55 protein-coding genes and 1 pseudogene (1 of these 56 only partly in view) are annotated in these 57,012 nt (G+C 61.3%); 41 read left to right on the top strand and 15 right to left on the bottom strand.

Annotation, left to right across the window (positions count from 1 at the left end; all coding sequences use genetic code 11):
* Positions 1 to 511, top strand: partial view of a biotin--[acetyl-CoA-carboxylase] ligase gene (locus A5483_RS08145; protein ID WP_255262752.1) — the 3' portion only. Its footprint begins 236 nt before the window's first position; the window shows 511 of its 747 coding nt (coding positions 237–747); the start codon falls outside the window, past its left edge; it ends in the stop codon at positions 509 to 511.
* A 47-nt stretch (positions 512 to 558) separates the two neighbouring features.
* Positions 559 to 1,275: a Type 1 glutamine amidotransferase-like domain-containing protein gene (locus A5483_RS08140; RefSeq protein WP_063811497.1), complete on the top strand. Its 717-nt coding sequence runs from the start codon at positions 559 to 561 to the stop codon at positions 1,273 to 1,275.
* Here A5483_RS08140 and A5483_RS08135 read toward each other — a convergent pair.
* Positions 1,262 to 1,795 (bottom strand): PH domain-containing protein, encoded by a 534-nt coding sequence (locus A5483_RS08135; RefSeq protein ID WP_063811496.1) that lies wholly within the window; start codon positions 1,793 to 1,795, stop codon positions 1,262 to 1,264. The two genes, A5483_RS08140 and A5483_RS08135, sit on opposite strands and share 14 nt — an antisense overlap.
* 120 nt (positions 1,796 to 1,915) lie before the next feature.
* Here A5483_RS08135 and A5483_RS08130 point away from each other — a divergent pair, with 120 nt between their 5' ends.
* On the top strand, positions 1,916 to 3,088 hold the full coding sequence (locus A5483_RS08130; RefSeq protein ID WP_002549248.1) for a 5-(carboxyamino)imidazole ribonucleotide synthase: 1,173 nt from the start codon (positions 1,916 to 1,918) through the stop codon (positions 3,086 to 3,088).
* Positions 3,081 to 3,662, top strand: a complete 582-nt coding sequence (gene purE, locus A5483_RS08125; RefSeq protein WP_002549243.1) for a 5-(carboxyamino)imidazole ribonucleotide mutase — start codon at positions 3,081 to 3,083, stop codon at positions 3,660 to 3,662. Before A5483_RS08130 ends, purE begins: the two co-directional genes overlap by 8 nt.
* Positions 3,663 to 3,748: 86 nt before the next feature.
* On the opposite strand, the gene A5483_RS08120 is transcribed toward purE, so the two are convergent.
* Together A5483_RS08120 and A5483_RS08115 are read right to left on the bottom strand one after the other, a co-directional pair.
* On the bottom strand, positions 3,749 to 6,706 hold the full coding sequence (locus tag A5483_RS08120; protein WP_063811495.1) for a glycoside hydrolase family 2 TIM barrel-domain containing protein: 2,958 nt from the start codon (positions 6,704 to 6,706) through the stop codon (positions 3,749 to 3,751).
* Positions 6,707 to 6,817: 111 nt separating this feature from the next.
* The gene (locus A5483_RS08115) at positions 6,818 to 8,110 is read right to left on the bottom strand and encodes an LCP family protein (RefSeq protein WP_479405457.1); all 1,293 of its coding nucleotides are present in this window, start codon (positions 8,108 to 8,110) and stop codon (positions 6,818 to 6,820) included.
* Between the two features lie 105 nt (positions 8,111 to 8,215).
* Here A5483_RS08115 and A5483_RS08110 point away from each other — a divergent pair, with 105 nt between their 5' ends.
* Complete coding sequence (locus A5483_RS08110) at positions 8,216 to 9,238, top strand: glycosyltransferase family 2 protein (protein ID WP_002549249.1); 1,023 nt, start codon at positions 8,216 to 8,218, stop codon at positions 9,236 to 9,238.
* 3 nt (positions 9,239 to 9,241) lie between these two features.
* Here the strand turns inward: A5483_RS08110 and A5483_RS08105 are convergent, their stop codons facing one another.
* Positions 9,242 to 9,964: a TIGR03089 family protein gene (locus A5483_RS08105; RefSeq protein ID WP_002549254.1), complete on the bottom strand. Its 723-nt coding sequence runs from the start codon at positions 9,962 to 9,964 to the stop codon at positions 9,242 to 9,244.
* A 76-nt stretch (positions 9,965 to 10,040) separates the two neighbouring features.
* On the opposite strand from A5483_RS08105, the gene A5483_RS08100 reads away from it, so the two are divergent.
* The 5 genes from A5483_RS08100 (at position 10,041) to A5483_RS08080 (ending at position 17,160) form a co-directional block, all read left to right on the top strand.
* Complete coding sequence (locus tag A5483_RS08100) at positions 10,041 to 11,117, top strand: mannose-1-phosphate guanylyltransferase (RefSeq protein ID WP_063811494.1); 1,077 nt, start codon at positions 10,041 to 10,043, stop codon at positions 11,115 to 11,117.
* Positions 11,114 to 11,803: a hypothetical protein gene (locus A5483_RS08095; RefSeq protein WP_063811493.1), complete on the top strand. Its 690-nt coding sequence runs from the start codon at positions 11,114 to 11,116 to the stop codon at positions 11,801 to 11,803. The genes A5483_RS08100 and A5483_RS08095 overlap by 4 nt, the downstream gene beginning before the upstream one ends.
* A 167-nt stretch (positions 11,804 to 11,970) precedes the next feature.
* Entirely contained in the window at positions 11,971 to 12,228 is a 258-nt protein-coding gene (locus A5483_RS08090; protein WP_002549216.1) for a WhiB family transcriptional regulator, read from the top strand.
* A gap of 133 nt (positions 12,229 to 12,361) precedes the next feature.
* On the top strand, positions 12,362 to 15,694 hold the full coding sequence (locus A5483_RS08085) for a glycosyltransferase family 2 protein (RefSeq protein ID WP_063811492.1): 3,333 nt from the start codon (positions 12,362 to 12,364) through the stop codon (positions 15,692 to 15,694).
* Complete coding sequence (locus tag A5483_RS08080) at positions 15,691 to 17,160, top strand: DUF5719 family protein (protein ID WP_063811491.1); 1,470 nt, start codon at positions 15,691 to 15,693, stop codon at positions 17,158 to 17,160. Before A5483_RS08085 ends, A5483_RS08080 begins: the two co-directional genes overlap by 4 nt.
* Before the next feature lie 5 nt (positions 17,161 to 17,165).
* On the opposite strand, the gene A5483_RS08075 is transcribed toward A5483_RS08080, so the two are convergent.
* A complete protein-coding gene (locus tag A5483_RS08075) occupies positions 17,166 to 17,585 on the bottom strand; it encodes a metallopeptidase family protein (RefSeq protein ID WP_063811490.1) in 420 nt (139 codons plus the stop codon).
* Positions 17,586 to 17,712: 127 nt separating this feature from the next.
* Here A5483_RS08075 and A5483_RS08070 point away from each other — a divergent pair, with 127 nt between their 5' ends.
* The 5 genes from A5483_RS08070 to aroQ are packed head-to-tail and all read left to right on the top strand — an operon-like array spanning position 17,713 to position 20,854.
* Entirely contained in the window at positions 17,713 to 18,096 is a 384-nt protein-coding gene (locus A5483_RS08070) for a DUF3499 domain-containing protein (protein WP_241497699.1), read from the top strand.
* 10 nt (positions 18,097 to 18,106) lie between these two features.
* Entirely contained in the window at positions 18,107 to 18,385 is a 279-nt protein-coding gene (locus A5483_RS08065; RefSeq protein ID WP_063811489.1) for a Trm112 family protein, read from the top strand.
* On the top strand, positions 18,382 to 19,401 hold the full coding sequence (locus A5483_RS08060; RefSeq protein WP_002549250.1) for an SIS domain-containing protein: 1,020 nt from the start codon (positions 18,382 to 18,384) through the stop codon (positions 19,399 to 19,401). The genes A5483_RS08065 and A5483_RS08060 overlap by 4 nt, the downstream gene beginning before the upstream one ends.
* Positions 19,398 to 20,426, top strand: a complete 1,029-nt coding sequence (locus A5483_RS08055; RefSeq protein WP_063811488.1) for a cation diffusion facilitator family transporter — start codon at positions 19,398 to 19,400, stop codon at positions 20,424 to 20,426. The genes A5483_RS08060 and A5483_RS08055 overlap by 4 nt, the downstream gene beginning before the upstream one ends.
* Entirely contained in the window at positions 20,423 to 20,854 is a 432-nt protein-coding gene (gene aroQ, locus A5483_RS08050) for a type II 3-dehydroquinate dehydratase (protein WP_063811487.1), read from the top strand. Before A5483_RS08055 ends, aroQ begins: the two co-directional genes overlap by 4 nt.
* A 12-nt stretch (positions 20,855 to 20,866) precedes the next feature.
* On the opposite strand, the gene A5483_RS08045 is transcribed toward aroQ, so the two are convergent.
* Complete coding sequence (locus tag A5483_RS08045; protein WP_063811486.1) at positions 20,867 to 21,109, bottom strand: DUF3039 domain-containing protein; 243 nt, start codon at positions 21,107 to 21,109, stop codon at positions 20,867 to 20,869.
* A 207-nt stretch (positions 21,110 to 21,316) separates the two neighbouring features.
* On the opposite strand from A5483_RS08045, the gene A5483_RS11460 reads away from it, so the two are divergent.
* Together A5483_RS11460 and malQ are read left to right on the top strand one after the other, a co-directional pair.
* Positions 21,317 to 22,138, top strand: a complete 822-nt coding sequence (locus tag A5483_RS11460; RefSeq protein WP_082864024.1) for an RDD family protein — start codon at positions 21,317 to 21,319, stop codon at positions 22,136 to 22,138.
* 90 nt (positions 22,139 to 22,228) lie between these two features.
* Entirely contained in the window at positions 22,229 to 24,376 is a 2,148-nt protein-coding gene (malQ, locus tag A5483_RS08035; RefSeq protein WP_063811484.1) for a 4-alpha-glucanotransferase, read from the top strand.
* Positions 24,377 to 24,454: 78 nt separating this feature from the next.
* Here malQ and A5483_RS08030 read toward each other — a convergent pair whose 3' ends face one another.
* Entirely contained in the window at positions 24,455 to 24,730 is a 276-nt protein-coding gene (locus A5483_RS08030) for an HU family DNA-binding protein (protein ID WP_002549218.1), read from the bottom strand.
* Between the two features lie 193 nt (positions 24,731 to 24,923).
* Positions 24,924 to 26,264: a nicotinate phosphoribosyltransferase gene (locus A5483_RS08025; protein WP_063811483.1), complete on the bottom strand. Its 1,341-nt coding sequence runs from the start codon at positions 26,262 to 26,264 to the stop codon at positions 24,924 to 24,926.
* 84 nt (positions 26,265 to 26,348) lie between these two features.
* Between A5483_RS08025 and clpS the strand changes: the two genes are divergently transcribed.
* Both clpS and A5483_RS08015 read left to right on the top strand, forming a co-directional pair.
* On the top strand, positions 26,349 to 26,642 hold the full coding sequence (gene clpS, locus A5483_RS08020; RefSeq protein WP_063811482.1) for an ATP-dependent Clp protease adapter ClpS: 294 nt from the start codon (positions 26,349 to 26,351) through the stop codon (positions 26,640 to 26,642).
* Positions 26,639 to 27,199, top strand: a complete 561-nt coding sequence (locus A5483_RS08015; protein WP_002549213.1) for a DUF2017 family protein — start codon at positions 26,639 to 26,641, stop codon at positions 27,197 to 27,199. Before clpS ends, A5483_RS08015 begins: the two co-directional genes overlap by 4 nt.
* Positions 27,200 to 27,202: 3 nt before the next feature.
* Here the strand turns inward: A5483_RS08015 and A5483_RS08010 are convergent, their stop codons facing one another.
* From A5483_RS08010 to A5483_RS08000, 3 genes are all read right to left on the bottom strand, one after another.
* On the bottom strand, positions 27,203 to 27,745 hold the full coding sequence (locus A5483_RS08010) for a NifU family protein (RefSeq protein ID WP_063811481.1): 543 nt from the start codon (positions 27,743 to 27,745) through the stop codon (positions 27,203 to 27,205).
* Positions 27,745 to 29,631, bottom strand: coding sequence for a ferrous iron transporter B (feoB, locus tag A5483_RS08005; RefSeq protein WP_002549215.1), 1,887 nt, complete (start codon positions 29,629 to 29,631; stop codon positions 27,745 to 27,747). The genes A5483_RS08010 and feoB overlap by 1 nt, the downstream gene beginning before the upstream one ends.
* 141 nt (positions 29,632 to 29,772) lie before the next feature.
* On the bottom strand, positions 29,773 to 30,090 hold the full coding sequence (locus tag A5483_RS08000) for a FeoA family protein (protein WP_193790462.1): 318 nt from the start codon (positions 30,088 to 30,090) through the stop codon (positions 29,773 to 29,775).
* Between the two features lie 181 nt (positions 30,091 to 30,271).
* Here A5483_RS08000 and murI point away from each other — a divergent pair, with 181 nt between their 5' ends.
* From murI to A5483_RS07970, 6 genes are read left to right on the top strand one after another with little or no spacing between them, the layout of a single operon-like run.
* Complete coding sequence (gene murI, locus A5483_RS07995) at positions 30,272 to 31,126, top strand: glutamate racemase (RefSeq protein ID WP_063811508.1); 855 nt, start codon at positions 30,272 to 30,274, stop codon at positions 31,124 to 31,126.
* Between the two features lie 32 nt (positions 31,127 to 31,158).
* Positions 31,159 to 31,923, top strand: a complete 765-nt coding sequence (rph, locus tag A5483_RS07990) for a ribonuclease PH (protein ID WP_063811479.1) — start codon at positions 31,159 to 31,161, stop codon at positions 31,921 to 31,923.
* On the top strand, positions 31,920 to 32,534 hold the full coding sequence (gene rdgB, locus A5483_RS07985; RefSeq protein ID WP_063811478.1) for an RdgB/HAM1 family non-canonical purine NTP pyrophosphatase: 615 nt from the start codon (positions 31,920 to 31,922) through the stop codon (positions 32,532 to 32,534). Before rph ends, rdgB begins: the two co-directional genes overlap by 4 nt.
* Complete coding sequence (locus A5483_RS07980) at positions 32,535 to 33,347, top strand: thymidylate synthase (RefSeq protein WP_063811477.1); 813 nt, start codon at positions 32,535 to 32,537, stop codon at positions 33,345 to 33,347.
* Between the two features lie 43 nt (positions 33,348 to 33,390).
* Complete coding sequence (locus tag A5483_RS07975) at positions 33,391 to 33,861, top strand: dihydrofolate reductase (RefSeq protein ID WP_002549281.1); 471 nt, start codon at positions 33,391 to 33,393, stop codon at positions 33,859 to 33,861.
* Positions 33,858 to 35,255, top strand: a complete 1,398-nt coding sequence (locus A5483_RS07970) for a DNA polymerase IV (protein WP_063811476.1) — start codon at positions 33,858 to 33,860, stop codon at positions 35,253 to 35,255. The genes A5483_RS07975 and A5483_RS07970 overlap by 4 nt, the downstream gene beginning before the upstream one ends.
* Before the next feature lie 52 nt (positions 35,256 to 35,307).
* On the opposite strand, the gene A5483_RS07965 is transcribed toward A5483_RS07970, so the two are convergent.
* Positions 35,308 to 37,221, bottom strand: a complete 1,914-nt coding sequence (locus tag A5483_RS07965) for an alpha/beta hydrolase (RefSeq protein WP_063811475.1) — start codon at positions 37,219 to 37,221, stop codon at positions 35,308 to 35,310.
* Positions 37,222 to 37,391: 170 nt separating this feature from the next.
* Between A5483_RS07965 and dcuC the strand changes: the two genes are divergently transcribed.
* Positions 37,392 to 38,759: a C4-dicarboxylate transporter DcuC gene (dcuC, locus tag A5483_RS07960; RefSeq protein ID WP_002549270.1), complete on the top strand. Its 1,368-nt coding sequence runs from the start codon at positions 37,392 to 37,394 to the stop codon at positions 38,757 to 38,759.
* Positions 38,760 to 38,809: 50 nt separating this feature from the next.
* Complete coding sequence (locus A5483_RS07955; RefSeq protein ID WP_042842826.1) at positions 38,810 to 39,700, top strand: MurR/RpiR family transcriptional regulator; 891 nt, start codon at positions 38,810 to 38,812, stop codon at positions 39,698 to 39,700.
* On the opposite strand, the gene A5483_RS07950 is transcribed toward A5483_RS07955, so the two are convergent.
* Together A5483_RS07950 and A5483_RS12430 are read right to left on the bottom strand one after the other, a co-directional pair.
* Positions 39,690 to 40,850, bottom strand: coding sequence for a lyase family protein (locus tag A5483_RS07950; protein ID WP_233500943.1), 1,161 nt, complete (start codon positions 40,848 to 40,850; stop codon positions 39,690 to 39,692). The genes A5483_RS07955 and A5483_RS07950 overlap by 11 nt on opposite strands.
* Positions 40,851 to 41,054: pseudogene (locus A5483_RS12430) on the bottom strand (lyase family protein); the annotation flags it as partial. It abuts the gene before it with no gap.
* Between the two features lie 335 nt (positions 41,055 to 41,389).
* On the opposite strand from A5483_RS12430, the gene A5483_RS07945 reads away from it, so the two are divergent.
* The 13 genes from A5483_RS07945 (at position 41,390) to A5483_RS07880 (ending at position 55,151) form a co-directional block, all read left to right on the top strand.
* Entirely contained in the window at positions 41,390 to 42,382 is a 993-nt protein-coding gene (locus tag A5483_RS07945) for a prenyltransferase/squalene oxidase repeat-containing protein (RefSeq protein ID WP_193790461.1), read from the top strand.
* Positions 42,383 to 44,034: 1,652 nt separating this feature from the next.
* A complete protein-coding gene (locus A5483_RS07935; RefSeq protein WP_241497697.1) occupies positions 44,035 to 44,997 on the top strand; it encodes a hypothetical protein in 963 nt (320 codons plus the stop codon).
* Between the two features lie 80 nt (positions 44,998 to 45,077).
* Complete coding sequence (locus A5483_RS07930) at positions 45,078 to 45,605, top strand: hypothetical protein (protein ID WP_241497698.1); 528 nt, start codon at positions 45,078 to 45,080, stop codon at positions 45,603 to 45,605.
* Between the two features lie 93 nt (positions 45,606 to 45,698).
* Complete coding sequence (locus A5483_RS07925) at positions 45,699 to 46,703, top strand: hypothetical protein (RefSeq protein WP_420911587.1); 1,005 nt, start codon at positions 45,699 to 45,701, stop codon at positions 46,701 to 46,703.
* Positions 46,700 to 47,710, top strand: coding sequence for a hypothetical protein (locus tag A5483_RS07920; protein ID WP_063811504.1), 1,011 nt, complete (start codon positions 46,700 to 46,702; stop codon positions 47,708 to 47,710). The genes A5483_RS07925 and A5483_RS07920 overlap by 4 nt, the downstream gene beginning before the upstream one ends.
* A complete protein-coding gene (locus A5483_RS11445) occupies positions 47,703 to 49,142 on the top strand; it encodes an ATP-binding cassette domain-containing protein (RefSeq protein WP_082864023.1) in 1,440 nt (479 codons plus the stop codon). The genes A5483_RS07920 and A5483_RS11445 overlap by 8 nt, the downstream gene beginning before the upstream one ends.
* A complete protein-coding gene (locus tag A5483_RS07910; protein WP_063811471.1) occupies positions 49,135 to 50,025 on the top strand; it encodes an ECF transporter S component family protein in 891 nt (296 codons plus the stop codon). Before A5483_RS11445 ends, A5483_RS07910 begins: the two co-directional genes overlap by 8 nt.
* On the top strand, positions 50,022 to 51,077 hold the full coding sequence (locus tag A5483_RS07905; protein WP_063811470.1) for an AAA family ATPase: 1,056 nt from the start codon (positions 50,022 to 50,024) through the stop codon (positions 51,075 to 51,077). The genes A5483_RS07910 and A5483_RS07905 overlap by 4 nt, the downstream gene beginning before the upstream one ends.
* A 2-nt stretch (positions 51,078 to 51,079) precedes the next feature.
* Positions 51,080 to 51,967: a DUF58 domain-containing protein gene (locus A5483_RS07900; protein ID WP_063811469.1), complete on the top strand. Its 888-nt coding sequence runs from the start codon at positions 51,080 to 51,082 to the stop codon at positions 51,965 to 51,967.
* Positions 51,951 to 52,439: a hypothetical protein gene (locus tag A5483_RS07895; RefSeq protein WP_063811468.1), complete on the top strand. Its 489-nt coding sequence runs from the start codon at positions 51,951 to 51,953 to the stop codon at positions 52,437 to 52,439. Before A5483_RS07900 ends, A5483_RS07895 begins: the two co-directional genes overlap by 17 nt.
* Positions 52,430 to 53,401, top strand: a complete 972-nt coding sequence (locus A5483_RS07890; RefSeq protein ID WP_063811467.1) for a vWA domain-containing protein — start codon at positions 52,430 to 52,432, stop codon at positions 53,399 to 53,401. Before A5483_RS07895 ends, A5483_RS07890 begins: the two co-directional genes overlap by 10 nt.
* Positions 53,398 to 54,348, top strand: a complete 951-nt coding sequence (locus tag A5483_RS07885) for a vWA domain-containing protein (RefSeq protein WP_063811466.1) — start codon at positions 53,398 to 53,400, stop codon at positions 54,346 to 54,348. Before A5483_RS07890 ends, A5483_RS07885 begins: the two co-directional genes overlap by 4 nt.
* A 53-nt stretch (positions 54,349 to 54,401) precedes the next feature.
* A complete protein-coding gene (locus tag A5483_RS07880; RefSeq protein WP_063811502.1) occupies positions 54,402 to 55,151 on the top strand; it encodes a tetratricopeptide repeat protein in 750 nt (249 codons plus the stop codon).
* 54 nt (positions 55,152 to 55,205) lie between these two features.
* On the opposite strand, the gene A5483_RS07875 is transcribed toward A5483_RS07880, so the two are convergent.
* Positions 55,206 to 55,862: a hypothetical protein gene (locus tag A5483_RS07875; RefSeq protein ID WP_063811465.1), complete on the bottom strand. Its 657-nt coding sequence runs from the start codon at positions 55,860 to 55,862 to the stop codon at positions 55,206 to 55,208.
* Between the two features lie 305 nt (positions 55,863 to 56,167).
* Here A5483_RS07875 and A5483_RS07870 point away from each other — a divergent pair, with 305 nt between their 5' ends.
* Positions 56,168 to 56,743 (top strand): hypothetical protein, encoded by a 576-nt coding sequence (locus tag A5483_RS07870; RefSeq protein ID WP_063811464.1) that lies wholly within the window; start codon positions 56,168 to 56,170, stop codon positions 56,741 to 56,743.
* Positions 56,744 to 57,012: the final 269 nt, after the last annotated feature.

Genomic DNA, 57,012 nt, shown 5'->3' with positions numbered 1-57,012 from the left:
CGAGGAGGTCGGTGGGGCCGACCGTTCCCGAGTGACGTTGAAATGGCCCAATGATGTGCTCGTGGATCTAGATACTGACCATGGCGGCAAACTGTGCGGAATCCTCTCCGAGCGGGTCGACGGTCCAGCCGGTCCGCACGCCATCATCGGAATCGGCATCAACGTGTCAATGGGACGTGACGAATTGCCACTGCCGACAGCGACCTCATTGGCTGTGTGCGGGTTACATCACGGCAAGAATGAATTGCTGGCCAGCCTTCTCGTGCACCTTGATGACCTACTGACGGTGTGGTTGGAGACCGGAACGGTGCGAGACCAGTATGTAGCGCGCTGCGACACCATTGGTGCCCCGATTCGGCTGACCTTTGACCCAGAGATCGTGGGTGGCGGCGAGGAAGCTATTGAGGGCATCGGCGCCGACGTTGACGTTGATGGCGCCATCGTGGTGGAAACCTCTGAGGGGCGTCGCAGCTTCAATGCTGCTGACGTCAGTCATTTGCGAACCAGGTGAGTTCCACCATGGCGTCGTGAACGGTCTCACCATCTAAACTGCTGACCATGACGACCCACATCTTGGCTCTTGGTGGTGGCGGCTTTTCGATGTCGAACCGCGGTGAGCCCACCGCCCTCGACCGTCACATCCTTGACCTATCTGGAAAGTCTTCCCCTCTGGTGTGTTTTGCGCCTACCGCGGCTGCTGACGATCCGGTCTACGTCAACCGTTTCCTGGCCGCCTACTCGGCTCTCGGAGTGCGCAGCATGGTGTTGACCCTGTGGCAGGGAGCAGCGGAGTCGGTGGAGCGTCTCTCCCAAGCTGACGTCGTCGTCTCTGGAGGTGGATCAGCCGCCAACCTCATGGCGCTGTGGAAGGTGCACGGGGTAGACCACGTGATCCGTCGCATGATCGCAGCAGATAGCGATGTCGTCCTCGCTGGCGTCTCTGCTGGGGCAGCGTGCTGGTTCTCTGGGTGCCTGACCGACGCCTTCGGGGACTTGCGGGCATGGCGTGGCGGTATGGGTTTGCTGGATGGGTCGTTCTGCCCCCACTTCGACGGTGAGTCCGAGCGAGCGCCTATCTACGCCCAGTCGGTCGCCAACGGTGTGCTCCCTGACGGGTATGCGGTCGACGATGGGGCGGCGGTGCATTTTGTAGACGGAATGTTCGCTGGGGCGGTCGCCGAGCATGAAGGAGCCGCGGCGTCAAGGTTCTCCGCCTCTGACGAGCCGACCTCTTCGGGAGTCTTGCGCGAGGAACTCGACGTCACCGTACTGTGAACGACTCCTCGCGGTAATCGTCGTTGAGGTATTCGCCGTATCCGTTGTCCGTCAGTCCCGCGAAGAGGTCGGCGACTCGACGCGTCCCGGGAACGTCGTTGAGCACCATCTGGTCTGACGGGGTGGTGAGGATGAGTTTTCCGCAGCCCATCAGCCGGTCAAACACCCCGGCCTGCCACGACACATCGATGAGGCTGCCGATCATGACGTCGTGACCGCGTCGGAGGACAACGCCCTGGCGCAACATGACACGTCGATCAGTAATCGTCATCGTCGTCGTGAACCATTTCAGCCACGGAGCGAGGGTGCCGACGACGAGGATTGCGGCTGCGATAATGACAACGAGTGGCCAATACTGTGCTCGCATATCGGACGGCATAATTCCAAGCAGAGCGGCTGATCCGACGACCCCAACAAACCCCATGACGACGGGCCAAAAGAGAGCCTTGGCGTGACGGCGAGTGTGCACGAGTACCGTCTCGTCACGGTTACGCCTCAGCGGCTGTCCGACTCGCACCATGTCTCCAGTATGGACGATCCGCGATGCGAGGTGGTCGCGCGTAACAGACTGCCGAAGGTGGATCTGAGACTTATACACGGTAAGTACACGGTAAGCGTTTTGCATCCGATGGCCGTTACGATGAACGTCGTGACGTCCTACACCATCGGAATCATTGGCGGCGGGCAGCTTGCCCGCATGATGCATCAGGCTGCGATCGGATTGGGGGTGCGCACCCGCCTGCTGGCGTCTGACCCTGACGAGTCTGCTGCCCAGGTGATGTCTGACGTCGTCGTTGGCTCCCACCTCGACCACGACGCCGTCATGAACTTCGCCGCCGGGTGTGACGTCGTCACCTTCGACCATGAACACGTACCAACGGTCCTCGTTGAGGAGATGGAACAGGCTGGGTATGCGGTCCGCCCAGGATCGGCCGCCATGGTCCACGCGCAGGACAAGGTTGTTATGCGCGAGTTTATGGAGCGCGAAGGATTCCCGAACCCTGCGTGGAAGGTCTGCGACACCCCCGACGACCTTGCCTCTTTCGGTAATGATCATGGCTGGCCCGTTATCGCGAAAACCTCTCGCGGAGGTTATGACGGCAAAGGAGTGTTCAAGATCGACGGCCCCGACGATGTTGGCGAGCCCTTCGACGCTGCCGGGGGTTTGGCCGACGGAAAGCAGCCGATACGCATTCTCGCCGAAGAATTCGTCGATTTCCGACGCGAGCTATCCGCCGTCGTTGTACGCTCCCCGTCGGGTCAGGGCGCCGCGTACCCGGTCACCGAAACCATTCAGCGTCACGGGGTATGTGCCGAGACCATCAGCCCGGCTCCTGACCTATCTTCGGACCGTCAAGTTGAGCTCCAGACGATGGCCCTTGACATTGCGGGACGCCTCGACGTTGTGGGGGTGCTGGCGGTCGAGTTGATGGAGCGTGGGGACGGATCCGTGATCGTCAATGAGCTAGCGACCCGTCCTCACAACACTGCCCACTGGACGATCGACGGGGCTGAGACGAGCCAGTTCGAAAACCACCTACGAGCGGTGCTTAACTTGCCTCTCGGCTCGCCGGCCCTGACTGCCCCCGTAGTCGTCATGGCCAACGTCCTTGGCGGGTCCGAAGAGGATCTGACCGGGGCGTTGCAACATTGCTTTGCTCGTGACCCAGAACTTCGCGTCGAACTGTACGGGAAGTCCGTGCGACCTGGTCGTAAGGTCGGTCACGTCACCTGCCTTGGTAACGACATAGAGATGACTCGTCGCCGGGCACACCATGCCGCCGCCTACCTCATGGGAGAACACGATGCCTGAGACCACCGCCAACAGCCGCAAGCCGCGGCGAGGTAAGAAAGTTGAGACACCTGCTCGTCGGCTGGCCGGTGAGGCTAGCGGTCCTCAGGTGTCGATCATCATGGGCTCGGACTCTGACTGGCCGACGATGGAACCCGCAGCTCAGGTACTCACCGACTTCAATGTGGGATTTGAGGCGGACGTCGTTTCGGCCCACCGCATGCCTGAGGACATGATCGAGTTCGGTCGAGGTGCTCACGAACGCGGTATCAAGGTGATCATCGCCGGTGCCGGTGGTGCCGCTCATCTGCCTGGTATGGTCGCCGCACTAACCCCGCTGCCGGTCGTCGGAGTTCCCGTGCCACTAGCCCACCTCGATGGCATGGATTCCCTGCTGTCCATCGTCCAGATGCCAGGTGGTGTGCCGGTGGCGACGGTCGGCGTCGGTAATGCCAAGAACGCCGGCCTGCTGGCGGTGCGGATTCTCGCCGCCTCGAATCCGGAACTGTGCGAGGCCATGGTCAAGTACCAGTCCGACTTGCACGATGCGGCTGCGGCTAAAGGCGAGAAGGTGCGTAGCCACTCCCGCCCCTGAGTGATTGCCGTTGCGCAGATCGAGCTTTCCGCCACGTTGAGATGGCTCAGAACCACAGTGGTCCTGAGCCATCTTCCCCCCGTCCGTCAGACCAACGACAGAGTGAGCGACAGGTCAACCGGTTGGGCATACAGCCGGTGAGACATGATCGGCATCGGGCCGCAGGACGTCGATCCCAGCGGAGCCGAGATGGCGTCCAAGGTAAGCCAAGTGTGCCCATCGGGTTCCAGCTCCCAGGTGTGGGCAGCATTCATTAAGGCTTGTGAAGTCCACGGCCGGATCGCGAATGCCGGCCAGCTGCCATCCGCGGTGATCCGCATACCACCGCTCGAACCGCCGATTGTCAGTTCGTGGATTCCCTGGCGCAGACCGTTCTCCTGGGGCATGACGTAGGGGGTCTGCAGGTCTGCCACATCGCAATCCCAGCGTCCCCAGATCGCGGCGTGCTGAGAATCGGGATAGTTCTCGGTCGGTCCGAGCCCAAACCACGAAACGGTAGTCCACTGTGCGGGCAGGCCTATTGTCACGCCAATGCGCCCGAGCATGGTCGGCCAGTGCCCATGTGGATCGGTGTGGAGGTCCAGGTGGATCCCTTCGCGACCATCGTCGGTCTGGACGGCGCGCCAACGCCACGTCGTCGTCATGGAGTTGCGCGCGGCGGCAGCAGCGCTGCGAGTAACGACAACCAGATCGCCACTGTCTTCGTGCACGGAGGTCGTGGTGTGGACGAGCCGGTCGAGACCAGCTGCGAGCGCCGCGTCACCAATGTTGTTGCGGGCCAGTGCGCTAGCCCGGTCATTGTCAATGGGGGCGCGGAAGAGATCAAGGACAGCAGCGACGAGGCTCGCGGTACCCCATGTCACGAGGCGACCACGACGGTCGAAGCGTGCCGGTCCGAGACTCCAGCCGCTACTGTCACGACGCGGCTGTGATGACGCTGGCAGACAGGGTTGGGGCAGCGGCTCGGGAACCAGCAGAGCTGATGTCCGGGCTACTACGTGACCGGCCGACGCCCAGAGAGTGTCCGCTGTCAGTTTTGCCTCCACGACGACAACCATCCGATCGGAGATTTCGTCAGGAAGTGGCACGGTGCCAGTCCAGGTGTGATGGGCCGCCAAGGCGCCGACCGCTAGAACTCCCGCCTGGACATACTCGCCGTCGTCAACGAGCTGCCATGTGAATTCGAGGTCGGATAGGTCTGAGAAATCGCGTCGATTGGTGACGGTGATGCCGGTACCATCGCGCAGCTGCTCGCTATCGACCTCGATGCGCACCGCTCCCATCGTCGCCGCGAACTCCAGCAGGCCTGGGGAAGGGGTGCGATCAGGCATGACGAGCCCATCGCAGACGAAGTTTGAATCGTGCAGGACCTCACCAAAGTCGCCCCCGTAGGCATAGCCGCGTCCAGTGTCGATGCCGTGATCGATCCACTCCCAGACGAATCCGCCATGCATGCGGTCACGGTGGAAGTGCGGGTCGAAGCATCGTTCCTCGTAGGCGGACAGCTCCCCAGGGCCATTGCCCATCGCATGGGCGAACTCGCACATGAAGAAGGGCAGCTCGCGCTCGCGCCCCGTCTGTGGCGCAGGCGCAGCCCCAGGCATGACGGTGCGGTCACGCACGGCCTCGACCCACTCCATGGACGGGTACATCACCGTCCACACATCGACGATGGCGTGGGCGTAGTCGCCCTCGTAGTGGGTAAAGCGGGATGGGTCGCGCTCCTTGACCCAATCGTTCATGAGTCGAATGCCTTCGCCACAGTGGGATTCGTTGCCCATCGACCAACCGATGATGGCGGGATGATTCTTATCGCGTTCGACGGTGCGCTGGATGCGGTTAAGCAGGCAGTCGTACCACCGGCGGTCGCCGGTCGGGCTGCCATCCCAGCCGCCCCACTCGAAGCCGTGGGTCTCGAGATCACATTCCAAGAGGACCCAGACGCCATACTCGTCGCACAGATCGAGGAAACGAGCATTCGGTGGGTAATGGGAGGTGCGAATGGCATTGACGCCGTGGCGCTTCATGAGCTCGAGATCAGTACGCATCGTCTTCTCGTCGAGAGTCCGTCCGGTTCGCGGATGCCATTCGTGGCGGTTGACTCCACGGAAGATGATTTTTTCCCCGTTGACGGTGATGACGTCGCCGTCCACGGCGACAGTCCGGAATCCAATCCTTACAGCGACGGTCTCGGTGTCGGTGGAGACGGTGGCGTCGTAGAGCCTGGGGGTTTCGGCGGTCCACGGTTGCGCAGCGGGGATTGTTACTTCGGTGTTGCAGGTGGTGGTGAGCTCGAGCTCGGGGATGGTCACGGTTGCGCCTTCCGGCCCGTCAATGAGGAGCTTGGCATCACCATCCCAAGAAGCATGGACGAAGAGGTCGTCAATGCCGCCATAAGGTCGGGCCAGCAGAGTGACCTCGCGGAAGATTCCTGACATTCGCCACATGTCTTGGTCTTCCAAGAATGTGCCGTCGGACCACTGACTGACGGCCACAGCGAGCACATTGCGGCCGGGACGCAACTGTGAAGTGACGTCAAACTCGCTGGTGAGGCGCGAGCCCTTGGTCCATCCCAGTTCGATCCCGTTGAGCCAGACACGGGCAAAGGAATCGACGCCCTCGAATCGCAGCAATACTCGTTCGGCGCTGGTGAAGTCTTGTCCAACCTCGAAGGTGTGACGGTAGCACCCGGTGGGATTCTCATTGGGAACGACGATGTCTTCGTCTGATGCGGGAACCGGTATGGGGTAATTAATGTTGAGGTAAGCCGGACGGCCAAAGGGTGCGTTTCCGGCTGGGTCGACCATCTGCCAGGACGATGGCACGACGAGGTCGACAAAATCGCTGTCATCGAACTGGGGATCGGTAAAGCCGGCTGGCGCGTCGTGGGGTGAGTCAACCAGCTGAAACCGCCAGGTTCCAGACAGGTCGAGGGCGGGGGCGTCGGTGTGCAGGTGAGCTCGGGGAGCTACCGGACCGTCCCAAGGGATGAGGTTCGTGAGGGCGTCGTGTAACCCTTGTGCGGTGTCGTCATTGGCAACCATGGCATCAACCTTAGAACCTCATGATGAAAACGTGTACATCACGCTCTCAAAGAGTGCGGTAAAGCGTTGCCGGGGGCTCCCCAAGCGGTGGGTTGTACAAGGGGCGCGAGTTCAGGACAATTCGGTCACCTTCGAGGTGTCGCCGCTGCGCAGGTCGTCCCACAACTGGGCGGCCTTCTTGTCGTTCCACAACACCGACGATCCAGCTGATGTGTACGCCGAGACGGTCGAGACCGGGACAGTCATCTTGATTCCGTCGTTTCCGGAGACCTTCATGAGCCCCCGGGCCGTCTTGAGGGCAGTCAAGGTCGAAGTGTCGGTGCCAAGCTTTACCGCTCCCGCCGCGGCCATATTCACTTTCCAATAGCGCACCGGATTGATGAAGGTCCACAAGCTAAGAGCCTTTGTGGCCACCTGGGAGGCCACCTTTTGCTGTCTCTTGACGCGGCCTAGGTCTCCCTCTGCGTCGGCCTTACGCATCCGCACGTATCCAAGGGCCTGGACCCCGTTGAGGTCCTGGGGGCCGGCAGGAAGGTTGGTATGAGAGTCCTTGTCGACCATCGGCTTGTCGAGGGCTACGTGGACTCCGCCGACCGCGTCAACCATCTGAACGAATCCACCGAATCCGATCTCGACATAACCGTTGATGCGCAGGTCAGTGGCCTTCTCAATTGTCTGAACAAGCAACTTCGCCCCGCCAATCGAGTAGGCAGCATTGAGTTTGTTATGACCATGCCCGGGAATACGCAAGAACGTGTCTCGCGGCAGGGAGATCAGGACATTTTTGCCTTCGGGGGGCATGTAGAGCAGCAGCATGGTGTCGGTGCGTAGACCGGTTTCGGTGCCGGTGCCCAACTGCTTCTGCTGCCTGGGTGTGAGGTTCTGCCGCTCATCGGTGCCGACTAGCAGCACGAGGGTGCCTGGGTGATCCGCGCCTCGTGGTCCGTCCGGGGTGGCGTCAACCGTTCCGGTACAGCTGAGAGCGTATGACGGCACAGCGACGAGCCACACCAACCATGCCAACAACAACACCATGATGACCTTGACGGGGTGCCGACGTCGACGAGCGCGTGGCACTGGGCGGCTCGCGGCCTGCCGTCGCTGTGTGGTGCGACGCGATGGGTGCCGTGGCGATTGGCCATCGGATCGGTACAGATCGGCTGTAGGGCGTCGCGAGGATCGCCGCTGTGCGGATTGCTGGGAGGAGAAGCGACTTGTACCTTGACGACGCTGAGAGTGCCGGTCGCCCCGTAGCCGACCTGTTCCACTACCGGGTGCGCTGCGCGGTGGGTCTACCGGATCGATACGAGTGGCGTCGCTTTCGTCAATCCCGTATAGCCAGTCCAGGTCAGACTGGCGAGATCGCTCGTCGTGGGGGCCGCGCCCGCTGCCTCGATAAGACATGAAATCTACCGTAGCCGCAGGTCCATCCAGATCCGCAAGCCTGATCGGGCGAGTCCTGTGTGGCGCAGGATTCACAGGCCATTCAGACCTGGCACAATGGCGTGCATGTCGTCATACCTCGCACCTCCGGTCAGTGTTGTCATACCGGTTAGGAACGAGGAGAGATATCTCGAAGAGTCGGTTGCCGGGGTCATCAACCAGGGCTACCCGGGTCCGATGGAAATCATCCTCGCTATTGCGCCGAGCACTGATCGCACTTGTGAGATAGCCCAAGATCTGGCTGCTCGAGACGATCGCATTCGCGTGATTGACAATCCCGACGGCACCACTCCCAAGGCCCTAAACCTTGGTGTGGCCGTATCCCGATACGACATCATCGTGCGCGTTGACGCTCATGGTGAGCTTGGCCCGGAATACATCGCGACCGCCGTCGAACTGTTGGAGCGTACTGGCGCGGCCAATGTCGGAGGGATCATGGACGCTAAGGGACGTACCCCCTTCGAGCAGGCTGTGGCGGTGGCTTATACCTCCAAGTTGGGTTTGGGTAGCAGCGCTTTCCATCAGGGCAATGCGCCGGAGGGTCCGGCTGAAACGGTCTTTCTCGGCGTCTTTCGTAAGGCCGATCTTGAGGCCGTCGGTGGTTTCTGCCCGAAGTTTGACCGGGCTCAGGACTGGGAGCTTAACTATCGGTTGCGTCAATCTGGACGAGAGGTGTGGTTTAGTCCCAATCTCCGAGTGACGTACCGGCCTCGCTCTACCGTCAAGGCCCTGGCGAGGCAGTTTTTCCGTACTGGTCAATGGCGCCGTGAGGTCATGCGCCGCCATCGCGATTCGGTAAGCCTGCGGTATCTGGCTGCTCCTATTGCTGTCACGGGGATCACGGCGGGAACCATCCTCGGTGTCGTCGGGGTCGTTCAGGCTGCTAAGACCAGATCACTGAAGCGCTGGCCGCTTATCGGTTGGGCGGCGCCGTTGGGCTATGCCAGCATCATCGGGGCTGGGTCAGCCGCCATAAAACGTGACTTGGATCCTGGAGTTAGGGTCCGTCTGCCTATGGTCTTGGCGATGATGCATATGAGCTGGGGAGCTGGATTTCTCGTCGGTTTGGGCGATCGCTCAAGCGACTGAATCTCATACCGCCATGGCTCCCTCTTGAGCTGCGATGGCCGCCAGATTGTCGGTGGACTCGACGAGGACTAACGACCCGCCACCCAGAAGGCAACTCGTGAGGGTCGTGGCTACGAGTTCGCTGCCGCCGAGACGAATCCGGTCGGGAGAAAGCAAAACTGGTTGGCTCAGCGGCACCAGGTCGAAGAGTTGTTCGCCGGTCCATTCCTGGCTCCCCTTGAGCCACACCGCGCTGGCAGCGGCAGGTCGCGCTGCAATCAGGTCGTCAGGGCCGGCAAGGACCTCGGTGTTATCGATGGCCCCCGGCATCAGGGTCTGGCAGGCGGTAGCGAAGGGTGCGAGGCTGCACTGGATGAGGACATCGGGGGAGTCGGCCAGATCGGCGTCCGGGCCAGTGACTTCTACTGCTGCCTCTTCCTGACCAGTTAGATCGACTCGAAGTCCGGCCCACCACGAGGCCAGCAGCCACACACAACTTGTCCAGTGCCCGGGACGAGCGCCGCATACCGAAAGACGGGAAACACCACCAGGCTCGACTCCCTCGGTATCGAGCAGGTACACCGACTTCGTGACCCACGTCAGCAGGGTGCGTGCTGACAGCTCACTGCGGTCCCTGCCGTGGTACCACGTCAGCACTGGCAGTGCTCCTGCGTTCTGGCCGCGCTGATATAGGGCGGTCAGGGGATCAGGGTTGCGAGTCGGGGTTGACCGAGTAAGGGAAACCATGGCACCTATTGTGAAGGATGAGACGCTGTGGTGCGTCTAACGCGGTTGCGTCGTCGCGGCCGGATACTCTGTCGACATGCAACACATCCTCATCCTGGCCGGAGGGTCCGGTACTCGTCTGTGGCCGTTATCCCACCAGGGAGAGCCCAAACAGTTGTTGGAACTTATCGACGGGGTCAGTTTGCTTCGGATGGCCTACGAGCGGGTCGCCGGCCTGGTGCCCGACGCTAACATTTTGGTGTGCACGGGCGCCTCGTATGCCCACACCGTCGCCAAACTGTTGCCGGAGCTTCCCCCCGAGAACATTCTGGGCGAGCCGGTAGGGCGTGACTCCCTCAATGCCGTGGCATGGCCGGCCGGAATCATCGCTGACCGCGACCCTGACGGCGTCATGGCTGTCGTCACAGCTGACCACATTATTCGTCCTGTCGACGACTTCCGGGCGGCTCTGAAGCACGGTTTTGACCTCGCCCATGCTGACCCTACTGCCTTAGTGACTTTCGGTGTTGTCCCCACCGAGCCCAATACCGGATTCGGATATCTCCATCGAGGTGGCCCGCTGAGGCCCGGATCACATGCCCACCAGGTACTTGAATTCGTCGAGAAACCCAGCAGTGAGGTGGCCCGCCAGTATCTGGACTCTGGCGAGTATTGGTGGAATTCCGGCATGTTTGTGTGGCGGGCTGCGACCTTGCTGGACTGTCTATCTCAGCTCAAGCCACAGACCCGTCGTCACGTCGACGAGTTGGTCGCTGAGCCGTCCCGACTAGCTGATATTTACCCGCTCATGGAGAAGGTTTCGGTCGACATTGCGGTCATGGAACCGGCATCTCATGGCGGATGTGGTGTTCATGTTGCAGCTATTCCGTTGGAGATTCAGTGGTACGACGTTGGCTCCTATGAGGCGCTGGCCCCCCACCTGCCGGGTGATGGGAAGGGCAACAATGTGACCGGTTTGACGGTATCGGTTGACTCAGCCGGAAACCTGCTGATAAATGACCGCCCTGACGCCGTTCTAGCCGTCGCAGGCTTGCACGATATCGCCGTCGTGAGTACCGATCGCGCTACCCTCGTGGTGCCGATATCTCAATCGCAGCAAGTTAAGGCTGTGGTAGCCGAGGTCGCTGCCAGGGCAGGAGGGCGATACGCGTGAAGAATGCCCGAGAAATTCGCGAGCCGCTCGCGTGGACAGTCATTGTCGTCAGCATTGGATTCCTCGTTGCCTTTGTCGTGCGCATGGTCTTGATGCTGACTCACGATCACAGTGGGCTGTTCGGCATGGCCCGCAGCCTGTCTGGAACTTCGCTGGGAATCGGCATGATTCTGTTGCTGCTGGCGGCAGTCTTGGTGTGCCGGTTCATCTATCCGGCGACACCGCGCGCTGAATTGCTTGGCAAGGTAGCTGCTGTTGTTATCGCCACCGCAGCCGGACTTGATCTTATTCTCGCTCTGCTGTCACCAATCCATGGCCCCGGTGGGGCCTTTGGGGCCATCCTGGGGCTATTTGGGGATCTTTTGGCGATTGCCGTCAAGGTCCTCGCTGCTTGGGTCTTGTTGGTGTTGACGCGGCCCGAGGCCGTCTCAGCTGAGGATGACGAGGACCCCGGTGCAGAGCCTGAGGGCGAGCAGGATGACTCTGCTGGTCAACTCGTCGCCGCAGATGAGGCCGAGGTTTCAGCTCACGACGATGACTTCAGCTGGCCTGCGGGAGTCGGCGCGGTGTGGACTAGGGCCGGGGATGCTGCAAGTGGCGCTGAGGCATCTTCCTGGGATAACGATGATGCGGGCTACAAGTGGACGGCGGAGACTTCACGCGACGAGCCGGGCCGTCAGGCATAGTTGTTCGAGTGCGCTTAGCGCTGAGGGCACAAAACGATCACATGTGCTGGCGCGACACGCCGCTCATCGTGGCTTTTTTGTGAGACAAAGTCGCGTAGTGAATCTCACACGTGTAGTTTGTGCATCGGCGCGGAACTCGCCGCGTCTGATCTCGAGGAGCTTCCCCCATGGACGAGATTCTTACCGTGCTTGCCGGAGGCGGTGACGACGAGCCGGAGTGGCATGACAAGGCACTATGCGCCCAGACCGATCCGGAGGCATTCTTCCCTGAAAAGGGGGGATCCACCCGTGAGGCCAAGCGCATTTGTGAGTCCTGTGAGGTCCGCCAAGAGTGCTTGGAGTACGCCCTTGAGAATGACGAGAGGTTCGGAATCTGGGGCGGATTGTCCGAGATGGAGCGTCGTCGGCTGCGTAAGCGGGCGTGACCCGGCACCGCGGTTATTGGCAGGACTCGGTAGAGTGTCTTGTCTGTCCGGGATGGCTGTCTGCACGACGCGGCATATGCGATGATCAGTGCATCCCGTGCTCCATGACGTCGACGAACAGGTGGCCTGCTAGGTGAGTGACGAGAAGTACTCTGCGGAGACCAGATCCGGCAAGGGCCGTCGGTATGGCCGCAGCTATGCTCCCCGCACCGCGGACGGGTTGACCGACTGGACTATTCCTGTCATCCCGTCGGCGCGTGTTGATCCGGAGGATTGGGCGTGGGCCCACGAGCGACGTAGACCAGTAGACCCGGATATCACAGTCGACCAGGTCGCGGCGATCCTTCTCGTTCACCAGGCGGTGGGTTGGTTGCCGCGAACCCTCAACGCACTGCGACGTAGCGGCGCGCGCGCGGCAGTGCAGATTGCTGTCGACTTGGGTTCTACGGATGGTTCCTCCGATGTGCTCAGGGATGCTGTGGGCGAAGGATTGCTGGAACAGTGCGTGACGGCTAGCGCAGACACCACCCCCGGTGAAGGCATCAACCTGGCGGTCGATCGACTTCCTGACGACGTTACCCATATCTGGATCCTGCACGACGACGCCGAGGTGCGTCGTGACTCCTTGACGTGCATGCTGCGGGAGGCCTCGCGCAAGCCCCATCCTGACGTCTTGTACCCCACATTGCTCAAACCGTCCCGGCATAACTACCCGGAGTTTATTGATGAGCAGGGACAGAGCGTCAGCGCTGGCGGTGCTCGCATCTTGCCGGTCGTTGATCGCGGAGATATTGACCAGAAGCAGGCTGATCCGGGGCCGATTCTGGGCGGCTCGTCAGCTGGCATGTTCATTCGGTTGGACGCGTGGCGTCGCCTCGGTGGCTTTGACCCAGCACTTCCCCTCTTCCGTGACGGCGTGGATTTTGGCTGGCGCGCCAATGAAGCGGGCATGGTGGTCCGCACTGCGCCGAGCTGTACCATTCATCACCGCCAGGCAGGTCGAGGGTGGCAGCGGGAGTCGAATTTGGCTCCCCGCCCGGACGTCACCGATCGTCTCGCGGGGATGCGAATGGTTGCAGCCCGAACCGGTCATCCCACCCGCACGAGCTTGGCTTTCCTATTGGCGAGCGTGTGGCGTTTTCTCGTCCTCATGGTGGGCAAGGCCCCGTCGCGTGCTGTCGACGAGTGGCGAGCAGGCTGGCAGTTGTGGCGGTCGCGTTCGGTTACCCATGAGATGACGCAGCGCCTGCATGACTTCCATGCGCAGTGCGATCCTGACGACCTTGAGAACACCAACCGTCTTTTACCAAGTCGACGCAGTGTCTGGGCTCGGGCAGTGGATCGCTACGCCGGGGATTTGTCTGATCGGATCCACCCGTGGCGCAATGAGGATGGGACGACGATCGACGACCTTACCGGCGACGATTTCACTGCCCGTGACCATCATTCTGTCGTCAACCCATACACCGTCATGGTCAGTCTCATGGTGGTGTTTGGGCTCATTGCTTGCCGCGGTCTCTACGGTCCCGGTAGAGCGACCTCGACCTGGCTCGCGCCGGCGCCAGACGGTCTGGCTGGGGCGTGGCATCGCTGGCTAACCGCTGTTCCCGGCTTACCTGGAGGAAACGCGCCGTGGCTGGCGTGGCCAGCTTTCGGTGCGGTGCTGACGATTGGGGAGCCAGAAGTTCTGGTCCGCATTCTGCTCGTCGTGACCCCCTTGCTCACGGCGATGTCGGCACATCGGCTGTTCCGGCGGGTGGTCGGTCTTGGTACGACGACGGTGTTGCTTGCGAGTTTTTGGGGCTTGCTGCCTGTCCTCACTGGTGGCCTAGCTCGCGGCTCGGTGACCGCGTTGGCGTTGGGGGTGATCCTCCCCCAGATGGCCCTGCATACTTGGCGGTTGGTTAATCCCGACACTGTTGACGTCGTGGAGGTGCGCGGCGCCGGTACCGGTAACCGGCAGGTGAGTAGCGTCTCCTCGGCAGGTGGCCTGGCTCTGTGGTCAGCTCTGGCGATCAGTCTTGTTCCGGCATTGTGGGTATACCCGGTTGCGGTGGCCGTCGGCATCCTCGTGACTCGCCCTCGCCGTCTGTTGCTCGCCGGCACAATTGTGTTGGGGCCACTGCTGGTCATCTCTGCGTGGATTCCGCGACTCATAACTGAGCCTGGTCGCATAGTGACCGGGGCTGAGCCTCTGCTCAGCCCGACTGTTGAAACCCGTACGCAGTTGTGGTTATTAGTAGGCCGCGCGATTGTCCCCGGTAGTGCTCCCACCGTGTTCACCCTGATTGCGATGACCCCGTTGTGGATTGCTGCGCTGTGGGCGGTATGGCGTCTGGTCATCGATCGCTCGGCATCCGTCGGAACCCTGACTGGTCATCCCCGCGGCCGTGTGCTGGCCCTCATCGTCGTCTACTTGGTGTGCCTCGTCCTCGCTGGTGTAGGGGCACGCACCCTGGTCACCGTCTGGGATGTGCAGGTGCATCCGGCTATCGAGCCGTGGCAGTTGATAGGTGTCGGAGTGCTACTCGTCCTTGTGGCAGCTGCTCGCCAGTCGGCCATATTGAAGCGTGCCGAGGTGGATCATCTGCCCGCCGACGTATCCCCGACCCTAGGTGAGCTGCTTGTCAGCGTCGGCAACCGATGGTTGCCATGGGTGCTGGCGGTTTCTGTGGCTGCTAGCAGCCTATGGTGGCTCATAGGGGGCGTTCGTGGCCCGATGTCCACAACTGATGCTATGCGACCCGCCTATGTCACAGCAGTCGAGAGCTCTGCTCGTCACACCCGCACCCTCGTGGTGAATGTGCATGGCGGCAGCGCCCACTGGAACCTTGTCGACTCCGATAACCCGAGCTGGGGTAGCGGTGAACGTCCGGCTGTCTCTTCGGACAGTCGCATTGCTGACTCGGCTGCTGGTCTTGCCCTCGCGGTGGCTACCGGAGCTGTTCCAGATGACCTGGCTGAACGTCTATCTAACTTGGGGATCGGTCATCTTTGGCTTCGTGGCGCAGGGCCCGACGTCGTGTCTCAGGTGGGTAATGCCTCAGGTTTGACCGCTGCGAATACGGATGCTACGACGACGGTCTGGACCGTTGATGGGTTCCCTTCACGGGCCCTGCTGAGCAGTCGCGGGGGCGACAACGTGCCGGTCACCGGGAAGGTAACTGAGTCGGGAACCGTGACAATACTCGAGCCCCGTGATAGCCGGTGGAATGTTGAGGTAGGGGGCACGCGACTGAGCCCGGCGTCGCACAATGAAATCGGAGAGTCTTACCAGGTTGGCTCGGCCCGCGGTGATCTGACGTGGTCGATGCCTACCCAGGGATGGGCTTGTGCCATTGAACTGTTTTCCCTGCTCGTCTTGATGGTGGTTGCTGGACCTCAAGCCGTTCAGCGCAACCGCACTGCCGCTCCCCGCCGATCTGTGCCTGCCCGTAAATTACGCCGTCGTCAGGAGGAGTCATGAGCGATCGCCCTCGCCGCGCCCTCGCGGATGACGAGGAGCCTGAGGAGATTTTTGAGGATCGGCCCGTGACGGAGGGCCCGGCCCCAGCGCGTCGCGCAGTCGATTCTGACGATGCCAGGGACCTGCCGCCAGCTCATGCTGCTCGCGCCATGGTTCAGGCGCCTGAACCCGATGAGGAGGCCGAGCATCACTGGAAGGGACCGGTGTGGGTAGTGGCCCTGGCCGTCGTCGCGGTAGCAATCTCATTGGCCACCTCAGCGATTCCGTCCACCCAGCGTTCTGCCCCTAAGGGCCAACCCATCTCCTCAGGACGTACCCTGGTGTGCCCTGCTTCTCAGGGGAAGGCCAGCCTCGCTGCGGGATCCTTGGGTGGAAGCCTACAAGTCGGCACCTCGGTCAAGAAGCTCTCTGAGGCGGCGGTGCCTTTAGTTACCAACATCAACACGTCTGCGGGTTATATCCGGTCTACGGCTGGGCAGCATAGGCCCTCTGGCTCGGCCCTATCCACAGAAGGTGGCATGACAACGTGGGTGCCGTGCATTGGCGCGGCCACGGGAGGGGCAGTCAGCGTCACTAACCCCTCCGCCTCTGACCTTGTGGTGGTCAATCCGGACACCAGGGCAGCCACTGTCGATGTCACTATGTTGGGTTCGAAGGGAGAAATTGTCACCGCCGGGATGCGAGGCATTCGCGTTTCGCCAGGACAGACCAAAGTGTTACCGATGTCGGTGTGGGATAACAACGCCACTCCTGTAACCGCTCTTATCAACGCCCGAGAGGGACGAGTCGTCGTCGGTGCCCGCACGTGGGCAGATAAGGGCCGCGAGACGAGCGCGATGGCCCCGGCAGCCAAAACGCTGTTTTTGCCAGCTGTTCCTGACAAGGTGTCGACTGCGACCCTCGTCATTTCGAACCCCGGCACGAGACGGTTGAGCGTGTCCGTGACGGCGCTGGCTGGACGTGGACCCTTTACCCCTGACGGTGCTGACGAGATCGATGTTGACCCCAGGTCCACCATCCAGGTGGACCTGTCGAAAGCTTTAGCGGGGGAAGGCGTCGGGTTACGGCTATCCGCTGACGACCCCGTTATTGCCAGGTTGTTCGTTCAGGGTAGGCCCGGCACTACCGATTATGCCTTGGTTGGTCCGGGAGGCTCGAGTAAGGTCCTGGAGCAAACCGTCGGGGCGCCAGGAACCCTTGAGCTATCGAACCCAGGACGGGAGGCCGTTACCTTTTCAGGCGAGCTGACAGGAGCTAACGGGAAGAAGACGGCGATCGAGGGCACGGTTTCGGCTGGGTCCACCTGGTCGGGGAAGGTTCCAGCAGCTGGCCATCTGCACATTGCCGGGTCGGCTCCGCTCATTGGCGGAGTTATATCTGCCAGCGGCTTGGCCGTCCTCCCATTGGAGGCCATGGCGACTGTGACGAACGGTCGCAGCGCTGACGTTGATCCTCAGTTGCGTTGACGGCCTTAGTTGTCGAGGCTGGGATCAATCGTTTCCACGGGAGTACCAGTTAGCGCTGAGAGCTGTTCGATGAGGGTGCGATGAACGAGGATGGCTAATCCGCGCCTGCTGGCCGTCCTTAGCTCGAGGGGTCGTCGATAAATGACAACCCTGGCGGGGGAGTGTTCGCTACCGTCGACAGCAGAGGACAGCGGTACCCGCCCCTCCGTCCAGTCGGGCATGGTAGGGACGTCTTCTGCCCCGACGACGACGTTGTCGAGGATTCCCGGGCACGACATTTGTACTTGCTGAACAGCTTGTGCCAGGCAGGCCGTGAAGAACTCGGCGTGGGTGGGGTCAATGCGGTCAATGCGTCCACCATAGGAACGGGGCAAGACGACTGGTGCACGCTGGCCACGGCTATGACGGTTACGACGCTTGGACATGCCGCAACTGTATTGCGGTTGGGAAGACAGTGTGATCAACAGTGGATTTGCCGCGCACCGGAGGAACACCGATGTGTCTGTGCGGCGTCCGCGTGGCAACTGCGCGAGTACCAGTGTGTGGCGTACCGTGCGCTGGGTGAGAGAGTGCATTCGCCCCGGATGTTCCCAACCGGCGGTCGCGACGCTGACCTACGTCTACGCCGAGCGCACTGCAGTTGTCGGGCCGTTGGGGCCGAACCGTGAACCCGGCGCCTACGACATGTGTGCCGAACATGCTGAAGCCCTCTCGGCGCCGGTGGGGTGGGAAGTCATCCGCCTACCCGGTATCGATGATCTCGCCCCAGCCCCACCAGCCGACGATTTGATGGCTCTGGCGGCAGCGGTGCGAGAGGTCGGGATGCTCGAGGACGAGGTTCTGCCTGAGCCTGACCCCGCCTCGGTGCACGTCTTAGGTCGGCGTGGCCATCTGTCCGTCATCACCGACGCCAGCCGTGACGTCTCAAACCACTAGAATAGCGGTCATGCCTGATTTACCGCTGGCCCCTGAGGCACTCGACCTCTCTCCGGCGTTCCTCGAGGTGGCAGCTTGCCCGGCATGCCATTCCCGGTTTGCCCTCGATTTCGACAGTGGGGAATTGGTGTGTTCCTCTCCGTCGTGCGGGTTAGCCTTTCTCGTGCGCGACGGTGTCCCCGACCTTCGCCTCGATGCGGCGCGTAAGCGGGAAACTGGTAAAGGAATCGCTACCGAGGATACCGAAGCTTTTGAGCCGACTCACCGTCATGAGATGAGGCCACAGTGACCTTCGACGACTCACGTCTCGACGCGCCTCTTGACCCGCTTGCCGAGGGAGTGTTGCGTCGCTTGGCTAGTACTGGCGCGCGCATTCGTCGCGACTGTGCTGACCTCGACAAAGTACGTCGAACGGTCGGTGAGTGGGGGCAGCCTCGGGGAGTTCTCGTTGTCGGCCCTGAAGCGCGCCTGGTGCGGTCTGTCCTTGAGCCGGTATGTCCCGTCCCACTAGTTGCCTGGCCGTATCTGCGGCTGCCTGCGTGGGTTGGCCCCCTTGATCTTGTCGTCGCCCTCGATAGTGATGGACGCTGTGCCGCCCAGGTGGCTGAGGCCCGACGCCGAGGCAGCGCCATCATCTTGGCGGCCGCTGGGAAGGCCGAGTCTTGGCAAGCTGCCGGTAGCTATGGCACTGCCGGCATTGAGATGGCCTCTGAGGATGCCATGTCAGCCGCCGTCGCGGCTCTGTCGGTGCTGAGCGACCTGGGTCTTGGGCCAGTCGTCGATCCCGGACAGGTTGCTCGGGTTGCGGATATGGTTGCCGAATCGGCTTCGCCTCACCTCGACCTCGCCGTCAATGAGGCTAAAGACCTCGCGTGTGCGTTAGCCGATGCGGAACCCTTGTTGTGGGGAGGGTCAGTTCTTGCGGCGCGGGCGTCGCGACGCCTCGCGCAATGGATGAGACGAGCGACGGGTCGCATCGCCTTGTCCGCCGACGCAGTAGCGCTGCGTCCTGTCATTAGCTCTGCTCCTAGAAGGGATCCTTTCGCCGATCCTGATCTTGACGGTGAGGCGCGTCGTCCTGTCCTTGTCATCATGGATGACGCCGAAACCGAGCACGTCACTGTCCGCCGAGACCTCGAACATCTGTGCGCCGCCCATGACGTGACGGTGCGCAGCGTCACCTTGCCGCTCGGCATTGATGAGCGGTCCTCGTCGATGGACCGTTACGTTGCCTTGCTACTCCAGGGACGTTTCGCTGCCGTCTACTTGGCTCTCGGGCTGGACCGTCTGGAAGAGATGACATGAGCCAAGCAGACATAGTTGAGGGGTCGAACGCCTCCAAGGAGCCAGCTCCGAACCAGGGAGGACGCAAGGCGATCATCGCAGCTGCTTCCGCCAACCTTGCGATCGCGGTGACGAAGGCGATCGCATGGGCGCTCACGGGGGCATCGTCGATGCTTGCCGAGGCAATCCACTCGGTGGCTGATACCGCAAACCAGGTTGTTCTCATGGTGGGCGGTAAGGAGTCCCACAAAGAAGCTGACGAGGACCACCCCTTCGGCTATGAGACGGCGCGGTACTTGTCTGGTTTCGTTGTCGCTATCGTCATCTTTACCCTTGGTGGTCTGTTCGCCCTGTATGAGGCCTATCACAAGATCGAGGCGACTCTTGGTGGTCATCGCGATGAGCTCCTCGATTCCCAGTGGTGGTGGGTGCCGCTGGCAGTCGTCATGATTTCTCTTTGCGCAGAGGGAGCTAGCCTGCGTACCGCTCTCAAGGAGAGTAGCCAGGATCGCGAAGGCATGACGATTTTGCAGTACATCCGGAAAGCTAAGGCCCCGGAGTTGCCGGTCGTTATGTTGGAGGACTCTGCTGCCGTTCTTGGTTTGATCTTTGCTTTCTTGGGTGTTGGCCTCACCCTGCTCACCCATAACCCGATTTTCGACGGCATTGGCTCGGCTTGTATCGGTATTTTGCTGGTCGTTGTTGCAAGGGTGCTTTCGCGCGAGATGAAATCTCTGTTGGAGGGAGAATCAGCTACCCCGGAGTCACGTAAGGCTGTCCATGACGCCTTGATACATTCTGACGGCGTTGACTCGGTGATCTATATGAAGACGGTTCACCTGGGCCCTGAGACGATCTTGGTGGCCGCCAAGATCGCGGTTGATCCGACGGATTCCGCCTTCGAGGTCGCGCGCATTATCGATAACGCCGAGGCGTCGGTCCGCGCTGCTGAGCCGTTGGTTGGTCCGCTATTCCTTGAGCCCGATATCCGTTATGGGGATAAGCGCATTAAAGACGGGGAGGAAAGACCGGAGGATCAGTCATGAGCAAGCAGGTTTTGGTTCTCAACGGCCCGAATCTGGGTCGGCTTGGTCGACGGGAGCCACAGATTTACGGAACAACCACCCATGACGATCTGGCGGCCCGGTTAATCGAATATGGTCGCGAGCTAGGGCTGGACGTTGAGGTGCGTCAGACCGACTCCGAGGAGCGGATGATTGGGTGGATCCACCAGGCCGCCGACGACCGTACCCCGGTCGTCATTAATCCGGCGGCCTGGAGCCACTACAGCATCGCCATTGCCGATGCCCTAGCCCAGTTGGAAGCGCCTTGTATTGAGGTGCATATCTCCAATATCGCCACCCGGGAGGAATTCCGTCACCATAGTGTGGTGTCGGCGCATGTCACCGGGACGATCGTCGGGCTGGGATTGAAGGGGTATGAGCTGGCTTTGTCTTGGCTAGCCACTGGCTAGGCTCTGCGACCATCACCGATTCATCGACTCGAAGATCTCCTTACACTGCGGGCAGACCGGGAATTTCTCGGGGTTGCGGGAGGGTACCCATACCTTGCCGCACAGGGCGACGACGGGGGTCCCGTTGACCATCGCGTCGGTGAGTTTCGCCTTGGGGACATAGTGTGAGAAGCGCTCGGCGTCACCGTCATCGAAGGATGGACGAGTCTTCTCCTCGACCGCGGTGCTGGAACCTGGTGCCACCTGTGTGCTCATGGTCAACCAGTGTACGTGGCCGCACCGCCGTCATGCGACAGACGGATCTTGCCGACTGGATAGCGACTCGCAATTAGGCCAAACTGGAGGATCAGTGGGCAAGGATGGTGGAACGGAGCTGAGCTCTGATTGGGTTGATAGCGGCACTCGACGACCTTGCCGATGGCGGAAACTGGCATGACCGCTTCTTCGTGGGAGAATGAACTAATGACGAATGCGACTCCACCCCCGATGGGCTGGTACCCCGACCCTGCCGGAAGCGACCAGGAGCGGTATTGGGACGGTGAGCGTTGGACCCGGAATCTGCGTAATCCGCCGGATCCTCAACCGCGCCCTGGCGTTGGCCATGTGCCCGAGACGCTCGCTCCGGTGTCACGGGTCCCGTCATCGCCACGACCTAACGCAGCCGTTTCGCGTCGCGGAGATGTCGATAGGTCGCAGAGTCCAGCGCAGAGTCGGTGGGGATCGACTGCTGATGGAGTCCCTCTAGCCGGCTGGTGGTGGCGGGCGTTGTCGACCATCATCGACGCCGTTCTGGTGTGGATCGTCGTCGGACTGACGATGCATGAGACAGTGGCGAGTATCGTCGACGGTTACCAGACGTTCCTCGCCACCTCGATGCGTGCAGTCAACGCTGGAGCTAGCCCCTCTGACGTCGTCACGATGCAATCCCTGATGAGGGCTGGATTCGTCAGTGACCTGTCGAATCTCGTGGGTGCGGTGATCATTTCGCAAGCGATTTACCAATTCATCATGTTGGCAGCTTGCGCGGGTTCGGTTGGCCAGCTGATGTGCGGGCTGCGAGTCGTCCCCCTTAATAAGGGCAAGGAGGATCATCGCCTGGTGTGGTGGCGTGCTCTCATACGCGCCACCGTGTGGGCCTGCGTCGAGATCGGCAATCAAGTTATCCTCCTGCTGGCACCCTTTAGCTACCTCATGCCGTTGTGGCAGCGTTCCCGTCAAACCATTCACGATGCAGTGGCAGGCACCCAGGTGGTTCGCCCGGTCCGCCAGCCTGGTGTCGAGTAAGTTTCATCTCCGTAGGGGCGATTCGTCGTCCTGGCACAAGCTGTCTGATCCCGATATTCGCCCCGGCGATTGGGGCGCCGAAAGGCCGTCATGTCCTTGACAGATCCCCACCTGACGACCCTGGCCGATCATTTCGGTATCGCTCGTGAGTATCACGACTGGAAGGGCCAGTACACCGAGGTCGGGGAGGCGACCGTTATCGCTGTCTTGGATGGCTTGGGAGTCGATGCGTCGACTCCGGAACGTGCCGAACGCGCGTGCCACGAGGTGGCTAACCGGACGTGGCGTCGAGTGTTGCCCGGGATCGTGGTTCTACGTGAGGGCCAGGAGGGGCGCGTTGACGTCCACGTCAATGCAGGGGAGCGGGTGGAGGTTCACGTCATCTGCGAGGACGGGCAACGCCGCGAGTGTTGGCAGGTCGACAATTGGAATCCTGATCGGCAAGTAGACGATCGCTGGATCGGTGAGGCGACCTTTGGCATCCCTGGCGATTTGCCGCTGGGTTACCATGCGATCGTCGCGACGACCATGGATCATCGCGTGACCTCTACGCTTGTTGTCTCTCCGAATTGGCTCGGGCTTCCCCGTTCGATGGGGTCGTCTCGGGTCTGGGGTCATGCCGTGCAGCTGTATTCGACTCGTTCTCGCACCTCGTGGGGAATGGGCGATTTTTCCGATCTGGCAGACCTGTCTACCTGGGCGGCCACTCAGGGGGCTGACTACGTGCTCGTGAATCCGTTGCACGCCAGCCAGGTTGTTTCCCCGATCGAGCCGTCTCCGTATCTGCCTTGCAGCCGCCTGTTCCTTAATCCGCTGTATGTGCGCCCCGAGATCATCCCGGAGTACGCCGACCTCGACGCCGGTGAGCGCTCGCAGGCGTGTTCGGCTCGAGCCCAGGCAGCAGCCGATGTTGCGGCGATCGATCGAGATCTTTCTTGGAGCGCCAAGTTGTCAGTGCTAGAAGCGATTCATGCCCTTGGTCTGCAGGGATCCAGGGAATTGTCCTACCAGGCATTTCGCAGGCTGCGCGGCACTGGTCTGGTAGATCTCGCGACGTGGTGTGCGCTGACGGAGGTATACGGCAACGACTGGCGTACCTGGCCCAGGCAGTACCAGCGCCCCAACAATCGTGCCGTCTCGGAGTTTGTACGGGCCCACGAGGAACGCGTCGACTTCTTCATGTGGCTGCAGTGGATCGCTGACCAGCAGCTTTCAGCGGCCCAATCTGCCGGACGCGACGCCGGGATGTCTTTGGGGCTTATCTGCGATATGGCCGTCGGCGTTTCCGGTGCCGGAGCCGATGCGTGGATGCTTGGGGAACTCTTTGCTGACGGCGTTTCCGTCGGGTCGCCGCCTGACGCTTTTAATCAGGCTGGACAGGAGTGGGGCCAGCCCCCGATGCGCCCCGACGTTCTCGCCGATCTGGCATACCAGCCCTTCCGCGACATGGTGCGGGCTGCTTTGCGTCACGCCGGTGGCATCCGTATTGACCATATTCTCGGTCTGTTCCGGCTGTGGTGGGTTCCCGCTGGTCTTGGCCCGCGCATGGGTACGTACATTCGATACGACCACGAAGCTATGGTCGGTATTTTGGCGTTAGAGGCTTACCGGGCTGGTGCCCTCGTCGTGGGCGAGGACCTGGGGACGGTGGAACCGTGGGTGCGTGCCTACTTGCGTGAACGTGGCATCATGGGCACCTCAGTACTGTGGTTTGAGAATGGCGAGGACGGCAACCCGCTGGCCCCTGAGCAGTGGCGCGAGTATGCCATGAGTTCGGTCACGACCCATGATCTGCCTCCCACCACTGGGTACCTGGCTGGTGATCACGTCGAGGTTCGTAGTGAGCTGGGACTGCTCACTGAGTCTGTCGAATACGAGCGTGCTGCGGCAGCCCGTCAGACTGCCGCCTGGATCGCCATCCTGCGTGCGCGTGGCGTCTTGGCGGGGGATAACCCCTCCGAGGAGGAGATCGTGTTAGCGATGCACCGCATGCTTACTCGTACCCCGTCAAAGGTGCTCAACGTCACCCTGACTGACGCAGTGGGGGATCGTCGGACCCAAAACCTGCCGGGTACTACGAATGAATATCCGAACTGGCGGGTCCCTCTCAGCCATCCGGATGGTTCTCCGATGTGGCTGGAGGAGGTCTTCACTGATGAGCGGGCTGCGCGGCTGTCCCAAGTCATGAACGAGAAGTCACCGTCATGCGTGACAGGTGAGCGGTTGGCGCGAGCGTGATAACGAAAAACTGGGGTCCGGTGCCACATAAGCACCGGGCCCCAAACGTTGAGAGGTCCAACGACCCCGAGTGGTCGCTCAGTCAGCGACGGCCTTCTTGAGGGTGCTGGAAGCCGAGATCTTGACAGCCTTGTGAGCCGGGATGGTCATGGACTCGCCGGTACGGGGGTTGCGGCCGTTGCGAGCGGGACGCTCAACGGCTTCGGCGGTGAACAGACCGGGCAGCTGCACCTTCTCGCCCTTAGCCAGAGCGGCGGTGATGACGTCGGTGAGAGCCTTAACGGCCTCGTTGGTTTGGGCCTCAGTGAGCGAGGCCTGCTTGGCGACGGCCTTGATGAGCTCGGACTTGGTCATGGGGTCTCCTCAAATGGACTGTGTTCGGTTTCGGCTTGTTGCCGTGTTCCTACTCATTGACACTAGCGGTTGTCGGTCCTCAGTCAAGCCCAAAACCGCGTCATAAGGGGCTTTTGGGTCGATTTTGGGCCGTAATTGACCCGCTTGTCACATGTTCAGTGTGCCCTGGATACGTTTCCTGGGGTGTGGTGGTTTAGGAGAGGGAGGCACCAAGAACCGTGTCAGCGCCGTCGTTGCCCTGCCTTACCATGACCGTCGGGATGGCCTGGTCGCCACGCGAAATGCGTCGTCCGGAGATCGGCAGCTCGGCGATAGCAGCCTGGTGACGTTTACGCGCTGCTGCCAGCGGCTCACGGCCCACAACGTCGCCGTTGACGATGAGTGGGACGATGAGATTGCGGTCGTCAGCGCCGATGGCTGGCTGCTGGCCCACCCCGACGACCTCTGCGGTGGCTGTCCCCCCTGAGCCAATGCGGCGTACCGCGTACTTGCGTCCGCCTACGGTGTTCTTGTGGGACGATTTCTTGGCTACCGGCAGTAGCTCGGCGTCGGGATCGTTTGAGATGGCGCGCGCGACCAGCTTGTAGACGAAGGAGCAGGTCGGAGCTCCTGAACCGGTCACCAGGGAGGTTCCGACACCGAATCCGTCGACGGGAGCACCGCGTAGGGCGGCGATCTGCCACTCGTCGAGGTCGCTGGTGACGATGACGCGGGTCTCGGTGGCACCGAGGTCGTCGAGCAGATCGCGGACCTGCCGGGCGACGATGGATAGATCACCGGAGTCGATGCGGACTGCGCCGAGATGTCCCTCGGTGAGGCGGACGGCGGTGCGTACCGCATTGTCGATGTCGTAGGTGTCGACTAGCAGGGTGGTGCTCTGCCCGTAGGCAGCCAGTTGGGCGCGGAAAGCATCCTCCTCGGTGTCATGAAGGAGGGTGAAGGCATGGGCAGCGGTGCCAGAGGTGGGGACGCCATAGCGGATTCCAGCAGCCAAATTAGAGGTTGGGCCGAAACCGGCGATCCAAGCGGCGCGGGCGGCTGCCACTGCGGACTCCTCATGGGTGCGTCGTGAACCCATCTCGATGATTGAGCGGCCTTCAGCCATCATGACCATGCGGGATGCGGCGGAGGCGATAGCAGAGTCGTGGTTGTACACGCTCAGCAGCATGGTCTCGAGTAGACAAGCTTCTGCGAAGGTGCCCTCAACAGTGAGTAGTGGGGAACCGGGGAAGTATAGATCGCCTTCAGCGTAACCGTGGATGGAGCCGGTGAATCGGTAGTGTGACAGCCACTCGGCCATCTGCGGGCCGACTACGCCGGTGCGTTCCAAGAAGGAGACTTCTTCGTCGGTGAACCGGAAGTTCTCGATAGCGTCAAGCACTCGCCCGGTGCCGGCGACGACTCCGTAGCGGCGGCCTTCAGGCAGGCGACGGGGGAACAATTCAAAGACGCAGCGCCGGTCGGCGGTTCCCGATGCCATGGCAGCCTCGACCATGGTCAACTCGTAGTGGTCGGTGAACAATGCGGTCGACATGAGTCACAGTCTAGAGGGGTGCGTTCTCAACGGCGTGTGCGGCAGTGTGCTTATTCTGTCTCACGTGGGTGACAGAATAAGCACATGTCTGTAGCCATCGCGGAACCCATCGCACGGACTGACCGCCTTGACGACCAGGACTCGACGTGGACGACGGTCGTCTGGGACGATCCGGTGAATCTCATGGACTACGTGACGATGGTGTTTATGAGGTATTTCGGGTACCCGCGCGAACGCGCCACCCAGCTTATGATCCAGGTACATAACCAGGGTCGAGCGACGGTAGCCGAGGGTAGTAAGGAAGAGATGGAGGCCGCCGTGCATGCCATGCACGGCTACGGGTTGCAGGCCTCGGTCGAAAAAGGCGGCCAGGAGTGAGGATCGAGGGCACCCGGAACCATTGGGTGTGGTACCTAGAGCATGTCGAAATTATCGGCATCGAGATCGCTCTGGGCCATTATATGGAGGCCTTGTCGCGTCTGCGTACCGCTCCTGCGCATCCGATGTCGGGCGAGGACCCGTTCGTTTTTTGGGAGAGCCAGTTTTCTGGGCTTCAGGAGGACGACGAGGTGCGTCGATCGATTCTGCCGAGCGCCTACCGTGACGACGACTCAGCAGATGCGCAATTCCATGTCGATCATGACGCCGAGGACGTCGCGGCGAGGTGGGAAGACGCTCAGACCTTGCGCACTGATATGGAGGTATTGCACCGAACCGGCCGTATCTCCATGGACCCTGAAATGACGCAACGATGGCTTCGCACTGTCAATGCGCTACGTGGCATGATGGCCGCCAGACTAGGGATCATCGACCAGACCGCCGCCGATCAAGTCGCTCAGGCGGCCCAGGACGAATTGGAAGCCGAGGAGGAGGGCGTCTACGAGTGGCTCGGTTTCATCGTGGAGGTGCTCGTTGAAGTGGAGTTGTCGGAGTAGGCGTCAGATTTCTCGTACGGTGACCGGTTCGCGCAGTCGTAGACTCAGCTGGCGTTCCAGGCGCTGATGAAGGGTCATGATGGCTGCTGGGCAACCTCGGCATGCTCCCTTCATAGCGACGTCGACTCTGTGCTCTTCGCCGTCGACCGACACGTCGACTAGTTCGATTGATCCACCGTGCATCTCGGCAACTGCACCGACGGGCCCATCGATGAGTTCGTCGGCGCATCGACGCAGAGTCTCGATCTCGTTGAGGGGCTGGCAATCAGGGCCGCTCACCCATGCGTCGGTGTGTTCTAGGGCCGTCGTCAAGGCAGTCCGGAAGCCAGCACCGATGCGTTCCCAAGTACTGTCGATAACAGTGGCCGTGACAGCGCCGACCGTCACTTCCACGCGCACTCGGTCGAGGAATTCGTCGAGGCCGGGCGCACTCACCAGCAATCCGGCGAAGGGCAATGAAACCCCCGAAACCACCCAACGCAGGGTGTCGCGGTCGGCAGTTGCCTCAGGATGCACGGCGGCAGAAGGGCGAGAAGCGAGTTTCATCAGATCAGCAGGTTCGTCACGAGATGACCGATAAAGGCCATCATCCACGCCAGCACAAACATGTAACCGAAAGCGATCGCGGGCCATTTCCATCCGCCAGTCTCGCGTTTCATGATCGCGACCGTCGACATGCACTGCAGGGCGTAAGCGAAGAAGAGGATGAGGGCGACGATGGTCGCCGGGGTGAAGATCTTCTCCCCCTGATGTTCTCCGTGGGTCCATGTCCAACGGTCGAGCTGCTGGGCGACTTCCGTATCGTCTTCGGGATCGGTGGCTGAGGCCATCTGGCCTAGGGACGATACCGCGACCTCGCGGGCAGCCAGGGAGCCGATGAGGGAGACGTCAACCCGCCAGTCGAATCCCAGCGGTTCAAATACTGGCTCTACAGCTTTGCCGACTCTCGCAGCGATGGAGTGGTCCATGGTGTAGGCGGCTACCGCGACGTCGTTGCCGGGGTCGATCCCGGCCTTGGTGAGCTCAGCGTTGGACCGCATCGGGAACGTCGTCAGGGCCCAGATGATGATGGTCGTCAGCATGATGATGGTTCCGGCCTTATGCAGGAATGCCTTAGTGGGCTCCCACATTGCGATGCCCACGGACCGTAGGGTCGGAATGCGGTATGGCGGCATCTCCATGTAGAAGGGCAGTAGAAGACCGGAGCGGTCGGTGATCTTTTTGACGACCCATGCCGCTGTCATCGCCGAGACTGCACCAAGCAGATAGAGCAGGAACATCGCGACCCCTCGCCCTGAGAACGGCCCGACCTGTGCGGCGTTGGGAATGAGCATCCCTACTAGGAGTACGTAGACTGGCAGACGAGCTGAGCAGGTGGCCAGCGGGACGCCGAGCATCGTGGCGATCCTGTCCTTGGCCGAGGGAATGGTCCGTGTAGCCATGATGCCGGGTATGGCGCAGGCGAAGGAGGACAGCATAGCGACGAAGGCTCGCCCCTCCAGCCCGGCACGGCTCATGACCTTATCCATGAGGAATGCCGCTCGCGACATGTAGCCCACCGCATCAAGTAGCGCCAGGAGCAGGTACATCAGCAAGATCTGGGGGACGAAGGTCAGCACTGCACCGACGCCGCCGATGATGCCGTCGCCTAGCAGGCCTGCCAGCACCGGGTTAGAGATGTTGTTATCGACCCATCCGCCGAGCCAGCCGAAGGCGTTGTCGATAGCGTCCTGGAGTGGTGCCGCCCAGGTGAAGAGGGCCTGGAAGAACAGGAACATCACCAGGAAGAAGATGATCGTTCCGAATACCGGGTGCAGAAGTACTTTGTCGATGCGTTCGGTACGGGTGTCGGGCTGGGGATCCTGGTAGCCGGCGCTGGTGAGCACTGAGTCCACCCATCCGGCGAGTTCATCGGCGGCGGTGGGCGGAGACACTGGGGGGCGGCTCCAGGTCTGCCACTCGCTGATGAGGTGACGCAGTTCCCCGATGCCGATGCCACGATTAGCGATCACGGATACCACAGGCACGCCTAGCGCTTGGGACAAAGCGGTGATGTCGAGGCTGCCGCCGCGGCGTCTCAGTTCGTCGGTCATGGTGACGATGACGGCGGTGGGAAGTTTGCGTTCTAGGGTCTCGGCGAGGAGTAGTAGTGACCGCCGTAGGGCCGTTGCATCGGTGACGACGAGGACGGCGTCAGGGGCTTGAACGTTTTCGAGGGATCCGTCCAGGGCTTCGGCGACGACGGCTTCGTCTGGGGAGATAGGGGTCAGGGAATAGGCGCCCGGAAGGTCTTCGATGCCGTATTCATCCTTGCCAATCCGGCAGACGCCGGTACTGCGAGAGACGGTGACTCCGGGATAGTTGCCAGTTTTGGCATGGAGGCCGGTGAGTTGGTTGAAGACCGACGTCTTGCCTCCGTTGGGGGAACCCACTAGGTCCAGTTTGGGTGAGCCTTTTGCCGGCGCTGCTGTCGGAACGGCATGGCAGGACGTTGCGGTGGGTGTGGGCATCAGGAAACCTCGGATCGACGCAAATCGGGTTGCGTAAGGTGAAGGTGGGGTGAAGGAGGAAGGTCACGCAGCGGCAGCGGCAGCGGCGACGCACTGTTGAGTGGCCGGCTGCGCCTGGGGTATCGGGCGGACCATGATCATGTCCGCCTGGGCGCGACGCAGGCACATCTGGACGTCGCAGACGTGAAAGACCATGGGGCCACCGAAGGGTGCCTGGCGAATCTTGGTGATCTCGCGGCCGCGCCCAAAACCGAGCATGTGGAGACGGTGACAGATATGGTCCGCGCAGTCGACAGCGATGTCCTCGATGGTCGCGCCTTGCCCGGTTGGCAATGAACTGAGCGGTACGACGACCGAGTTGTTCGCGATGCTGCGGTTTATGGGCCTCGTCATCCTGATCCCCCTTGATGTCCTTGGCGGCGTCGGAATCCCCAACGCACCCTCAGAGAATAGCCAAGCCTTACCTCAATGTCATCACGAGGGGTGAGTTTTCGTCAGGCGAACGTCGTGAAAACTCCCGGGGTGGTCGCTTGGTGACGATCGCGCGGTAGTGTGTCAAGCCGTGACCGAGCCTGATTTCGACGTTGTCGACTCGCCGATCGGCATCTTCGACTCCGGATTCGGAGGACTGACGGTGGCTCGATCCGTCGTCGACCTCATGCCTAACGAAGACATCGTCTACCTGGGCGACACGGACCGTGCTCCCTATGGTGAGAAGACCATCGCCGACGTACGACAATATGCCCTGCAATGCCTCGACCGACTTGTCGCCCACGGCGTTAAGGCCCTGCTTATCGCATGCAATACCGCATCCTCGGCGGTGTTGAGAGATGCCCGGGAACGTTACGAGGTGCCGGTTGTTGATGTCATCATGCCAGCGGCTCGTAGGGCTAGTTCTGCGACTCGTAATGGGCGGATCGGCGTTATTTGTACCGAGGCGACAGCTCGCTCCCTGTCCTATGAGGATGCGCTAGCTGCGGTGCCCGGCATCACGTTGACGACTCAGGCTTGCCCGAAGTTCGTCCCATTCGTTGAGGCGGGGATCACCAGCGGATCGGAGCTCGAGGCTATTGCTCGGGAGTATTTGACGCCTATCCAGGAGGCTGGTTGTGACACTCTCATCTTGGGGTGCACTCACTATCCGCTGCTGGCTGGGCTCATCTCGTACGTCTTAGGCGACGGCGTCACCCTTATTTCTTCGTCTCAGCAGTGTGCTCGCGCGTCTTACTCCCTGCTGGCTGACTCTGGGCTATTGCACTCTCAGCCTCGCGAGTCGAGCCGCTATTTCCTCACCACGGGGAATGCTGAGCGCTTTGAAAGACTGGGGCGACGACTGATGGAGGGATTCGTCCACGATGTGCAGTCGGTTCATGCCGATGTGCGCTCTTTCGGTGACCGCGCGGTTGTCCGAGGCTGACTCTCGCCTGGTGGCGTTTTCGCGACCACTGTGTGTCGGTGCGGCCCACTACCCTTGGCGATGTGAGTGAGACTTCTCGACTTGATGGACGCGGCCTGGATCAGTTGCGGGACGTCAGAATTGAACGCGGTTGGTTGTCCCAGGCTGAGGGATCGGTGCTGGTGAGCTTTGGACGCACCACTGTGCTGTGCAATGCCTCGGTCACTGAGGGTGTGCCGCGCTGGCGCAAGGGGTCCGGGCTGGGATGGGTTACCGCCGAGTATGAGATGCTCCCGCGTGCCACCAATGAGCGGTCTGGTCGCGAGTCCCGCAAGGGCAAGATCGGAGGCCGTACCCATGAGATATCGCGTCTGGTAGGGCGTTCCCTGCGTGCTGTCGTTGACGACAAGGCGCTAGGAGAGAACACCATTATTCTCGACTGCGACGTGCTACAGGCTGACGGTGGTACCCGCACTGCCTCGATCACCGGTGCCTACGTCGCCTTGGTTGATGCCGTGAACTGGTTGCGGGAGCGTCGCGGACTGGTGAGCGAACCCATCACTGGATCAGTGCAGGCTATCTCGGTTGGTGTCGTCGGCGGCGTCCCGATGCTTGATCTTGCCTATGAGGAGGATTCGCGTGCCGACACCGACATGAACGTCGTCATGAGCGGCAGTGGGGACTTTGTCGAGATCCAGGGAACGGCCGAGGGTGCCCCCTTTAACCGCACTCTGCTCAACGAGTTGCTCGATCTAGCTGCTGGCGGCTGCGCAACCCTCAAGCAGGCCCAGTCCGAGGCCTTGGGGGTGACGCTGTGAGCCGGATCGTGCTGGCATCCAATAACGCTAAGAAACTGGTCGAGCTGCGTCGCACCTTCGAGGGTGCAGGCACCGACGTCGAGATCGTCGGCTTGTCGGAGGTCAGCGATGCCCCGGCGCCGGAGGAAACCGGTAGAACCTTTGTGGAGAACGCCCTCATCAAGGCCCGTGCTGCCGCCCACGAAACCGATTTGCCTGCTCTGGCTGACGATTCCGGGCTAGAAGTTGACGCCCTCAACCGGATGCCCGGTATCCGTTCGGCACGCTGGTCGGGTCCTCAGGCCAATGACGAGCGCAACCTTCAGTTGCTGCTCGATCAGACCTTCGACCTTCCGGATGAGCGTCGTCACGGTAGGTTCGTATGTGCGATGGCATTTGTCGACCCAGATGGCACCGAGATCACCAAGGTGGCGACGATGGAGGGGCGGATCATCTCGCAGGCCCGCGGGGAGAACGGTTTTGGCTATGACCCGATGTTTGTTCCCGATGCCCAGCCCGGTGCCCTCACGAGTGCTGAGATGACACCAGAAGTCAAGGATGCCATCAGTCACCGGGGACAAGCTGTTCGCGCGATCGTTCCGGCAGTTGTCGCTCATCTGGAGGGTCGCTGAATGCAGATCTACCTCGACTTGTTGCGGCGGATTCTTGCGGAGGGCGTGCGCCGCGAGGATCGCACCGGCACCGGAACCCTCAGTGTGTTCGGGCACCAGATGGTTTTTGATCTGCGTGAGGGGTTCCCGCTGGTGACGACGAAAAAGATCTACACCCGCAGCGTGTTCGGGGAGTTGCTGTGGTTTCTGCGCGGGGATACCAATGTCGGTTGGCTGCACGATAACAGCATCCATATCTGGGACGAGTGGGCCGACGGAAACGGTGATTTAGGGCCGGTTTACGGCCATCAATGGCGGTCTTGGCCCGACGGTGACGGTGGCACGATTGATCAGATTGCCAAGGTGGTTGAGCAGATTCGTACTAATCCGTGGTCGCGTCGTCACATTGTCTCGGCGTGGAATGTGGCCGAGATCGAGGAGATGGCCCTGCCGCCGTGCCACACCCTGTTCCAGTTTTACGTCACACCGGATGATCGGGGTGAGCCGACTTGGTTGAGCTGCCAGCTGTACCAGCGTTCCGGTGACACCTTCCTCGGAGTGCCGTTCAATATCGCTTCATATGCTCTGCTCACCCATCTAGTGGCATCGGTGACCGGGCTCAAACCGTTGCGGTTCGTTCATACTTTGGGTGATGCTCACGTGTATCTCAATCACCTCGACCAGGTCCATGAGCAGTTGGAGCGTGAGCCGCGTCACCTACCGACGCTCACCGTCAATCCGGATATCCGTGACATTGACGAGTTCGAGTTGTCCGACATTACGCTGACCGGCTACGACCCATATCCGGCGCTGCCCGCCCCGGTTGCGGTCTGACCGGGTGCCGGGGTCAGTGTTCCGAGGAGTCGCAGGAGGATCGATGAAGGTCGTCGCGATCGCCGCCGTCGCCGATAACGGCGTGATCGGATCGGGACAGGAGATGCTGTGGCACATTAGTGCGGATTTTCGTCGTTTTAAGGCTGTGACGATGGGCCATACGTTGGTCTTCGGGCGTCGTACTTTTGAGCAGGTCGGCAAGCTTCCTGGGCGTCGTCATATCATCTGCACCCGCGACCCGCACTGGTCCCATGAGGGGGTGGACGTCGCAACTAGCCTGTGTCAGGCCGTCGAGATGGCGCGGGAGGCCGGCGAGGAGATCTGTTTTGTTGCCGGAGGTGGGCAGATCTACGCCGACGCTTTCGAGTTGTGCGACGAGCTCGACATCACCGAGGTTCATCAGAGTCCGAATGGTGCGGTGCGTTTCCCTGCCATTGACCCTGCGGTGTGGGTGGAGGTCCGCCGCGAGCCTCGTGACGGCTTCGACTTCGTCGGGTACCGGCGCCGGGCATGAGATCGACGGCGTCGATCCTCCACCTGGACATGGACGCGTTCTTCGCCTCGGTGGAGCAGCGGGATAAGCCTTCCTTGGTTGGCAAGGCTATCATCGTCGGTGGGGTCGGTGGCAGAGGAGTGGTCGCGACGGCCTCCTATGAGGCCCGCAAATTCGGGGTGCATTCGGCGATGGCTGGGTCGCAGGCCCGTCGGCTGGCCCCGAACGCCGCGTTTTTGTCCGGACGGTTCGAGGCCTATCGAGAGTCTTCGAAGGCTGTCATGGCGACGTTGCGGGAGCTCTCGCCGCTTGTCGAGCCATTGAGTCTTGACGAGGCGTTTGTCGATCTAGAAGCCGGTGACATCGACGTCGAGAACTTTGACGCTTTGTATCAAGTTGCCGTTGAATTGCGCGCCCGGGTGGCAGAGCGCACCGAGGGGTTGAGTTGCTCGGTGGGTATCGGGTCGAGCAAATTCATGGCCAAGGTTGCCTCTGAGATGGCCAAGCCGCAACGTGGCCATACCGATCAGATCGCTCTCATCGCTCCCGGTACTGAGGCTGATACCATCGCGCCTTTACCAGCCCGGGCTATCCCTGGAGTCGGGCCGGTTACGGCGGAGCGGTTGGAGAAGTTGGGGCTTCGCACTATCGCTGACGTTCGGGCTGCGCGGGAGTCCGAGCTGGTTCATGAGTTGGGCCATGCTGCGGGGGCGAGTCTTGTTGCCCTGTCGCGGGCGCGGGATGACCGGCCGGTAGTGGCCAGCCGAATCGCTAAGTCGATCTCAGTGGAGGATACCTTCGAGCATGACCTCACCCATCGCGAGGAGTGTCGTCAGATTGTGGAGCGTCATGCGGGTTTGGTGTGTGGTCGGTTGAAGAAGTCTGGGCAGTTCGCTCGTACTGTCACCCTTAAGGCGAAGATGGCCGACTTTACTGGCTGGTCGCGGTCGGTGACCCTGACGGGAGCCACCGATTCGCTTGAGAGGATCTCCCAGCTGGCGGTGCGGATGCTGGAGTCCCTTGACTTGCGCGAGGGAGTGCGTTTGCTGGGTGTTGGGGTGTCGAATTTCACCACGTGTGCCCAGGAGGAACTTTTCACCGTTGACGGCGAAGGGAGGCTGCTCGACGAGCCCGAGGTCACCGAGGAGATCACCCCCATCCAGCCGGGGCCTTTTGGACGACGTCGATCTTTTGACGGGCGTAATTGGCCTCCTGGGGTTGATCTCATTCACGACGAGTATGGACGTGGCTGGGTGTGGGGTTCGGGGCACGGCATTGTCACGTGTCGATTTGAATACCGGGGAAGTGAGGTTGGAAGAGTGAAGTCGGTTCGGCAAGACGACGTGGCGCTCCACCCGGCTCACCCTCTTCCTCTGACATGGCAACCGCCGCAGGAGGACGTCCCCTCCGAGTGATGTGCGCCTCGGGCCATGAGGCTGACGTGTCTGGGCGCATTGCGGCCCTCACTCAGAACATGGGGATATACGCCACCGATCCACCTAATGCCATCAGGGCGAAGATCGTGGTGGTGACGATCGGGCCGAGCCATACCCGCCCGGTGGCATGGTAGAAGGCGCGGTTGAACAGCGGCAGTACCACCATCATGGGTAGCAGAGATTGCAGCATGTTGACGTACAGCCAGTTCGTCGTCCAGAACACCGTCCCGGTCGAGAAGAGTGTGACGTACTGGATGACGAAGATGGCTGCCAGGCCGATGGAATTGGCCAGCGCGATGATGAGCCAGTTGACCCAGCGACGTTGGTTGTTGAATCGCATAGAGGTATTGACTCGCAACGAGTTCGAGAAGAAGAACAGGAACAAGGCTGGCACATAGGTCAGTGCTATGAGGAACCAGCGTTTTGTTAGCGGGCGGGCAGCTACCACGAAAAGTCGGTAGTCAACGTGGAAGAAGCCGTAGGTGGCTGCCAGGATTGTGTAGAAGATGACGATGACGAGCAGGGCTAGGGCGAGGGTCCGTCCGGTCTGGGCCCAGTTCATCCGAATTCCCCAGTCTTTGGCTTCGTCGTCGCCGTGTTTCTTTGATATGACGTGACTGATCCACAACAGGATGAGGCCTAGCAGGCCGTTAACTAGCGACCACAGCACGACCCCGTTAACCATTCGTCCGGGGAAGAACCAGCCGTTTTGTTTGTTGGCTGCGGCCGAGAAGATGTGCTGGCTAGCTACCGATAACGGGATGAAGGTTACGCAGGCAACGGTTGCTGAGATGGTGAAAATTGTCCAAAACATCACCGCGCCTTTGCCCTTGGGCTTCGATGGGGCAGGGGAGATGTCGGTGCGAGCTTCTGACAACCACGGAATTGTCAGAAGCAGTTTCGTCAGGGGCACGAGCATGGCCAGCGCTGCGACGAGGCACAGGCCGTTGAAGAGTTCTTTGAGCCACCATGTTTGGTTGGAGGTACTCATCTGGTGCGGAGCGCCAATAGTGTCGTCGAAGAACTGAATCATCGACCCGATAGCGCTGGGAGTGAGTGGTTGGAACGGGTGAATCGTCCGGTCGTTATATGCCACGCGGTAGGTTCGATCGGCAGCTGATCCGTAGCCTTTCCCGATGACTACGTGATCGACGTGTTGTGACTTGGGTAGACCAGAGTTGATGACGGCAATGGCTTCTGGGGCGTGACGTAGATCGCCATTGTGGTTCTTGTTGCGGTAGCTGCCTTCGTCGTAGAGGGCGTAGCCGATGCCGACATTGGACCGGATGTTTTTGAGCTTCTTGGCGTTTAGTTGTTGTAACCAACCGGAGATGAAGACGGAGCGGATGGGGTTGAGTTGTTCGGCTTTTTCGCGCTCCTCCTTCGTGATCGTCGTGCCGCCGGGGGAGTCGGGAGTCTTAGCTTTCTTGAGGGCCTTGACTTCCTTGGTGCCGTATTCTGCGGCCATGTGGCGCACTTGGGATCCACCTGCGGAATGGCCAGTGATGCCGATCTTGGCCTTATCGACGTAGTTGAGAGCGTCGGTACGCGAAACGTAGTCGATGACCGTCTGGATACTGGGGTCGTCACTGTGGGGAGGTTGGGAGGTCGATTCGCCTTGGTTGTACGGATCGACGACGAGGGTGACGTATCCGCGGCGGGCGAGTTCCAGGGAGTAGGAGATCTGGGTCTCTTTGGTGCGCTGGAATCCTGGCGTCACGACGATGAGAGGGGCCTTGTGTGTTGCTGTTGCGGTGTCGGGTCGGAAGAGGTCGGCACTAACTACAGTTCCGTCCTTGCCAGGGATTTTGAGCCCTTGGACGGCGATATGGCCGCCTCCGGTCTGGATGAGGCTTGCTCCAATCGCTCCTGCCAAGATGAGCAACAGACAGATGAGGACGTGTATTGCCGATCGGGGTCGTCGCAGCCTGGTTGCTGAGTGCATCAGTGCTCCTTGTCATTGGTTCCCATGGGGATCGATTTCATGGGGACGTCAGTGCCGTAAGGGGCACCGTCGCCAACTGGAGAAATGTTAGTATTGTTTCTAACACTGTTGAAGACGTAGTTTAATTTTCATAAGTTACGTTTCACAGACGGGTTGACGAAGGAGTCATCATGACAGCTGCGCTTGCGGTGTGTGCGCTGCTCGTGACGGTTGCGGCCGGGCGGTTGCTGGTTAAGCGATACCGGCCGGTGCTCGTGCTGTTAGGTGCCGGACTGTTGCTTGTGCTCATCAGGGTGATCCTCAGGCCGTCGGTGCCGTTGATGAACGGTAAGGAGAGCTCTGGCAGTGTCTGGTTTGACATCATTGGGCTCGTCGAGTCCATCGCGAAGGACCAGCTCACGGGCGTTGGACTCATCATCATGGCCGCTGGCGGGTTCTCGTCCTACATGAATCGGGTGGGGGCTACGGAGGCTCTTGTTCGGCTCGTCACTACCCCAATTACCAAACTCAAGCAGCCCTATCTCATCCTCGTGCTGGCCTACATCATTGGCCAGCTCCTCTTCCTGGTTATTCCGAGCGCCGCTGGCCTCGCGATGCTGCTGGTCGTCGTCATGATGCCCATCATCATTGCGGCGGGAGTCAGCCCAGCAGTCGGCGCTGCTGTCATCGCGACGACGAGTGCCATGCCGATCGGCCCAGCTACTGGAACTGAAATCTTGGCCGCCCATACTGTGGGTCTGTCTCCAGCGGTCTATTTCGTGAAGCACCAGCTTCCGGTGGCCATCCCGACGGTCATCGCGGTAGCTATCACCCATTTTTTCGTGCAACGCCGTCTGGATCGTAAGGGAGATGATGAAGTTGGTGGGCATAGTGACGAGTACAGCTCGTCGGGCCGCACTGCACCGCGTTGGTACGCGCTGTTCCTGCTGTTGCCGATCATTCTCCTTGTTGTTTTTAGTCCGTTTGGCGTGACATCTATTCAGCTTTCTACAGTCTCGGCTTTCCTGCTGGTGTGGGTGTTTGCAGTGATCGTCGAACTCATCGGCAACCATGACCGCTCATCGGTGCTTACTGACGCGAACGCCATGTTCGTTGGTATGGGCACGATGTTCGCCAAGGTGGTGTCTCTCATCATTGCGGCTCAGCTGTTTGCTGAGGGCCTTAAGCAAGCTGGCGTTATTACATTGCTCGTTAAAGGAGCTGAAGGGATTGGCCTGTCGTTGTGGGGGATGGCAATCCTGTTCACCTTGGTCGTCGGCTTGGTGACTTTCCTGACTGGCTCGGGGGTGGGCTCGTTTACCTCCTTCGCCTCGCTGGCTCCTGGGATCGCCAACGGGCTTTCAGGCAGCGCAACGAACCTCGTTACTCCGATGCAGTTCGCCGGTGGGCTGTTTCGCTCTGTCTCGCCGATCTCGGGTCTTGTCATTACGGCAGCCGGAGCCGCGGGTGTCTCGCCGATGGCCGTCGTCAGGCGAACGGTGCTTCCCATGCTTGTCGGACTCATCGTCATGATGGCTTCGAGCCTGATCTTCATTTGATGCCCGAGTAATATCTACGGTTGCCACAGTGGTTGCTGTGAGTTTTTACCATGGAGGAGGCGAAGATGGCTGAGTCCAAGGGCTCGGCACGTGACAGCTTATATGCCCGGTTGGGAGAGCTACAAGCGTTGACGCCGACCGATGCCGTCATTGCTCGGTACTGTGAAGATTCTTTTCCTCACTTGGCCTTGGAGAATTTGGATGAGATCAGTGCTGCGACGGGTACCTCGACGGCGTCGGTGACGCGTTTTGTGCGCAAGCTGGGCTATGTCAGCTTCCGTGACTTCTCGCGGAGTCTTCGTGAGGAGGTTGCCGCTAACTTTGACCTTCCTAGTGATCGCACTACCGATGACCTCACGACCGATGAGCCGGGAGCCATGTGGCGTTCCAAGATGGAAGCTGCCCGACGCAGCATTGATATTGGTCTGAATTCGTTGGATGGTGAAATATTCGACCGAGTTGTTGAGTTGCTACGCGACGATTCCCGTCCGCTCTACCTTGTTGCTGCTGCTACCGGGCATGCTTTGCTTGATTATTTCCGGTTGCTGGTGTGCTATTACCGGCGTGACGTTATTTTGTTGGATTCGACCGACCGGATGGCCCATCAGCTCATTGACCTTCCTGACAACGCTATCTTGTTGGCATCTGTGTTTGACCGGCATTCCCGAATGGTTGAGTCGGTCTTGCGGCTCTTTCGCCAGCGCAACATGACGACGGTGCTTCTGACGAACCGTTCTTCTACTCCGATGCGCAGGTACGCTGACCATGTTTTGTTGGTGTCTTCGGAGTCCTCTACGGCGTTTCGGTCGAGGGCCTGCTACCTCATCTTGTTGGAATCATTGGTGGCTGCTTTAGCTCCGGAGGATCACGAGGTTGAGCGTTCCCGGGTCGAGACGATGCAGGGGTTATTTGACGAACTCGGGGTTTTTATTACTCCGTGATGTCGGTTCCGGTATGTGGCTGGCCAGCGGCAAGGCGTCGGGATAACTCTGCGGATAGGCCGGTGTACGCCGACGGGTCTGACAGCTCATCAAGGTTGATGTTATCGAGTTTTTCGGTAATTTCTGGCCTGCCTTTGACGAATTCGCGTAGGCTAATTCCGTCGGTCCGGTATGCGGCTGAATACTCCTGTAACAGATCGTGGGCTTTTTCGTGGCCCAACTGTGTAGCCAGCTCCATCATGCTTCCTTCGCTGACGAGTAGGACGCCTTCTCGACGGGCGTTGGCGTCGAGGCAGCTGGCATCGAAGTGCAGGACGTCCAAGAGGTTGAGTAGCTTCTGGCCTGCTCCGTCGACGGCTGCCAGGATGCGGGGGATGGCATCTCTTTCGACTTCGAGCTGACGGTGGTCGCGCTCGAAGTCGCCGGGTGGGTTGGTAAGGACGGTGGCGGCGGCGCCGGCGGCCATTCGGGCAGCTGCCGAGATCTTCATCGTGGAGAAGGGGTTGCGTTTCTGCGGCATGGTGCTTGAGCCGGACAGGTGGGGATTGAGAGTTTCGGCGGCCTCCTGAAATTCAGTGCGTTGCATGTCGTAGAGGTCCTCGGCGATTTTTCCTAGTGTCTGTGCGTGGATCGCGAGGTTGCATGCCAATTCCGTGAGGCCATCGCGGGAGGAGTGCCAGGCAATGAGTTCGCAAACCAGGTCGAGCTCCCGTGCGATGCCCGTGGCGATGGCAGTGCCGTGGGAGCCCATTGATGCGTACGTTCCCGCGGCCCCCGAGAATTGCACCAGCAGGCAGCGCTTGCGGACTTCGCTCAGGCGATCGCGGGAGCGCTCGAGGTCAGCCACCCAGCGAGCAAACCTCATGCCGAGGGTGGTGGGGACGGCGTGCTGGCCGTTGGTGCGCGCCACCATGAGGGTTTCGGCGTGGCGTCCGGCGAGGTCGCGGATGCGTTTCAATAATTTGTCGGTGCAGTCGGCAATGAGGTTTAAGGAGTTTCGGATTTGTAGGCTGCGTGCGGTGTCGAGAATGTCCTGGGTGGTGGCTCCGTAGTGGACCCATTGGCGGGTGTCGTCGTCGAGGGCAGAGCGCAGGGCATCGAGTCCCAGGGCAAACGGGTTGCCGCTTTCGCCGTCGAGGATCTGTGTCATGACGGTGTCGGTGGCCCTGGCTTGGCTAGTGATCCGAGCGCCGGTTCCGACCGGGATCATCCCGATGGCGGTCTGAACTCGCGCCAGGGCAGCCTCAACGTCGAACCAGCTTTGGACTGTCGAGCGTTCTGACCAGATATGGTCCATCTGCGCGGTGACGTACCCGCGGCGGGTGATCTGGTTGTCGAAGGATCCGAACGCCATTGTCTGCCACCTTTAATGATCGGCTGCTTGTGTCAGTAATTTTACATATCCGGGTGGTGAGGTCACAGGATGGGGATAGCCGTTGCCTGTGGGGCAGGTGTACAGTGTTCGCTGTCGGCCCAATGGTTGGGTTGATGCCTGGGTGATGTGGGGAAGCCGGTGGGAATCCGGCGCTGTCCCGCAACCGTGATCATGCCGAAAGGTGTGGGAGTCGGAGTACCAGATCACATCGGGGTGGTTTGAGGTTCCGTCGTGGGTTGCGGATCGACACCGATGCTTGAACGTCAGTGCTGTCTGCAGGTCCCCTCGGAACGCTTCCGAGAAAGGGAGTAGCCATGTCAGTAGAGGTAACGACGAAGCGTAGGCGAGTGTTGGGCTCGCTGGTGGCAGCTGCGGTGGCAGCTGGCACGGTGGGGGTGATGGCGGCCCCGGCTCAGGCGGCCCAGGCGGGTGGGCCTGCCGATTACGCCGCCCAGGCCGGTAAGCCAGCCGACTACATCAATGGGCATAGTGCTGATGTGCCTAGCGAGCATTTGGGTGCGCAGTTGGATGAGGCTTTGGCGTTGGTGGCGTCAGGGAAGACGGATGCGGCCACTCAGGCGACCCTCGGTAAGATCAAGGGCAACATCCAGGCCAAGGGGTCTGCTTACTGCGCGCCGGTAGGCAAGCCGGTGAATGTGGGTGGGTGCGCGAAGGTGACGATCACCTTGCTGGCTGCTGGCGAGCCGACCACCTATGGCGGGTTTGACTACGCCAAGCCGGTGACCTCGGCGTCTCAGTTCACTGAGTATGCGACGAATCAGGCGTTGGACATGATCGCGTTGGAGCGGTTGGGCAAACCGATCCCCAAGGCCTTGTTCAAGTCGGTGACCGACTACGCGTCCTCGACTCCCAAATGGGCTGATCCGGATACTGATGGGCTCATGCTCACCGCCCTGTCGCATGTGAAGGGCTCGGATACGGACAAGGCGAAAGCCGTGACAAGCCTTGAGGGGCGTCTGGACGCAGCCAAGCAAGGTGAGGCGTGGGGCTTCAAGGGCGCAGGTCCAAATGTGAATACGACCGCGTGGGTGGCCTCCGGCCTATATCGGGCCGGTGACGCGGACCACAAAGGCCAGGCTGTCAAGGGTCAGGCATGGCTTGTGAGTCGCCAGCAGGCTGACGGATCGTTCGGGAACAATGCCGCGAAGACTCCCGAGGGAAAAATGATGTCGACAACCCAGGTGGTTCCTGCGTTGCGGAGTCTGCAGTCCTACGACAATGTGGGTGCTCATGACGCCCAGACCGTTCCCGTCAACGACAAGGTTCAGGATGCCGCGGTGAACTGATGTGGCGGCATTCTAGATATTTTCCTGTGGTTGGGGTGGGGCCGTGTGGCTGCCCCGCCCCAACCACCAGCCATGTGTCTTTGTCTAGGCTGGGACTTCAGCGGTGTGTGGTGCTGGTATGTGGAGTGGGTTGAGGAGTCGTCGGTGGCGGGTGCGTGCGGTCGCTTGCCTTGTCATGGTGGCGGGTCTTGCGTGTGCTGCGGCGTCGCGGCCGGCGCTGGCAGGGCTTGACGGTGATCAGTCCACGCAAGGGCGACTGGGAAAGTATCCGAACCAGGGCTCTTCCCTGGACACGTATTTCGACGCGAATGGTACGTGGCGTGATGGCTGGTGCCGCCGTGGTGAAGGGTATGCGATCGTCATCGACCTTTCCAGTATTCCCGAGAGTTGGCGGGGGGATCTGACGCCGACACCTGAGCATGTTAAGCAGTATGGCCCCACCGTTCGTGAAGGATGGATCGTGCGCTGCCATCAGGGCATGTACGGGGCGCACGTACCGTCATCACAAAATAAATTTTCCAAAATTGACTGGGATGCTGCTCTCGAATCAGTGGGGCTGTCGACATATTACACGAGCGACTATTTAGAACCCTCTGATAATGCTATCGAGATCAACAACTCCTCAGAGAAAGAAGTTCTTCATGTAAGGCCGCTTCAGGAAAAACAGACGATAGCGAATCACTGGGGCTGGAATGGCGTTGTGTGGTTTCGCCCGGATGCTGCGGGGGATTTGTCGGGCGGTTGGCCTCCGAATCGGACGCCGGTCAATGGTCCATGGCCTTCACTGGGAACTGGTAACAGGATGCTACCCCAAGATCGGGGGCTCATAGAAAAAGACAGTGTAGTGGATGGGGCGATCGCTTATATTGTCTATGAGAAAATGCAAGATATGAGATTTTGCACGGATAACGACAACTCCGTACCCATGGCTTATCATGTGTGCTTGGGAGATGCGGCGTTACATCCCAGAACACACGATGATCCGAAGACGCATCAGCCGTGTCCGGGGTGGATGTTGGCCCCGCAGTATGCGGATGGGACTGTGAACGGTTGTATACCGAAGTCCCCGCCGGGGCCTGCGCCGAAGCCTGATCCTCATCCCGGTTCTCACCACCGTCATGGTAGGAGTCCTGCCCATGGCGGTAGTTCCGGTGGTGGTCATGGTCCAGGGGTTCATCATGGTCCTGCCATTCATCGTGGTGGTTCTGCTGGCCATGCTGGGCGCCGGGATGTGGCGGGGGCTCACGCTGGTGTGAGTGCGCGGCGTGGCAAGGCGCCGTATGGCCGCCTGTCGGCACGCCCGTCGGCTTCTGCCTCTTCGTCAGTGTCACGGTCTGCGTCGCCATCGCCGTCGATTTCTGTGTCCCGGTCGGCTTCCCTGTCACCATCGGCGTCTGCATCCGCTGGTGGTAGCCGGGTATGGGGCTCAGAGCGGCAGGGCCCGACCGCCTCGAGTGACCACCGTGGTGTGCCGGGCTGGGCCTGGGGTGCTAGTGGGGCCGTGCTGGTTGCTGCCGGAGTGCTGATGTGGTGGCTGATGCGGGGTCGGCACCGCCGCCGTGAGGATGACGAGATCGATTCCGGTGACGTTGAATGATCTATTTCATCGCCGGTGGATGCATATCAGATATTAAGGCGCGTGCGAAGGACGCATGCAACAGAAAGGTCGGGTTACCCAGATGACAATAAAAGCGATGGGGTGGGTGACGGGCGGCTTGGTGGCTGTGCTGTCTGTTGGCAGCCTTGCTGCACCGGCGTGGGCTGACTTCAGCGAGGCGATTCCGACGGCTTCGACGGATCAGTGGCATGCGGGCTGGTGTAACAAGAGCGAGGAGGGCTATTCAGTTCTCATTGATTTCGCGGCGTTGGGTCCGAAGGATCGAGGTGACCTGAATCCGGCTACGACGAGGTACACCGATGCTCATGTCAAGGACGGCTGGTTTGTTCGGTGTCACAAGGGTTTAGAATCGGTCAGCCATGCCAAGGGTTGGGATTATAACGCGGAAATCAGGACGGCGAACTGGGCGGCAGCGGTGGGTGTTCCTGGGACGGTAGATCCCAATGGGTGGCACAGTTTTTTGGGCCTTACCCCCGACAGTAGTGAGACTTCATCTGGTGACCGAATCAGAAACTCGGCGGTGACGGTGATGCCTGGTAAAGATGGCACTTTGCCGCCGTGGCCGGAAAAAGTTCACGACGATGAGGATTACCCCGGCAAGCCCGACGATGTGGGTTACCTCGCGTTGCCTGAAAAACCGGTTAAAGGGATGGCTGTGGCTATTGCTCTCTACCCCGATGGGCATGCGAAAGATCAGGAGAATCCCGACAAGACATTCTATTTTGCGGGCGATAACCCGAACCGGCCTGAGCACCGGCCCCAGTACGCCTACGCTCCTGCCCCGACCCCTACGGTGAGTCCGAAGCCAAGTCCGACGCCGACAGTGACGCCACGGCCTGCTCCGGGCAGGTCGGGGTCACCGGTAATGCCAGGAACAGGGGGCCATTCCCATTCCGGGCACCCCGGTTTGCCCGATCCTAATAACCGAGGTGGAACTGGCGGTTCGGGTGCCGGGGCGGGGTCGGCCTCCGTTGGCTTACCAGCCACCGGAGTCTGAGCGGGGCATGGCGGACAGAGCGTCTGCATACGTCATCTATTGAGGAAGGAATAGATGTCATGATGGCAAAGGGGAAGGGAATGTCGACGATGAGTCGGCGTGTGGCTGGCCCGCTCGTTGCGGTGCTATTGGTAGCCGGTGCCGTGAGCGGGGCAGAGGCGGCTCAGGCGATAGGGGCAGCCTCTGGTGCCTCGGGCTGGCATGATGGGGCCTGTGCGGCACATGAGGGGCAGACGGTTGTGGTGGACCACAGTAGCGACATGAGTCAAAAGCCAACTATTCCGGACAATTGGAAAGCCAAGGCGGGGGTTCTGGTGCGGTGCAATATAGGTGGCGCCTGGGCCGACCCTAATGGCGATTCACGCATGGAGCCACTTACGGCCGTTGGGATCGAATTCGCGGTCGATAAAGCGTCAGGTTTGGTCAATGAGGTAAATGGTATTCATGATGTGAGTTCGAAGCAGAGTTATTGGATATATTCATCGGCTAGCATATCCCACAAGAACTGGAATTCAGCGGTGGCATTGGCGCCTGGCAAAGATACCTGGGTGGGTGTGACGTTAGGCGGAAGGGAAACTCCGTCGATCGATCCTCCCGTCAAGAAGTAGCCGGTATTGGAGGGGGTTCGGCGGGGTCGTGGCACCCCGCCGAACCCTTTCGTCATGTCAGGGTAAGTGCGGCTGGGGTCGCAGAAGGGATGGATCGTGAAGCTTCACACAATGTGCTTGGCGACCGCCGTGGTGGCCATCGGTGTGGCCTCGTTGCCCGCGGTGGCCCAAGCGGGCGATGGAGTGTCCGGTGAACTGTGTTCCGACCCCAATCATGAATGCACCATCAGTGTAGATGGAGGTGACGCACGAGAAGTCACGTACTCCGGTATTACCGTGACTGGGGCTCCGGGCACCAGAATACGACCGGCAGCATACTACGTACGCACTGACGCGCACGGCGAACTGACAAGGCTGGAGCGCTTCGCCCTGGCTGACCAGCCAGTAACCGTCGGTGACACCGGAATCGTGGGCACCAGTTTGGGATTCCCCACCGTACAAGACGACCCGGCAAAAATACCCAGCGCATGGGTTTTCGTAGGCCCCGATGATGTGACCATGGCGAACCTCGACCACGCGGCAGGCACATTCGTGCCCTACGGGACGATGAAACCCACTGTGCTGGGGGATGGCTGGGGGCTGGAGAAACCCGTGGGTCAAAAGATTGGTTTACGCATCGTTGGATCGATGGAGGCGTGGTGGTATGAGATCGACTACCAGAATGATGCGGGACGCTGGGTGAATGTGACGAAGGTTCCGAAACCCGGTCCTGAGTTTTGCGAGGGCAACAGGGTGGTGTCGCGCTACGACGACCCCACCACGGCTTGGGTTTGTGAGCGTAATCCTTCCCGTCCGGTGGACATCGGTTATGAGCTGCCCCGCGGGCTGAAACATCACCGCTACAAGATGCGAATGATCACCTATGGCGGCGACGGGTTGATCGTGGTGCACAAGTGGGATGCCGTTCCCTCGGACCATCCCAAGCGGGCACCATATAAGGGAACGTTCCACGAGCCGTACCATCGGGGGGCGCCGAGCTCGGCAGGAGCCGACGAGAGGCACTCGGGTAGCCATGTTGTGCAGGGTGCTGTTGGGGGTGGGGCCGTGGCCCTCGCGCTGGCGATGGCAGGTGCGGGATGGCGAGGCCGTCGATCGTGAAACGTGTGCATCCCCTGACGGCCCTGCTATGGGTCGCCTCGGTGGTGGCCGTGGTGTGGGCGGCTGACCACATCGTGGTGTCGCTGGCGGGACTGGTGACGCTGTGCGCGGTGGCCATAGTGGCTGGCGGCCCGCGACGGTCGGTGTGGATTCCCGCCGGCGAAGTGTGCGGAGCGTTGGTCGTGCTGTGGCTGCTCCTCCTGGTGAGTGCACTGGGCCATTCGATAACCACCGGGGCTGTCGTGGTGACGCTGCCGTCGATCGGTTTCGGTAGCCAACAAATCGGAGGCCCCATCCATACCGGGGCAACTATAAGTGCCGCCAACCATGCCGCGCAGGCCTGTGTAGCAGTGATTGCCGGGGCAACGCTGGTGCAACTGCGGCCCGCCCGCAACTGGCTCGATCTAGGTATGTGCTGGCTAGGGCGAGGGACCAGAATAATTGCCCCCGGAGTGTGCGTGGCCGAGGGCATCGCATCGGCAGTTGCTGATCGGGCCCGGCTGCGGCGCGCAGGGCTACGCACCTCGCGCTTAGATGCATTGCTTGACGGCATCGATCGTGGCCGTCAAATCGAGTCGCGCTGGGAGGAGGCTCGTCTGGCCAGGTCGCCCCGGCCGTGGGCCCGTGTGCTGGCGGTGACCGCGACACTTGCTGTAATGCTGGTATGCATTCGCCACACTATGCCGGGCTGGACGTTATGGCACATTGCCGTTTTGGATCCCTGGCGTGACCGTGCGCTCATGGTGGCCGCGGGCCTGTGGGCGGTGACGGGCCTTGCGATGTTGATGGTGCGCGGACTGCCCGGGGTGGGGCGTCTGCGGCTGGTGGATGTGTACCTCGTCCTGGCGACCATCGCTACCGCCGTGGCATGGCGGTTGCGTGACCGGACCGGCGATGGGCGGGCGCTGACCTCCACCGCCGGGACACCCTTGGTCATGTGCGCCGTCATGGTGGCCGGTGCGGCGACCGTGGTGTTTTCGTTCAACGCGGGAGGCCGGCATGCTTGAGGTCGAGTCGGTATGCGTAGACATTTCCCGGGTCGGCCGGGTGCTGGACGACGTCACTATGAGCGCCGAGCCTGGAGTCACCGTGGTGACGGGCCGCAGCGGCTGCGGGTCGACTACCCTGCTACGCCTCATTGCAGGCTTTCATGACCGGCAGGTGGTGCGCCGACAAGGTGTGATCCGGTTATCGGGACGACGTATCGACGCGATGAGCCATGCCGAACTGCGCCCGCAGGTGGCCGTGGTGGGTCACCGCCCGACAGGACCACTGGGGTGCAATGACGTCGAGTGCGACAGTGCCATCGAGCAACTGGGCCTGCAAGAGTGGCGGGGTAGGCCGGTGGCGCGCATGTCGGCTTGTGAGGCTGCCCGCATGGCGTTAGCCGAAGGCATCGGCTCTGGGGCGCCGGTGTTGCTTCTAGATCAGCTTTTGGCGCCCATGACGTCGAAGTGGCGGTCGCGGGCCGCCGCGTGCGTCGCCCAGATGGCTCGTGCCGGGCGGATTGTTGTGTGGGCCGAACATGCCCTGGACTATGCCCTGGGAGCAGCCGACAGCGTCGTCGAAATCATTGACGGGCACGCTCGCCAGGTCACGGCTTCGTTGTGGTCGTCGACCAACCTGCCTCCCACCCCGTTGCAGGAAATCGCTGCTCGATCCGGTGAGGGAGTATTCACCAGCCCGGAGCAGGCTCACGCCCGTCTGGCTGCGACAGCGCTCACCGCAGTGCCATCGCCCCAACTGCAGCAGCCCAAGGGGCCGGTACTCGCCCGCGTCGATCCTGCGGCCCTGCGCCTATCGGGAGGATTGATCGACGTGCGTGCCGGTCAGGTGCTGGGAATCGTTGCTCACGAACCGGTCCAGGCGCATCGGGCGGCGCGTCGCCTGGCCGCAACCGTGCGTCCCCGTGGTGTGAACGACCACTTGCTGCACGCGCTGCTGCGGCAGACAAGCGTGCAACGGGCCTGCGACATGGTCGATCGTCGGGCAGACCGTCCGATCGGAGAGAGCATGGAACTGGCCAACGAGGTGTTGGGGCCGGTTGGCGCCCGCCGAGGTGTCGAACACAGCGAAGGGCAGCAGCGTCTGCTCGCCGACGTGTTGGCGTGCGCGGGCGGCAAAGTCGTGTTGTGGGTCGATCCGGGCTGGGCGGTTGACGCCGCCAGCGGCGACCACCTGGTGCAGGTGGTGCGTCGGCGGGGTGCAAGTGTCATCATGGCGAGCCGTGACGTCGACCTGGTGGCTCGATGGTGCGACCGGGTCCTCGTCGTTGATGAGCACGAAGTTGTGGCCGACGGGCGTCCCGGCTCCGTGGTGGCTGACCTGCCCTACCCACCTCAGGTGGCCCAGATGTTCCCTGGCGGCCACGTCGTCGGGGCCGCCGATGTGGCCCTCATTCCCCGTTCTAAAGCGGAGGGAAGTAGGGGTCATGCGTAACTGGTGTAGTGGAGTTGTCACGGCGGTAGTGGCCGGGACGGTTGCCGTCTGGTTGGCGATGCCAGTCATCGACTCGATGCATGCGGGGACCCGCGCTCAGGTCTCCACCGAATCCCAGGCGATGATCGTGTACTTGGCGGCCGGCCTTGTGCTGCTGGCGGTATGTCGATGGGTCGACGACGGTCGGCGGAGCTGGCGGGTTGGACTGCTGGTGTGCCTCGTGGTGGCGAATGCACTGGTGCGAGTCGTAATGTCCCCCCGCGTGTTCGGGGTGGAGCCGGTATTCGTCCTGCCCCTTCTAGTCGGAGTATCGGCCGGGGCATCGGCAGGATTCTTCGTGGGGGCCGGATCATGCCTGCTCTCCAGCATGCTCGTCGACACGGTCGCAGCACCACTGCCTGGGCAGATGCTGGCTTGGGGGTTGACAGGTCTCATTGGTGCGTTGCTGGTGCGGGTTCCTACGAAACCCGCGTGGCTGCTCTCATGGCCGCTGGCCGTGCTATGCGGGCCGGTGCTGGGAGTCATGCTCAACCTCATCGGTTGGCCCACTGAAGGGGCCAGCACTGTCGGACAGACCACATCCGACGCATTCGTACCCGGCTTGCCGGGCACGATCACGATACAGCGGCTGATTCGTTACTCGGTGCGGACCTCATTGGGGATCGACCTCACCCGAGGCGTGTGTACCTTGGCGGGCGTCGTGCTTGTCGGCCTCCCAGCGATCAGTGCGCTGCGCACAGCTTGGGGAAGGCCCGACAAGCGGGCCGACGAGACGCCGACCGCTCACGGCACACTCATCAACCCCGCCGCAGTGGAGCGACGAAAACAGTCCAGGACACGGGCGATGGAATGGTCCAAGGACCAGAAGGAGGACGCGGAATGAGCGCAGGGACGACCGATCAGACGGCAGGGGAGGGGCGTGCCCGTCGGGGGGACCCCGGCAGGAGGAGCCCCAGGATCGATCCGCGCGAGGTGGCCCACGCCCACCGCCTCGTCGAAGCGATCTCTCGTACCTTCGATTCGAAGGTTGTGGGCCAGGAGGCGTTGCGCACGGCACTGCTAGTCGGGCTGATCGGTGGTGGCCACGTGCTGCTGGAATCGGTGCCCGGCTTGGCTAAAACGCTGGCGGCCTCGACGCTGGCCTCAACTGTTGACGCCAGCTTCTCGCGCGTGCAGTGCACTCCCGATCTGCTACCCAGCGACATTATCGGCACCCAGGTGTTCAACCCTGGCAGCGGAACGTTCACCACCGAGCTGGGTCCGGTCCACGCCAATGTGGTGTTGTTGGACGAGATCAACAGGTCTAGTGCCAAGACGCAGGCCGCCATGCTTGAGGCTATGCAGGAGAAACAGGCGACGATCGGGGCTAAAACCTACCCCATGCCTGATCCGTTCCTAGTGCTGGCGACCCAGAATCCCATTGACGAGGAGGGCACCTATGTGCTGCCTCAAGCACAGATGGATCGTTTCCTGCTCAAGGTGATCGTGGACTACCCATCGCCGGCTGATGAGGTGGAGATGCTGCGTCGTCTTAAATCCGGCGTCCTTGCGTCACGCACTGTGCCCCCCGTGGTAAGCAGGCAGGACGTGTTGTGGCTCCAGGATTTGGCGAGGAGGGTGTACGTGGACGAGGCGCTGCTGCGCTATATCGTCCAGATCGTCCACGCGACCCGTCATGCCGGCGATTACCTTCCTCAGGAGCAGGCCCACTGCCTGGAGTATGGTGCCAGCCCGCGGGCTACGATCGCGTTCGTTGAAGCGGCTTGCGCCCACGCGCTGATACACGGACGTGACCACGTGATCCCCGACGACGTGCGAGCGATGCGATACATGGTCCTTCGTCACCGACTCATCCTCACCTTCGAGGCAGTCGCCACGCGGGTGCCCGTCGAGGAGATCATCGACGGCATCTTCGGGGCTGTCCCCACCCCCTGATCATGGCGTATCTCACAGCCGTCCAAGGGCGCTTGGCGTTATACCCGAGGCGTCTAGTCATGGGGCTGCTCGACGGCCAATACACAGCAATGACCTCGGGGCGCAGCCTAGACTTCGATGATCTGCGCTCTTACGTGCGCGGCGACGACGTCAAGGACATCGACTGGAAATCCTCGGCACGCTCTGGGGAGTTGCTGGTCAAGCGTTACCGGGCGGAGCGTCGGCACACCTTCGCCTTCGTCGTCCCGGCTGGCGGGCCGTTGGCGGGTGCGGCCACTCTCACTCAGAGCAAGGCCGACGTGGTCCTCGCGGCTATCGGGGTGCTGGCGTGGGTAGCGTGCCGTCACGGTGACTACGTCACGGTGGTCGCTCCGGGGCCGAGTGGGCCGAGCGTGGCACGACCGTCTTATCGCGACACGCAGATTGAGCACATGCTCGCGGGAGTCGATGCAGGATGCCGACTAGAGGCCCCTGAACCCGATCTGTCTGAACTGTTTGACTTGGCTGCGACTGGGCTGCGCCGCCGCGGCATCGTCGTCGTCGTGTTGGACGACTGGGACCCCTACCCCGATGACGTGGATGCTCTGGCGCGCCTGTGTGCCCGCCACGAAGTTCTCGCTATCGAGGTGTCGGACCTTGATGTGACCGATCCGGCCCTGGCTGCCGTCCCCACCCGCGACCAGGCCTCCGGTCGAGCGGTGCCGGGATTCGTGCCCCGTGACCGGCGTGTGCGTCAGCAGTTCACTGCGGCTCAGCAGGAGCGTGCGCGGCGACGCAGCCAGACCCTGGACCGGCTCGGTGTCATCCACGAATCCGTCGCTGACGTGGACGATTCGGTTGCCGCGATCGTCCGGCTTCTTGAGAGGATGCGTCATGCTTCCCGTCGCTAGCGTCCCGCTGGATCTGTATCCGCCGGTATCCCACGACCCACGGTGGTGGTGGGTGGTCGCCGGCTGTCTGCTTGCCGCCGTTGTCGTGATGTGGGGATGTCGTCGCGTACTGGCGGCCATCGATTCCGCTGCTGCAGGAGATGGTCCGGTCACGCTGGAGACAGTCCGCGCCGCCGCGCTGCAGGACCTCGAAGAGGCCAAGGACGCCTCCGAGCGCGGCGAGTCCGACCGTGCCGTGTGTCGACGCATCAGCATTGCGCTGCGTCGATTTGTTGGCATCGTCTGTGACAACGACCTGGACTATGAGGGCTTGGGCGACCTTTCCCGGCGCGCCGATGAGGATGCGCGGCTCAAGCCGGTGGTCGAGGTTGTCAAGCGCTGCTACCAGGTGGAGTTCGACCCAGGTGGCCACGGCGTCGATTTAGACGAGTTGCTGTCGGTGGCCGTGAGGACGGTGCGTTCATGGAGTTGATGTGGTGGTGGATGTGGCCTGCCGTCATAGCGGCGGTCGCCGTGACGGTCGTCATCGGGTTGTTTCTGCGTCGGCGGGAGAAAATCGCTCGGGTTGTGGTGGCTCACGTCGACCGTCTGCGTGCCCTTCCTGCCTACCGGGACCATGCCCGGCGGCGAGTGCGGTGCCTGGTGGTAGCGGTGATGTGCTGGGGGGTGGCCGCTTGTGGGGCTGGCCTGGTGGCCGCCAGGTTGCAAGGGATCGATGACGATGATCGCCAGATACGCACCCGTGACGTCATGCTGTGCCTTGACGTGTCAGGTTCGATGGAAGGGGTGGATCGTCAGGTTATCAACACTTACATCCAGCTGGCTGACCACATCAGCGACGACCGGATCGGCTTCGTCATGTTTGACTCGTCGTCGGTGACGGTGTTCCCCCTCACCCATGACCGTGACAGCGTCAAGGCCGGGCTGAAACAGGCCGCAGAGCGGCTCGGACGGGCGGACCTTGATCCGGGGGTGCGTTACGGCCCGGGCGGCTCACTAGTTGGTGATGGCCTGGCCTCGTGTGTCAGCAGATTCGACCAGCTTGACCAGCCTCGGTCGCGAAGCGTCGTGCTCGCCACCGACAATATGGTTGCCGGGCCTTCGGTCTACACCGTGTCCCAGGCCGTCGACTTGGCTGTCAAGCGGCACATTATGGTGTTTGGCATTGTGCCCGCTAGCGACGATCCCGACTACCGGGCGGCTCGCGACGAGCTGCACCAGCAGGTGCTGCGTACCCACGGAGAAACGTTGACGATACCTTCGAACGGGCAGGTTGACACCGACGACGTGGCTGATCGTATCCAGTCGCAGGCCAAGAAGGCAGTCATGGCTATGGCTACCCACCGCTCCTACGACATGCCTTGGCCCGGGGCCCTCATGATCGGTATTGGGGGGCTGGGTGCCATGATCGCTCGACGACGGGAGGAACGATGAGCTGGCATCCTTACCCCATCGCACTGGCGCTCGCTGCCATGATGTTCATCGTCGCTGTGTGGTCCGGTGTGCTGGGCCGCCATACTCGCGGCAGGACTACCACAACGATCTTGGACGTCCTGTTGGCCGTGCTCGTTGGGCTCATCGGCTTGCACCCCGTAGTGGGCGAGTCCGGTCGCCAAAGGTCAAGCGTAGACGCCGATATCGTCATCATGGTCGACACGACTACCTCAATGGCGGCCCGTGACAACGGCGGCAAAACGCGTCTATCCGGGGCAGTCCACGATGTCGCGGCGCTCGCTTCAGTATTTAGTGGCGCCCGGTTCACTCTCATCACCTTCGACAACGATGCCCGGGTGTCGGTGGCCTCAACCACTGACACCGGCACGATCATCTCGGCTGCGAACTCTCTCACCTGGCGTGAGGACACCAAGGGCACCGGCACCGATATCAGCGTGGCCGTGCCCACCGCCGTCGGGGTTTTGCAGAAGGCTCGCGAATCCGCGCCCCAGGCCACCCGGATGGTGTTCTATTGTGGAGACGGGGAGCAGACGGCCACCAGGGCACCCGGCTCTTTCGCCGCTCTCAAACCTCTAGTCGCGGGCGGTGCTATCTACGGGTACGGCACCGCTGCGGGGGCACCGATGGCGCGCTCCGCCTTCGATCCCGGAGACGTCACCTACCACGGGAAGAAGGCCATCTCCCACGCCGACCACGCCACACTAGCTGCGGCCGCCCGACAGGCGGGTGTGTCGTACGTCACCCGATCTCCGGGCCAGGCGCTCACTCCTCCCCAGGTGTCGCTGCGACGCACCACTCACGTGGATCAGATGAGTTCCGGCACAGATCTGTCGTGGATCCTCGGTCTTGTTGCTGGAGTCGACGTCGCTATCCAGCTGACGATGAGTGCCCGGCGGCTTCGACGGGCCCGAAAGGACATGCCATGATGAACCTTCGTCACGCGCGTCAAACTCATCCGCGATACCGCCGGCGGGACGCGATGAGCCCCAACCGAGCCCGACGGGCACGCCGGGCCACTATTGGGGTGACGGTGCTGCTTGTTGCTGTTCTTGTTCTTGCCGCGTGTCGACTCGCGGGCGTCCTGATATTCGACTGGCTTGGCAACGGGGCCTTCAATTCCCAGCAATATGCGCAGGCCGAGCAGTACTACGGGGCGAACATGAAGCTCAACGTCATCGAACCGTGGATTGCCAGCTATGACCGGGGCACCTCCCGGGCCGCTGAGAGCAACTACGCCGACGCCAAGAAGGATCTTCGTGCCGCACTTGACATGGCGCCGCAGGAGCAGAAGTGCCGGGTGGGCATGAACTTGGTGTGGACCTTGGAAGAGTCGGTGACGATGCAGAACCTCAATCGGGGCACTGCCCAGGCCGACACGTTGAAGGAAGCCAAAGCTATAGCGCAGCGGCTCAAGTGCCATGGCAAAACCACTGCGCCCCAGTCACACGTGCGGCAGACCTCAGCCGATCAGAAGATCGAGCAGTCCACCACCATGAAACGTCTCGACCAGGAAGTGGAGGCGCAGCAAGGCTCACAGTCCCAGGAAAACAAGCCACCGAAGGTGAAGGATTCCGAGCAGCAACGGCAGAAAGATCTGTCCACAAGGAATCAGCAGGCCCTTAACGAGCAACGCCGTACCAGCCAGGATCGGAACGGATCGCCCCAGCATGCTCCGAGCGCGTCTACGCCCCGAACGGCCGGTGGAACCCCCGATAGAAAGGGTTGGTGAAATCTGTGGCGTCGCCAGAGCGTCGCCCCCTTTCTTGAGCGGTGTTCATCAGACTCATTCTGTGTCTTGGCGGGTTTGCCTCCGGCGCGTCCACCACACTCCTATGCCCAAGGCGATGACCGCCACGATCACGCCAATGGTGGCAAGAGGCCCCGATCCGTGTCCTGGCTCGGGTGGCATGGCGGGGGGTTTGCGAGCGACGGAGACCTGTCGGGGAGGGAAGCCTTTCCCGGTGCCCCATCGCCACCCCTCGACAGAGCCTGCGGCGGGGTGATACTGCGCCGCCCCCTTCGAGGAAAACGTCCACTTGTCCGAGGGGGAGGTGGCGTGCCAATACGACCAGAACTGGCGAGTGGACTTGTCATAGCCGCCATGCGAGCAGGCGTCCTCGGGGCGGCCCTGAAGCTCGCAGACGAGGCCGGGCTGGGATGGCGGCTGGCGGATATCGACGCCGATCTGGTGCAGGGCATCCATGCCGTCAGAGGGTCGCTGCGCGCACCCCGCAGCGAGGGGCTTGTCGGGCATGTCTACGACGACCCACACCCCGCCGCGGCCGGTGCATTCGACCGCCGTCGCAGACGCTGACGCGGTTGGCTGCCCGAAGGCGCTGGGAACTGGCGCCCAGCACGCCATCACAGTCACTAGGGCAACAACGACACGGGAGACCGCAGCAGCGCAAGAGCCTGCCTTAGCTCGATGAGAACACTTCATGGACCATGCACCATCCCATGGAGAACATCACACGACCAGATGACGACGGGACAGATACCCGGAACGCACCTGGGCCCCACCCCAACCCTTGTCATCACACCTGTGGAGTGAGGACGTGTGTAGCGAGGCCAAGCGTTAAGTGTAATCACCCGCGATGGCCGTCGTACCGGGCGATGGGGGAGTTGACGATATAGGTGCCTTGGCGTCTGGGGAGTAACTGTTTGTGCCCATGACGATTAGATGCAAAGCGACAATGCTACACGGCAATAGTATTATTGCTGTTACCGTGCAGGGAATTTCCGCTGATGAATGATACTGAACTCGTCGAAGGAAGGCATGGTTGTCGCGCGCCGGTCAATGGGATGATCGTTGGCGCTATCACCGGTGCTGTCTTGGCGTTAGCCTTTCTACTTCCTTATTTTGGTTCAGGGGCAGATGGACGTATATACCTGGTCGCTCCCGGGGTTGTAGCCATCTATGCTGTGGGGGGTTGGCTCACCGGGCTATGGGGAAGAAAGCTCTGTGCATGCGAGAACCCCAGGATTCGAGAGAAGAAGGTTAGGGGGCTCGGTGCCGTTACCGCAACCCTTGTCGGATCGATCACGACGGGTGCATATGATCTTTACTGGTTCGCCAGGCCCAGGGTGAACAATCCTTTCCTTGACCCCTTCTTTGATATCAAATATGTACTTTCACGCTTAGTGTCTTTGATTATTTTCCCATGTATTGGATGGATTCTCGGCGTCTTTGGTAGCAGCCTTCATCATGAGAAGACCTCGTTTATCCCCAAAATGACCGCCGCAACCATGGCTGCGCTGTTCCTGTCCCTAGTCGTTTGGAGGGCGTTTTCGATATTGACCCTCATCCTTTTCCATCTCTGACGCACTGTCGTGGGTTTCATGTCGCACGGCGGTGCGTTTAGGCTTGCTCCTTGTGGATGCCGGCCACGGGGCGTGCCATGTTGTCGCGTTGTTAAGGACCTTGGGCTCTAAGTGGCCTTGGTGGGGGTACTGTGTTCGCTGTTGGCCCAATGGGTGGGTTGATGCCCAGGTGGTGTGGGGAAGCTGGCGGGACTCCGGCACTGTCGCGCAACCGTGACCACCATTTTGTGTGTGGGAGTCGGGATACCAGATCACGTCGGGGGTGGTGT

This window comes from Cutibacterium namnetense, assembly GCF_001642025.1.
GTDB classification, from domain to species: Bacteria; Actinomycetota; Actinomycetes; order Propionibacteriales; family Propionibacteriaceae; genus Cutibacterium; species Cutibacterium namnetense.
Note: the sequence above shows the minus strand (reverse complement) of the source record. Positions and strands in the feature narration are given on the sequence as shown.

Bases quoted from the DNA above. Each gene is read 5' to 3' on its own strand.
- A5483_RS08140 (WP_063811497.1), top strand. From the start codon at position 559: ATGACGACCCACATCTTGGCTCTTGGTGGTGGCGGCTTTTCGATGTCG.
- A5483_RS08135 (WP_063811496.1), bottom strand. From the start codon at position 1,795: ATGGTGCGAGTCGGACAGCCGCTGAGGCGTAACCGTGACGAGACGGTA.
- A5483_RS08130 (WP_002549248.1), top strand. From the start codon at position 1,916: ATGAACGTCGTGACGTCCTACACCATCGGAATCATTGGCGGCGGGCAG.
- purE (WP_002549243.1), top strand. From the start codon at position 3,081: ATGCCTGAGACCACCGCCAACAGCCGCAAGCCGCGGCGAGGTAAGAAA.
- A5483_RS08120 (WP_063811495.1), bottom strand. From the start codon at position 6,706: ATGGTTGCCAATGACGACACCGCACAAGGGTTACACGACGCCCTCACG.
- A5483_RS08115 (WP_479405457.1), bottom strand. From the start codon at position 8,110: ATGTCTTATCGAGGCAGCGGGCGCGGCCCCCACGACGAGCGATCTCGC.
- A5483_RS08110 (WP_002549249.1), top strand. From the start codon at position 8,216: ATGTCGTCATACCTCGCACCTCCGGTCAGTGTTGTCATACCGGTTAGG.
- A5483_RS08105 (WP_002549254.1), bottom strand. From the start codon at position 9,964: ATGGTTTCCCTTACTCGGTCAACCCCGACTCGCAACCCTGATCCCCTG.
- A5483_RS08100 (WP_063811494.1), top strand. From the start codon at position 10,041: ATGCAACACATCCTCATCCTGGCCGGAGGGTCCGGTACTCGTCTGTGG.
- A5483_RS08090 (WP_002549216.1), top strand. From the start codon at position 11,971: ATGGACGAGATTCTTACCGTGCTTGCCGGAGGCGGTGACGACGAGCCG.
- A5483_RS08080 (WP_063811491.1), top strand. From the start codon at position 15,691: ATGAGCGATCGCCCTCGCCGCGCCCTCGCGGATGACGAGGAGCCTGAG.
- A5483_RS08075 (WP_063811490.1), bottom strand. From the start codon at position 17,585: ATGTCCAAGCGTCGTAACCGTCATAGCCGTGGCCAGCGTGCACCAGTC.
- A5483_RS08065 (WP_063811489.1), top strand. From the start codon at position 18,107: ATGCCTGATTTACCGCTGGCCCCTGAGGCACTCGACCTCTCTCCGGCG.
- A5483_RS08055 (WP_063811488.1), top strand. From the start codon at position 19,398: ATGAGCCAAGCAGACATAGTTGAGGGGTCGAACGCCTCCAAGGAGCCA.
- aroQ (WP_063811487.1), top strand. From the start codon at position 20,423: ATGAGCAAGCAGGTTTTGGTTCTCAACGGCCCGAATCTGGGTCGGCTT.
- A5483_RS08045 (WP_063811486.1), bottom strand. From the start codon at position 21,109: ATGAGCACACAGGTGGCACCAGGTTCCAGCACCGCGGTCGAGGAGAAG.
- A5483_RS11460 (WP_082864024.1), top strand. From the start codon at position 21,317: ATGACGAATGCGACTCCACCCCCGATGGGCTGGTACCCCGACCCTGCC.
- malQ (WP_063811484.1), top strand. From the start codon at position 22,229: ATGTCCTTGACAGATCCCCACCTGACGACCCTGGCCGATCATTTCGGT.
- A5483_RS08030 (WP_002549218.1), bottom strand. From the start codon at position 24,730: ATGACCAAGTCCGAGCTCATCAAGGCCGTCGCCAAGCAGGCCTCGCTC.
- A5483_RS08025 (WP_063811483.1), bottom strand. From the start codon at position 26,264: ATGTCGACCGCATTGTTCACCGACCACTACGAGTTGACCATGGTCGAG.
- clpS (WP_063811482.1), top strand. From the start codon at position 26,349: ATGTCTGTAGCCATCGCGGAACCCATCGCACGGACTGACCGCCTTGAC.
- A5483_RS08010 (WP_063811481.1), bottom strand. From the start codon at position 27,745: ATGAAACTCGCTTCTCGCCCTTCTGCCGCCGTGCATCCTGAGGCAACT.
- A5483_RS07980 (WP_063811477.1), top strand. From the start codon at position 32,535: ATGCAGATCTACCTCGACTTGTTGCGGCGGATTCTTGCGGAGGGCGTG.
- A5483_RS07975 (WP_002549281.1), top strand. From the start codon at position 33,391: ATGAAGGTCGTCGCGATCGCCGCCGTCGCCGATAACGGCGTGATCGGA.
- A5483_RS07970 (WP_063811476.1), top strand. From the start codon at position 33,858: ATGAGATCGACGGCGTCGATCCTCCACCTGGACATGGACGCGTTCTTC.
- A5483_RS07965 (WP_063811475.1), bottom strand. From the start codon at position 37,221: ATGCACTCAGCAACCAGGCTGCGACGACCCCGATCGGCAATACACGTC.
- dcuC (WP_002549270.1), top strand. From the start codon at position 37,392: ATGACAGCTGCGCTTGCGGTGTGTGCGCTGCTCGTGACGGTTGCGGCC.
- A5483_RS07955 (WP_042842826.1), top strand. From the start codon at position 38,810: ATGGAGGAGGCGAAGATGGCTGAGTCCAAGGGCTCGGCACGTGACAGC.
- A5483_RS07950 (WP_233500943.1), bottom strand. From the start codon at position 40,850: ATGACACAGATCCTCGACGGCGAAAGCGGCAACCCGTTTGCCCTGGGA.
- A5483_RS07945 (WP_193790461.1), top strand. From the start codon at position 41,390: ATGTCAGTAGAGGTAACGACGAAGCGTAGGCGAGTGTTGGGCTCGCTG.
- A5483_RS07935 (WP_241497697.1), top strand. From the start codon at position 44,035: ATGCAACAGAAAGGTCGGGTTACCCAGATGACAATAAAAGCGATGGGG.
- A5483_RS07930 (WP_241497698.1), top strand. From the start codon at position 45,078: ATGTCGACGATGAGTCGGCGTGTGGCTGGCCCGCTCGTTGCGGTGCTA.
- A5483_RS11445 (WP_082864023.1), top strand. From the start codon at position 47,703: ATGCTTGAGGTCGAGTCGGTATGCGTAGACATTTCCCGGGTCGGCCGG.
- A5483_RS07910 (WP_063811471.1), top strand. From the start codon at position 49,135: ATGCGTAACTGGTGTAGTGGAGTTGTCACGGCGGTAGTGGCCGGGACG.
- A5483_RS07905 (WP_063811470.1), top strand. From the start codon at position 50,022: ATGAGCGCAGGGACGACCGATCAGACGGCAGGGGAGGGGCGTGCCCGT.
- A5483_RS07900 (WP_063811469.1), top strand. From the start codon at position 51,080: ATGGCGTATCTCACAGCCGTCCAAGGGCGCTTGGCGTTATACCCGAGG.
- A5483_RS07895 (WP_063811468.1), top strand. From the start codon at position 51,951: ATGCTTCCCGTCGCTAGCGTCCCGCTGGATCTGTATCCGCCGGTATCC.
- A5483_RS07890 (WP_063811467.1), top strand. From the start codon at position 52,430: ATGGAGTTGATGTGGTGGTGGATGTGGCCTGCCGTCATAGCGGCGGTC.
- A5483_RS07885 (WP_063811466.1), top strand. From the start codon at position 53,398: ATGAGCTGGCATCCTTACCCCATCGCACTGGCGCTCGCTGCCATGATG.
- A5483_RS07880 (WP_063811502.1), top strand. From the start codon at position 54,402: ATGAGCCCCAACCGAGCCCGACGGGCACGCCGGGCCACTATTGGGGTG.
- A5483_RS07875 (WP_063811465.1), bottom strand. From the start codon at position 55,862: ATGAAGTGTTCTCATCGAGCTAAGGCAGGCTCTTGCGCTGCTGCGGTC.
- A5483_RS07870 (WP_063811464.1), top strand. From the start codon at position 56,168: ATGAATGATACTGAACTCGTCGAAGGAAGGCATGGTTGTCGCGCGCCG.